General features: G+C 45.8%; 41 protein-coding genes. 21 read left to right on the forward strand and 20 right to left on the reverse strand.

Going from position 1 to position 50691, the window contains the following annotated elements; translation table 11 throughout:
• Positions 1 to 136 precede the first annotated feature (136 nt).
• Positions 137 to 1945: a translational GTPase TypA gene (gene typA / locus VIM72_RS03875; protein WP_332001553.1), complete on the forward strand. Its 1809-nt coding sequence runs from the start codon at positions 137 to 139 to the stop codon at positions 1943 to 1945.
• 328 nt (positions 1946 to 2273) lie between these two features.
• Here typA and recA read toward each other — a convergent pair whose 3' ends face one another.
• The 5 genes from recA to VIM72_RS03900 all read right to left on the reverse strand — a co-directional run bounded on the left by recA (position 2274) and on the right by VIM72_RS03900 (position 7280).
• Positions 2274 to 3284 (reverse strand): recombinase RecA, encoded by a 1011-nt coding sequence (gene recA, locus VIM72_RS03880; RefSeq protein ID WP_332001554.1) that lies wholly within the window; start codon positions 3282 to 3284, stop codon positions 2274 to 2276.
• 578 nt (positions 3285 to 3862) lie between these two features.
• A complete protein-coding gene (locus tag VIM72_RS03885; protein WP_332001555.1) occupies positions 3863 to 4558 on the reverse strand; it encodes a hypothetical protein in 696 nt (231 codons plus the stop codon).
• Between the two features lie 10 nt (positions 4559 to 4568).
• A complete protein-coding gene (gene rpoN / locus VIM72_RS03890) occupies positions 4569 to 5993 on the reverse strand; it encodes an RNA polymerase factor sigma-54 (RefSeq protein WP_414648934.1) in 1425 nt (474 codons plus the stop codon).
• A gap of 160 nt (positions 5994 to 6153) precedes the next feature.
• Complete coding sequence (locus tag VIM72_RS03895; RefSeq protein ID WP_332001557.1) at positions 6154 to 6753, reverse strand: ribonuclease HII; 600 nt, start codon at positions 6751 to 6753, stop codon at positions 6154 to 6156.
• Positions 6754 to 6842: 89 nt separating this feature from the next.
• Entirely contained in the window at positions 6843 to 7280 is a 438-nt protein-coding gene (locus tag VIM72_RS03900) for a hypothetical protein (protein ID WP_332001558.1), read from the reverse strand.
• Positions 7281 to 7487: 207 nt separating this feature from the next.
• Between VIM72_RS03900 and VIM72_RS03905 the strand changes: the two genes are divergently transcribed.
• The 5 genes from VIM72_RS03905 to VIM72_RS03925 all read left to right on the forward strand — a co-directional run bounded on the left by VIM72_RS03905 (position 7488) and on the right by VIM72_RS03925 (position 14074).
• Entirely contained in the window at positions 7488 to 9650 is a 2163-nt protein-coding gene (locus VIM72_RS03905) for a S46 family peptidase (RefSeq protein ID WP_332001559.1), read from the forward strand.
• 138 nt (positions 9651 to 9788) lie between these two features.
• Complete coding sequence (locus VIM72_RS03910) at positions 9789 to 10967, forward strand: porin (protein ID WP_332001560.1); 1179 nt, start codon at positions 9789 to 9791, stop codon at positions 10965 to 10967.
• Between the two features lie 15 nt (positions 10968 to 10982).
• Positions 10983 to 12413: an anion permease gene (locus VIM72_RS03915; protein WP_332001561.1), complete on the forward strand. Its 1431-nt coding sequence runs from the start codon at positions 10983 to 10985 to the stop codon at positions 12411 to 12413.
• Positions 12414 to 12844: 431 nt separating this feature from the next.
• Positions 12845 to 13189, forward strand: a complete 345-nt coding sequence (locus VIM72_RS03920) for an IPT/TIG domain-containing protein (RefSeq protein WP_332001562.1) — start codon at positions 12845 to 12847, stop codon at positions 13187 to 13189.
• A gap of 120 nt (positions 13190 to 13309) precedes the next feature.
• Entirely contained in the window at positions 13310 to 14074 is a 765-nt protein-coding gene (locus VIM72_RS03925) for a helix-turn-helix domain-containing protein (protein WP_332001563.1), read from the forward strand.
• 67 nt (positions 14075 to 14141) lie between these two features.
• Here VIM72_RS03925 and VIM72_RS03930 read toward each other — a convergent pair whose 3' ends face one another.
• The 11 genes from VIM72_RS03930 to rlmD all read right to left on the reverse strand — a co-directional run bounded on the left by VIM72_RS03930 (position 14142) and on the right by rlmD (position 26226).
• Positions 14142 to 15584 (reverse strand): META domain-containing protein, encoded by a 1443-nt coding sequence (locus tag VIM72_RS03930; RefSeq protein ID WP_332001564.1) that lies wholly within the window; start codon positions 15582 to 15584, stop codon positions 14142 to 14144.
• Between the two features lie 112 nt (positions 15585 to 15696).
• Positions 15697 to 16599 carry a hypothetical protein gene (locus VIM72_RS03935; protein WP_332001565.1) on the reverse strand — a complete coding sequence of 301 codons (903 nt, stop codon included), beginning with the start codon at positions 16597 to 16599 and terminating at the stop codon, positions 15697 to 15699.
• 14 nt (positions 16600 to 16613) lie between these two features.
• Positions 16614 to 17231, reverse strand: a complete 618-nt coding sequence (locus VIM72_RS03940) for an alpha-ketoglutarate-dependent dioxygenase AlkB family protein (protein WP_332001566.1) — start codon at positions 17229 to 17231, stop codon at positions 16614 to 16616.
• 41 nt (positions 17232 to 17272) lie between these two features.
• Complete coding sequence (locus VIM72_RS03945; RefSeq protein WP_332001567.1) at positions 17273 to 17914, reverse strand: DNA-3-methyladenine glycosylase 2 family protein; 642 nt, start codon at positions 17912 to 17914, stop codon at positions 17273 to 17275.
• A 63-nt stretch (positions 17915 to 17977) separates the two neighbouring features.
• Entirely contained in the window at positions 17978 to 18970 is a 993-nt protein-coding gene (locus VIM72_RS03950; RefSeq protein WP_332001568.1) for a M28 family peptidase, read from the reverse strand.
• Positions 18971 to 18990: 20 nt separating this feature from the next.
• Positions 18991 to 20490, reverse strand: coding sequence for a cysteine--tRNA ligase (gene cysS / locus VIM72_RS03955; RefSeq protein ID WP_332001569.1), 1500 nt, complete (start codon positions 20488 to 20490; stop codon positions 18991 to 18993).
• A 144-nt stretch (positions 20491 to 20634) separates the two neighbouring features.
• Positions 20635 to 21696 carry an endonuclease/exonuclease/phosphatase family protein gene (locus VIM72_RS03960; protein ID WP_332001570.1) on the reverse strand — a complete coding sequence of 354 codons (1062 nt, stop codon included), beginning with the start codon at positions 21694 to 21696 and terminating at the stop codon, positions 20635 to 20637.
• A gap of 109 nt (positions 21697 to 21805) precedes the next feature.
• Complete coding sequence (locus tag VIM72_RS03965) at positions 21806 to 22903, reverse strand: endonuclease/exonuclease/phosphatase family protein (RefSeq protein WP_332001571.1); 1098 nt, start codon at positions 22901 to 22903, stop codon at positions 21806 to 21808.
• A 49-nt stretch (positions 22904 to 22952) separates the two neighbouring features.
• Positions 22953 to 23885: a rhomboid family intramembrane serine protease gene (locus tag VIM72_RS03970; RefSeq protein WP_332001572.1), complete on the reverse strand. Its 933-nt coding sequence runs from the start codon at positions 23883 to 23885 to the stop codon at positions 22953 to 22955.
• A 47-nt stretch (positions 23886 to 23932) separates the two neighbouring features.
• A complete protein-coding gene (locus tag VIM72_RS03975; protein WP_332001573.1) occupies positions 23933 to 24760 on the reverse strand; it encodes a rhomboid family intramembrane serine protease in 828 nt (275 codons plus the stop codon).
• 5 nt (positions 24761 to 24765) lie between these two features.
• Positions 24766 to 26226 carry a 23S rRNA (uracil(1939)-C(5))-methyltransferase RlmD gene (gene rlmD / locus VIM72_RS03980; RefSeq protein WP_332001574.1) on the reverse strand — a complete coding sequence of 487 codons (1461 nt, stop codon included), beginning with the start codon at positions 26224 to 26226 and terminating at the stop codon, positions 24766 to 24768.
• Positions 26227 to 26301: 75 nt separating this feature from the next.
• Between rlmD and VIM72_RS03985 the strand changes: the two genes are divergently transcribed.
• From VIM72_RS03985 to VIM72_RS04010, 6 genes are all read left to right on the forward strand, one after another.
• Positions 26302 to 27708, forward strand: coding sequence for a redoxin domain-containing protein (locus VIM72_RS03985; RefSeq protein ID WP_332001575.1), 1407 nt, complete (start codon positions 26302 to 26304; stop codon positions 27706 to 27708).
• A 126-nt stretch (positions 27709 to 27834) separates the two neighbouring features.
• Entirely contained in the window at positions 27835 to 28536 is a 702-nt protein-coding gene (locus VIM72_RS03990; protein ID WP_332001576.1) for a porin family protein, read from the forward strand.
• Positions 28537 to 28685: 149 nt separating this feature from the next.
• Entirely contained in the window at positions 28686 to 29306 is a 621-nt protein-coding gene (locus VIM72_RS03995) for a porin family protein (protein ID WP_332001577.1), read from the forward strand.
• Between the two features lie 191 nt (positions 29307 to 29497).
• On the forward strand, positions 29498 to 30184 hold the full coding sequence (locus tag VIM72_RS04000; RefSeq protein WP_332001578.1) for an outer membrane beta-barrel protein: 687 nt from the start codon (positions 29498 to 29500) through the stop codon (positions 30182 to 30184).
• A gap of 45 nt (positions 30185 to 30229) precedes the next feature.
• Positions 30230 to 30907, forward strand: a complete 678-nt coding sequence (locus VIM72_RS04005) for a porin family protein (protein WP_332001579.1) — start codon at positions 30230 to 30232, stop codon at positions 30905 to 30907.
• A 194-nt stretch (positions 30908 to 31101) separates the two neighbouring features.
• Positions 31102 to 31350, forward strand: coding sequence for a hypothetical protein (locus VIM72_RS04010; protein ID WP_332001580.1), 249 nt, complete (start codon positions 31102 to 31104; stop codon positions 31348 to 31350).
• Between the two features lie 279 nt (positions 31351 to 31629).
• On the opposite strand, the gene metF is transcribed toward VIM72_RS04010, so the two are convergent.
• A complete protein-coding gene (metF, locus tag VIM72_RS04015) occupies positions 31630 to 32583 on the reverse strand; it encodes a methylenetetrahydrofolate reductase [NAD(P)H] (protein ID WP_332001581.1) in 954 nt (317 codons plus the stop codon).
• Between the two features lie 167 nt (positions 32584 to 32750).
• On the opposite strand from metF, the gene lptB reads away from it, so the two are divergent.
• The 8 genes from lptB (at position 32751) to VIM72_RS04055 (ending at position 45750) form a co-directional block, all read left to right on the forward strand.
• Complete coding sequence (gene lptB, locus VIM72_RS04020) at positions 32751 to 33512, forward strand: LPS export ABC transporter ATP-binding protein (protein WP_291925772.1); 762 nt, start codon at positions 32751 to 32753, stop codon at positions 33510 to 33512.
• Between the two features lie 22 nt (positions 33513 to 33534).
• Positions 33535 to 35067, forward strand: a complete 1533-nt coding sequence (locus VIM72_RS04025; RefSeq protein ID WP_332001582.1) for a GH3 auxin-responsive promoter family protein — start codon at positions 33535 to 33537, stop codon at positions 35065 to 35067.
• A 17-nt stretch (positions 35068 to 35084) separates the two neighbouring features.
• Positions 35085 to 35834, forward strand: coding sequence for a 3-oxoacyl-[acyl-carrier-protein] reductase (gene fabG, locus VIM72_RS04030; protein WP_209856307.1), 750 nt, complete (start codon positions 35085 to 35087; stop codon positions 35832 to 35834).
• Positions 35835 to 35945: 111 nt separating this feature from the next.
• A complete protein-coding gene (locus VIM72_RS04035) occupies positions 35946 to 36509 on the forward strand; it encodes an RNA polymerase sigma-70 factor (protein ID WP_332001583.1) in 564 nt (187 codons plus the stop codon).
• An 81-nt stretch (positions 36510 to 36590) separates the two neighbouring features.
• Positions 36591 to 37694, forward strand: a complete 1104-nt coding sequence (locus tag VIM72_RS04040) for a FecR family protein (protein WP_332001584.1) — start codon at positions 36591 to 36593, stop codon at positions 37692 to 37694.
• Between the two features lie 242 nt (positions 37695 to 37936).
• A complete protein-coding gene (locus VIM72_RS04045) occupies positions 37937 to 41107 on the forward strand; it encodes a TonB-dependent receptor (RefSeq protein WP_332001585.1) in 3171 nt (1056 codons plus the stop codon).
• A gap of 22 nt (positions 41108 to 41129) precedes the next feature.
• Positions 41130 to 42611 carry a RagB/SusD family nutrient uptake outer membrane protein gene (locus tag VIM72_RS04050; RefSeq protein ID WP_332001586.1) on the forward strand — a complete coding sequence of 494 codons (1482 nt, stop codon included), beginning with the start codon at positions 41130 to 41132 and terminating at the stop codon, positions 42609 to 42611.
• A 118-nt stretch (positions 42612 to 42729) separates the two neighbouring features.
• Positions 42730 to 45750: a glycoside hydrolase domain-containing protein gene (locus tag VIM72_RS04055; RefSeq protein ID WP_332001587.1), complete on the forward strand. Its 3021-nt coding sequence runs from the start codon at positions 42730 to 42732 to the stop codon at positions 45748 to 45750.
• 159 nt (positions 45751 to 45909) lie between these two features.
• Here VIM72_RS04055 and VIM72_RS04060 read toward each other — a convergent pair whose 3' ends face one another.
• Positions 45910 to 46812: an SMP-30/gluconolactonase/LRE family protein gene (locus tag VIM72_RS04060; protein ID WP_332001588.1), complete on the reverse strand. Its 903-nt coding sequence runs from the start codon at positions 46810 to 46812 to the stop codon at positions 45910 to 45912.
• Positions 46813 to 46965: 153 nt separating this feature from the next.
• Here VIM72_RS04060 and VIM72_RS04065 point away from each other — a divergent pair, with 153 nt between their 5' ends.
• On the forward strand, positions 46966 to 48018 hold the full coding sequence (locus VIM72_RS04065) for a nucleoid-associated protein (protein ID WP_209856326.1): 1053 nt from the start codon (positions 46966 to 46968) through the stop codon (positions 48016 to 48018).
• A 199-nt stretch (positions 48019 to 48217) separates the two neighbouring features.
• Here the strand turns inward: VIM72_RS04065 and VIM72_RS04070 are convergent, their stop codons facing one another.
• Positions 48218 to 49630 (reverse strand): regulatory iron-sulfur-containing complex subunit RicT, encoded by a 1413-nt coding sequence (locus VIM72_RS04070; protein ID WP_332001589.1) that lies wholly within the window; start codon positions 49628 to 49630, stop codon positions 48218 to 48220.
• Between the two features lie 243 nt (positions 49631 to 49873).
• The coding region (locus VIM72_RS04075) for a hypothetical protein (RefSeq protein WP_332001590.1) at positions 49874 to 50691 on the reverse strand (818 nt) is incomplete at its 5' end.

A 50691-nucleotide genomic window follows, 5' to 3' on the forward strand; every position in this document is an offset into this window, starting at 1 on the left:
CTTAACCTGACCAAATGATTACATTTATTTAAAACGTGATACCCTCATTCTCGCTATGTTTTCGTACCTTTGCGCCTTCTTTTTGTAGCTATTAGCGAAAATTTGGTTAATGGCTGATAGCTAAAGATATAAGTATATGAACATTCGTAATATCGCAATTATTGCACACGTAGACCATGGTAAAACTACCTTGGTTGACAAAATCCTTCATCAGGCTAATGTATTCCGGGCTAACCAGGAGTCAGGTGAACTGATCATGGATAGTAACGATCTTGAAAGAGAACGTGGTATCACCATATTCAGCAAGAACGCTTCTGTTGAATACAAGGGAACCAAAATCAATGTGATTGATACTCCGGGCCACGCCGACTTTGGTGGTGAGGTAGAAAGGGTATTGAAAATGGCTGATGGTGTGATCCTGCTGGTGGATGCTTTTGAAGGTCCGATGCCGCAAACCCGTTTTGTGTTACAGAAGGCTTTACAGCTGAATCTGAAACCTATTGTTGTTATCAACAAGGTAGATAAGGCTAACTGTCGTCCTGATGAAGTACATGATGCAGTTTTTGAATTGTTCTTTAACCTGGATGCAACAGAAGAACAACTGAACTTCCCGACATTTTATGGCTCTGGTAAAAATGGCTGGTTCAACAGTTCATTAGAGCCATGCGAAGATATTTCTCCGTTGATGGATGGTATCCTGGAACATGTTCCGCAGCCCCAGACTCCGGAAGGTAACCTGCAGATGCAGATCACTTCACTGGATTACTCTTCTTTCCTTGGCCGTATTGCGGTAGGTAAAGTGGCCCGTGCTTCTATTGAAGAAGGACAATGGGTTACTTTGATGCAGACAGACGGTACCAGCAAGAAACAGAAGGTGCGTGAGCTGTATATTTTTGAGGCGTTGGGTAAAAGAAAGGTAAATAAAGTATTTGCCGGCGATATCTGCGCGGTAGTGGGTATTGAAGGTTTTAACATTGGTGACACCATTGCTGATGCAGAAGCCCCTGAAGCGCTGCCTATTATCAGTGTGGATGAGCCTACCATGAACATGTTGTTTGGTATTAACAACTCTCCGTTCTTTGGTAAAGACGGTAAGTTTGTTACTTCCCGTCACCTGCGTGATCGTTTAATGAAAGAAACTGAGAAGAACCTGGCGCTTCGCGTGATGGATTCTGACAGTGCAGATAGTTTCATGGTGTATGGTCGTGGTATCCTGCATTTAGGTGTATTGATTGAAACCATGCGTCGTGAGGGTTATGAGTTAACAGTTGGTCAGCCACAGGTAATTGTGAAGTTGATAGACGGTAAAAAATGCGAGCCATACGAAACCCTGGTGGTAGACGTGCCGCAAGACTTTGCCAGCAAGGTAATTGATCTGGTAACCCGTCGTAAAGGTGAGATGCTGATCATGGAAACTAAAGGTGAAATGCAGCACCTGGAGTTTGAGATTCCTTCCCGTGGTTTGATCGGTTTGCGTACACAGATGCTCACAGCTACCGCTGGTGAAGCAGTAATGGCACACCGCTTTAATGATTACAAACCATGGAAAGGCGCTATCCCTGGCCGTAATAATGGTGTATTGATTGCCAAGGAAGCTGGTACTACTACCGGTTATTCTCTTGACAAGCTGCAGGATAGAGGCTCTTTCTTTGTTGATCCGGGAGAAGAAGTATACAAGGGTATGATCATTGGTGAAACCAATAAACCAGGCGACCTGGTGGTGAACCCTAATGAAGGCAAGAAACTGACCAACATGCGCGCAAGCGGAACTGACGGAGCTGCCAACATTGCACCTAAAATACTGATGACACTGGAAGAATGTATGGAGTACATCCAGCATGATGAGTGTATAGAGGTTACGCCTAACTTTATTCGTATGCGTAAAGTAATACTGGATGAGGAAGAACGTAAGAGAACAGCTAAAAGCATGAAAGCAGAAGCTTAATTGCCTTTGTTTGTAAGATAATTGGTGAAAAAAGCAAGACCGCTCCGTTTTACGGGGCGGTTTTTGTTTTGGAATGCTTTCTGGTTTTATGCTTACCAGTTCAGCGTTTAGGCGATAACATTCTACTGATAATCTTTTGAAGTACTGGCGCCATTTTACCCTTGCTGTGATAAATGTTTTTGTTGCATGAAGACAAAAAAAATCCCCGCCCAGGATAAGGCAGGGATGTGCATACTAACCCAATGCTTACTAAAACTAAAACTAACTTCTATATATATTCTGAGACTAAGTGCTGATTCAATACTTATTCAATTCAACCCCATCAATATTAAGCGGCATCCTGTTTTTCCTGGATCTTCACTTTAATCTTTGCTTCGATTTCTGCTGCCAGTTCAGGGTTATCGTTCAGCAGTTGTTTAACTGCATCACGGCCCTGGCCTAATTTATTGGAATCATAGCTGAACCAGCTACCGCTTTTCTGAACAACTCCATATTCAACACCCATATCAATGATCTCACCTGTTTTAGAGATACCCTGACCATAAACGATATCGAATTCTGCCTGGCGGAAGGGAGGGGCTACTTTATTTTTCACCACTTTGACTTTTACGCGGTTACCTACGGCTTCATCACCATCTTTAATCTGGCTCATGCGGCGGATATCCAGCCTTACGGATGCGTAGAATTTCAACGCATTACCACCGGTGGTGGTTTCAGGGTTACCAAACATAACACCTATCTTTTCACGCAACTGGTTAATGAAAATGCAACAGCAATTTGTTTTGGAGATAGTGGCTGTTAATTTACGCAGCGCCTGTGACATCAAACGGGCTTGTAATCCCATTTTGCTTTCACCCATTTCTCCTTCCAGTTCACTTTTGGGTACCAGTGCAGCAACAGAGTCAATTACGACTACATCCACTGCCCCGGAAAGGATCAGGCGGTCTGCTATTTCCAGTGCCTGCTCACCATGATCTGGTTGTGAAATCAACAGGGAATCCACGTCAACTCCCAATCTTCTTGCGTAACTGCTGTCAAAAGCATGTTCCGCATCTACAATGGCGCAAATGCCACCTTTTTTCTGTGCTTCCGCAATTGTATGTATGGCGATGGTTGTTTTACCGGAAGACTCAGGTCCGTATATTTCAATGATCCTTCCTTTCGGTAAACCACCAATTCCAAGTGCTATATCAAGACCCAGGGAACCCGTGGAAATAATCTCCATTGGCGCTTCTGCTTTTTCTCCCATCATCATCACAGATCCCTTACCGAAATCTTTCTCAATCTTGTCCATTGTGAGGCGCAGGGCCTTCAGTTTTTCTGCATTGGCTGTAGACATATAAGTAATGTTTTTACAAATTTAAAAGATAGCTGATCACAATTAGAAAGCAACTTAATTGGATTGCTAAGTTATGACCTAATTTTATATTTTCCTAAATTTTTTAGCATTTTATTTTATTTGCTAAATTAAATAGTAATCTTTTCCGTGCTGTTCAAGAACTGCCTGTCAAAGTTTTATTTAAGGATTAACCCCGCAATGACATAACAAAGATGCAACACCTTTACGCATTGAATATGCGTAACAACAAAGCCTCAAAAAAATAATTAACCGGGGGAAGTGAGAATTCTACTGCTTTTTTAAAAAGCGTAGTTCTACGCTTGAGTATCAGCCGGGAAAGTTTCACTTTTGTATTGTCAAGTTTAGTTGTTGAAGTTAATCCCCTACTGTTTGTTAAAGTTGTTTGTTAGCCTGCCTTACGGCCTTGCATCCATGTGAAGAAGGAACAGTGATGTGGTCAGAGGTTAAACCCCAAAAGTCTTTTATCGCCATTCTATATGTTGTTTTCCCTGATCCCTGGCTGGTAGCTGACTTGTTCAGTTTTACCGGCAGGGAGCAGGGATAGAATGGTGAAGCGCTTATTTTACAAGTATCCAGCACGCAGCCAGCTGTGAAATAATGCCAATCAGGAAACCGATATAAATTTCCCGTGGCTCATGTGCTTCCAGCACCAGGCGGGAGGTAGCCACAATTCCGGCCACAAAGAAAGTGATCACCAGCGGTACAGATACATTCATATGCATTCCCCACATCAGTGAAAGTAAGAGCCCGATTACGCCGCCCCAACCTACCGTATGCATACTGGTTTTTATGAAGTTATTGGTAATAAAGGAGATGGAAACACTGATGAATACCCCCAGGAAAAACGCGGTATAGAACTTCGGCGCCCGGCCTTCCTGTTGAAAAGTATAGAAGGCCCAGAAATAATAAGTGATCATTGCCACATATGGAATGATGCGGTCGCGCTGGGTTTTCATATGAACAGAAGACACAAATTTCAGCGCCTTCGCCAGTAAAAGGGTAAGTATGGGAAACCCGATACTGATAATAGCCACCCTGAAATAAAGCATGTCGAAATCGAATCTTTTGCTTAATGGCTTGAACGCCACCATATATTCCGGGATGGATTCAAGGATCAGGAAGGTTACCAGCAGGGGAATGAACAGCGGATGAGAGAGGTAGGAAATGACCAGTGCCAGGGATTTCATTGCCTTTGGAAACTCCGGCTCCAAACGTAGATTTCCGTTCCGGTCTAAAACTGCTTGTTCTTGCATGGTATGGTGCTTATAATTCTTTACGTAAACGGGCTACGGGGATATTGAGCTGTTCCCTGTACTTGGCCACTGTGCGGCGGGCAATGTTGTATCCTTTATCCTGTAGCATTTTTGTGAGATTCTCATCGCTGAGCGGCTTACGTTTGTTTTCCGCTTCAATGAGGTCCGACAGGATCTTCTTTACCTCCCTGGTAGATACTTCCTCGCCGCTGTCGGTAGACAGGGATTCGGAGAAGAAGAACTTCAGTTTGAAGGTACCGAACTCGGTTTGTACATATTTGCTGTTGGCTACCCGGCTTACGGTGGAAATATCCAGTTGTGTGCGATCCGCGATATCTTTCAGGATCATAGGCTTCATGGTAGTTTCATCTCCCGTAAGAAAAAATTCGCGTTGGTAGTCCATAATAGACTCCATAGTGGATAACAAAGTATGTTGCCGCTGCTTGATGGCATCTATAAACCATTTGGCAGCATCTATTTTCTGTTTGATAAACAATACGGCTTCTTTCTGGCGCTTGTCTTTTTTATCGCCCCGGTCATATTCTTTCAGCATTTCACGGTAACCCCCGGAGATCCGCAGGTCGGGCGCATTGCGCGAATTGAGCGTAAGTTCCAGTTTACCGGCATTATTTAAAATAAAGAAGTCTGGTAATACGTAGCTTTCTGCCTTATTCAGTGTGGCGAAATTGCCGCCTGGCTTAGGCGTAAGACGGATAATCTGGGTGATGGCTTCTTTCAGGCCTTCATCAGAAAGACTTAATGCTTTCTGGATCTTTTCGTAATGCTTCTTGGTAAATTCGTCGAAGTAGTTTTCCAGGATGAGATAGGCATTGTGTACACCGGGATCATCCTGTGATTTACGTTTCAGCTGCAGTAGCAGACATTCCTTCAGATCAGTGGCGCAAACGCCCGCCGGATCAAAATCCTGTATCTTTTTTATGAGGGCGCTGATCTCTTCTTCGGTGGTGTCTATATTCTGTGAAAAGGAGAGGTCATCTACCATGGAGCTGATTTCCCTGCGCAGGTAGCCGTCATCATCAATGCTGCCAATGATATGTTCGGCAATGGCATTCTGGTGGTCGTCCAGCTCCAGCATGCCCAGCTGGCTTAATAAATGTTCATGGAAAGAGGTTTCCACCCGGATCGGGATGGTTTTATTGCTTTCATCCGGATCGGGATAGTTATCATCCCGCAGTTTGTAATCTGCCACATCATCGTCGCCCTCACTTACATATTCAGAAATATCTATATTATCGTACTCGTTTTCACTGCCATCTGGCTCAAATTCATCTTCTTCTGCCGGTGTTTCGTATTCTTCCTGTTCTTTGAACTCATCTTCTCCTGCTTCTTCCCCATATTCCAGCGCTGGGTTTTCCTCCAGCTCTTCCTTGATCCTTTCTTCCAGGTTCACAGTAGGTACCTGCAGCAATTTCATGAGCTGAATTTGCTGAGGTGAGAGTTTCTGTAATAATTTCTGCTGTTGTGTCTGCTTTAACATAATTATTCCCTGTCAGGGCAAAATTAATAAGTATAAGGTTAACAGAGCGCCCCGCTGCACGTATTTAGCCTTTAGATAACCCATTAAGGGTTAATGGCTATAAATCCAGTTCCAGCTGCTCCGGCAACAAACGGAATGTTTTACGGTGAAATGGCGTGTCGCCAAATTCCCGGATGGCATCCCGGTGTTGCTTGGTAGGATACCCTTTATTCTCATTCCAGCCAAAGTGTGGATAGGTAGCATGTAACTGCTGCATATATTCATCACGATAGGTTTTGGCCAGAATAGAGGCTGCCGCTATAGAGGCGTATATGCCGTCGCCCTGAATAATACAGGCGTGCGGCGTATTGCCATAGGCATAAAAACGGTTACCATCTACCAGTATAAACTCCGGTTGCTGCGTCAGCTTCTCCAATGCCAGATGCATGGCTTTGAAAGAAGCCTTTAGTATATTTATCTTGTCTATTTCCACATTATCCACACTTGCCACGGCATAACATACTGCTTTTTTTTCAATCACCTTTCTTAGTTTCTCCCGTTCGGTGGCTTTCAACTGCTTGGAATCGTTCAGCATCGGGTGCCTGAATTTTTTGGGCAGGATTACTGCTGCCGCAAATACAGGACCCGCCAGGCATCCCCTTCCGGCTTCATCACAGCCGGCTTCTGTTAATAATTCCTGATAGTAAGAAAGTAGCAAATCCAAATCTATTAAGCCGGGTAAAATTACAAGATTAATGTTCAAGGAACAAGGATTGTGGAATTTTGAAGTAATACCGCAGCCTTCTTTTAATCTTTCTTAAAGAGATCCTTAAAATCCTGTTTGAAATCTGTCCACTCCTTATCGGATTTTTTCATCAGTTGATCGGCGGCTGCACGGGTGCTATCCCATTTGTCGGCGCTGCTGTTCTTTATATCTTCCAGCTTTCTATTCATCTGTATTTTCAGCGCTTCCAGTTTTTTGCGGGCGGCTGCACTTTTTTCATCCCCGTCCTTTTTTAATTCTTCCGTAGTCTTGTCAATTTCATTAATACGCTCCCGGATAGCATCTTCTGCCTGCTTCTTTTGTTCAGACAGATAGTCTCCCGTACTGCTGGCAGCAGATTTAATATCCTGTCCGGCTTCCTTCAATTCTTCCCTGATTTCTTCTTTCTTTTCCTGTTGGGTGCTACTCTCGTTACAGGCAAATAAAGCGGCAATGCCCGCCAGTAAGAATACTCTTTTCATGTTCCGACGATTTTTTTGATTTTTTTTAAATACTGGCACAGCCTTCCGGCTGTACCCCTTTATCAAAACATATTCCAGTTTTTTGTTCGCTCACGTATCATATTTTAATATTTATCAGATATTCAGCCACCATTGGTCCTTATACCTGCGCCCGGTAACAAAAAAATAGCTAGGTTTGAGGTCCTTAAAAACAAAACCTGACTTAATATGAGAAAAAAATTACTGGTTTTGCTCTTACTGCTTGGCGTAAGTATCAAATGGGCTAAAGCAGATGAGGGCATGTGGTTGCCTTATTTATTGGGGCAGCAAACGTACAACGACATGGTGAAGAAAGGATTGAAGCTGACTAAGGAACAGTTGTACAGCATTAATAAAGCATCCCTGAAAGACGCTATCGTTATTTTTGGCGGTGGCTGTACCGGTGAAATTGTAAGTAACGAAGGCCTTATTTTTACCAACCACCACTGTGGTTACGGCGCTATTGCCGCAGCCAGCTCTGTAGAGCATAACTACCTGAAGAACGGTTTCTACGCAAAAAACAAACAGGAAGAAATTGCGTCTTCCCAACTCTCTGTTCAGTTCCTGGTTAGGGTGGAAGATGTGAGCAAACAGGTGGAAGAAGCCCTGAAAGGACTTAACGGCGCTGAAAGGGCCCAGAAAGAACAACAGGCATACAGCGATATTATCTCTAAAGCCATTGCCAACACCGGCTACGAAGCGAAAGTAGTGCCCATGTTCAAAGGCAACCAGTATCTCCTGTTTGTATATGAACGCTATAAAGATATCCGCCTGGTAGGTACGCCTCCTGAAAGCGTAGGTAAATTTGGCGGCGATACTGACAACTGGGAGTGGCCCCGCCACACCGGCGACTTTTCCATCTTCCGCGTATATACCGGTAAGGATGGAAAGCCAGCTCCCTATGCCGCTGATAATGTGCCTTTAAAACCGAAGCATTTTCTGCCTGTATCCATCAAAGGCGTAAAGGAAAATGATTACGCCATGATATTCGGTTACCCCGGCGGAACCAACCGTTATGAAACCTCTTATGGCGTAAAGCTGAAAACATCCGTTGAAAATCCTTCTGTGGTAAATCTCCGCGACGTAAGACTGAAAGCCATGTTTGAACAGATGAAGAAAGATCCTGCCGTAAAACTGCAGCTGGCTTCTTCCTACGCCGGCATCGCCAACTACTGGAAATTTTTTGACGGCGAAACCAAACAGCTGGAAAAACACGGCGTACTGGCCGATAAACAAAAACAGGAAGCTGCCTTTGCCAAATGGGCACAGGACAAACCTGAATTTGCGAATGTACTTTCTGATTACGAAGCTGCATATAAAGCATGGGCACCTTACGCAAAACAACGCACTTACCTGAATGAAGGCATCCTGGGTTCACCGGTAGCGTCTTTTGCAGCTTCATTAACAGGAGTGGAAAGAGCGCTGGTAACTCCCGGCGCCGCTAAAGACGCCGTTAAACAGGCAGTTGAAGCAGCTGATAAAGCACGTAAAGCATTTATTGAAAGCGAAAACAAACCAAGCGATCAGAAAATTCTGGCAGCTACCTGCCACATGTATTATACAGACATCTCCAAAGATCAGCAACCCATTGGTTTTTATGATGCACTGAAAGCAAAATATGGTAGTCTGGATGAAGATAAAACCTACAATACCTGGGCAGCTTCCCTAATGGCCAATACCTTTATTTTTGATGATGCAAAATGGAACGCATTTGTGGCCAACCCTGATGCGGTAACGCTGCAGAACGATCCTGTATTTGCCTATGCCAGCGCATTTATCAAAAATTATGTAAGCAAATACCTGCCGTTATACAACCAGTTCAATACTAAAATCAATGACCTGGGCCGCGTTTATCTCAAAGGCGTTATGCAAATGAGCCCTAACGCCAACAGGTATCCTGATGCTAACTTTACCATGCGCTTGTCTTATGGCCAGGTAAAACCATATTCTCCCCGTGATGCCGTGCATTACGACTATGTAACCACTATGAAAGGCGTGATAGAGAAATATGTGCCCGGTGATTACGAATTTGACCTGCCCGAAAATTATATTGACCTGTATAATAAGAAAGATTTTGGTCAGTATAAAGATGCTAAACGGAATGATATTGTAGTAGGCTTTATCACTACCAACGATATTACCGGCGGAAACTCCGGATCCCCTGTTATCAATGCCAATGGTGAATTGATTGGTCTTGCTTTTGATGGCAACTACGAAGCCCTGAGCCATAAGATCCAGTTCGATTCCGAGTACAATCGTACTATCTGTGTGGATGTACGCTATGTACTGTGGTGTATCGATAAACTAGGCGGAGCAAAAAATATTATTAATGAGCTGAAGCTGGTGAAATAAGCCGGTTGTAATCATTTGAGCATAAAAAAACCGTACCGGCGCGCCGGTGCGGTTTTTTTATGCTTGTTATGCTGCAACTTTTTTTGTTACACGGTGTTATCCCGGTATGTTGTTTCCAACATCTAATAATAACTGTGCATGTATAAACGAATCCTATTCTCTGTCGCCCTGTTTTTTCTTTTCTCCTCATCTGCAAGGGCATACGTTTTTTTTCCTGCACGGCCACCGGCAGATTCCACTGCCCGTGATACAACCCTTGAAAAAATTACCGGTTTTATAAAGAAGATTTCTTTCGGGGGTGTTTTCCAGGCAAGGTACACCGCTTCGCTGGTGCGGGATGTGGATGTGAACGGGATGTATCAGCCGGATGCAGAAGAGGTAGTAAGGAACAGTTTCAGTATCAAACGGGCCCGTTTGCAGGCCAAGGCCCAGGTTAGCGACCGTTTTACGGCAGCGGTGTTGATCAACCTGGCGGAGTTTTCGGGAGATACCAAAGGCAAGGTCCTTGAAAACGCATACATCTCATACCGTTGGAACGATGCGGTGAATTTCACCGTTGGGCAGTTCAGGCCTTCTTTCGGCCTGGAAGATCTTTACCCGGTAGATATTATCCAGTCGATGGATTTTTCTAATCAATATTACGCGTTTGGCAGTAACGGATGGCAAAGCTTCCAGATTGGCGTGTCTATGTTCGGTTCATTTAACAAAGATAGTAAAGTGCCCATGAAGTATGCCGTTTCAGTGGTGAACGGGAACAACCGCAACCAGGTATCGGACAACGATAATGGCAAACTTGGAACTGCCAGGCTGGAATTCGGGAATATGAATAAACTTTCGCTGGGATTGAACGGAGGCCTGGGTGCTGTAAAACGACAAGGCGTATATGCGTTGGGAGTAGATGTAAGCGGGGTGATACCACTGGCGCCCAAGTGGGACCTGCAGCTGCAGTCGGAATACAAACAGGGAAATAACCACCAACTTTATTATTCCCTGCCAGACAGTACCCGCAGTAAGGGAAGCGTAAGCCGGTATATAATGGATGGAGTATATATCCTTCCTAATTTCCGGTACAAGATCAATTATCATAAACTCACGTCTATAGAGTTTTCCATGCGCTACGAATATTTTGATGAAGATAAAAAACACGATGGCGCTATCCGGCAATCCTATATTCCCATGGTCAGCCTGGCTTTCCTGAAAGATTACGGTGGCCGGATACAGCTGGGAATGCAGATAGACCAATACAATAAAGACATCCCGGGAACAAAAACGCATAACAGCAACCTGTTGATTGTGCAGGTGCAATGCAGGTTTTAATAAACACGAGTTTATATGAAGGAGATCAAGTATCCACAGTTGTTAATTACGCTCGCAGTAGGTTTGCTGATCTGGTTTATACCGGCGCCGGAGGGTGTGAAGCCGGAGGCCTGGCACCTCCTGGCCATTTTCCTTGCCACTATTGTGGGCATTATCATGAAAGCGGCAAGCATGGGCACCATGTCGGTATTAGCTATTACGCTGGTGGCGGTTACAGGAGTGCTGGCACCCGGAGATCCGGCGAAATCCATTACCCTGGCGCTTAGCAGCTTTGGAGATAAAGTGATCTGGCTGATCGGGATCTCTTTTTTTATAGCACGTGGATTTATTAAAACAGGATTGGGAAAACGTATTGCTTACCTGTTTGTCAGGGTTTTTGGCCGAAGTCCGTTGGGACTGGCTTACGGGTTGGGGTTGGCGGACCTGGTGTTGGCGCCGGCGGTACCAAGTAACACTGCCAGGGGCGGGGGTATTATTTATCCGATCATGAAATCTATGGCCATTAATTTTGGTTCCGTACCGGAAGATCCGGCCACACACCGTAAGCTGGGTGGTTATCTTACTTTGAACAGCTATAATATGAACCTTATTACGTCTTCCCTGTTCTTAACGGGTACGGCGAGTAATCCCATGTGCCAGAAGTTTGCAAAAAACCTTGGAATCGATATTACCTGGATGTCGTGGTTTACCGCAGCCGCGTTACCGGCTTTAATTTCCATTATTGTGGTGCCGTGGATACTGTATAAGATCTATCCTCCTGAGCTGAAATCCACTGGTGACGCACCGGCCATGGCATCTGAAAAACTGAAGGAGATGGGGCCGGTGCATATCAATGAATGGCTTATGCTGCTGGCGTTTGTGATCCTGCTGGGATTGTGGATAACAGGAGATCTTTTTGGTGTAGATGCTACCACTACTGCTTTGATAGGGCTGGTATTCCTGCTCATCTCACGGGTGCTTACCTGGGAGGATGTGAAGTCAGAGAAAGGCGCATGGGACACTATTGTGTGGTTTTCTGCACTGGTAATGATGGCCAGCTTCCTGAACAGTCTTGGGTTCATTCCATGGTTCAGTGAACTGATCAAACAGCAGGTAGGGGGTATGAAATGGACAGTAGCTTTTCCGATCATCGTGTTGGTATATTTTTACAGCCACTACATTTTCGCCAGTGCAACGGCGCATGTAGCGGCCATGTATTCCGCCTTCTTAGGAGTGGGTATTTCTGTAGGCATACCTGGCACGTTGCTCGCATTGGCGCTGGGTTACTGCGGCGGAATCTTCGGTACACTTACTCATTACGGTCACGGACCTGCGCCGGTATTTTTCGGAAGTACTTATGTAGATCTGAAGGACTGGTGGAAATGCGGGTTCATACTGAGTATCGTGCTTATCCTTATTTGGATAGGCATCGGCGGTGGATGGTGGAAAGTGTTGGGTATCTGGTAAACGGGCAATGTTTTTACCGGAAGAAAGGGCGCCGGTGTGGGACCGTATGTAAAGCTCGAGCGTTGGCTTATTTACCAGTGCAAAATATCACATGTGGCATTGCTCACGCAGAAAAATAAAAGCACAAACAGGTGTAGGAAATATGGTGCGCCAGATGGATGTTAGAAGGATTTGGCCACTGCAGCTATACGGAAGCTGAATGTTCACAATAGATATCTGTACTGCATATGCCCGCATGAATTATCGTATGCCCGTTTACGTAATTCTACGTATTTTTTATGCGTTTGTTTTTTTTATTGAAGGAATGATTGTAAATTTGCGTCCGTTTGTATACCGAATATATACTGTTGCCGATAAGAGTTGCAATTGCAATAGTGTTAACCCCGGTGAATTATTTGTAACAGGGTTGTGACCCCCCAAAAAAAATTAAGATGACACAGTTTAAATTGTTTGTGACAGCTTTTATGCTGTTAATTACAGCCATGACGGCTTGTTCCCCGAATCCCACAGAAAATACCGCTGAAGTAGTAACTGTAGAAGGATATGCAGGAAATTTTGTCCTGATTAAAGGACATGGATTTAGTGAAGATAAGCACCTGAACAAAGTAAGCTTTGGCAACGTACCTGCGCAGATCCTGCGCGCAGATGCCAATTCCTTACTGGTACAGGTTCCTGCGCAAAAGGCCGGCACCGTACCGGTAGTAGTTGCGGTAGGAGATAATGTATCCAACGCCATGTTGTTTGCTTATCATTCCAAGCTGGTAGCAGCGAAATAAGTGTGATGAATTAAACTTGCGGGTTGCGGTTTTATATACAGTAGTAATGCGAAGATTTTCTTCCATTAGCGGAGCTGTGTATAGAACCGTAATTCGTAAGAATATTTTAATTTACATGCTATGTATAAAGAGTTCCGGCCACATCCGCTATTGACTTCATATGTAGACGCCTACTGGACAGCAGGCGGTATACCGTTTATGCAACAGCGTATATTACCGGATACCTGTGCGGATATTATTTTTAATATCAGTGAAGATGTTATAACAACTGATGGAGAGATGGGCGTATTGCCTGGTAATGCTTTTGTTGTGGGAACTATGACCACTTACCAGGATACTGTTCTCAATGCCGGCACCTATTTGTTAGGAATCCGTTTCAAACCCGGAGGATTGAACGCATTCACCGGTATGCCTTTGCAATTAATTACGGATGAACAGGCGCCTTTGTGTGATGTTGCTTCCGGATGGCATGTAACGCTGGAACCTTTGTTGTTAAAAGCTGCGGGCGTAGCGGCAAAAGTGAAATGCCTGGAATCGTTTCTTTTGCAGCGGCTGCCGGTCCATAATATCATCTCCGAAAAAATGCAAAGCAGTATTGCGTTAATCAGGCAGGCAAAAGGAGATATTGCCATTAATGCATTAGCTGCGAATGCCTGTATGAGCCCCCGCAATTTTGAAAGACATTTCCTTCAGATATCCGGCGTATCTCCTAAAACATTTACCCGTATTGTACGGTTCATACATCTGAAGCAACAGCTGGAAAGCCTGCCGGCCCCTCATTTGTTATCACTGGCACTGGATAATGGATTTTATGATCATGCACATCTGACGCGTGAGTTCAAAGCCTTTGCAGGGGATAGCCCTACCAGTTATATGCGGCGATAGCATTACAATAAAAAAGCAGGAAAATTTCTTTCCTGCTTTTTTATTTATAAGAGTATCCGTGTGGAGATTATAGTGTTTTATCCTGCATGCCAAACATGACTACAATTTTCCCGTCTTTATAAAGATTGAGTGTTTGATCCGCCACATCATACCGGAAGGAATTATCACCGATAAGTTTCAGAAATTCTGTTTCGCGGCGCATCACATCTGCATCTATACAAGCCATGCGGGTACTGATACCCTTGGTGAATTTAATTTCATCGCCGTTGGTGCTGTACCCCCCGGAAATGCTGTTGCATCCGCCTTTACCATGGAAACGCTTTTGATGGGTATCAAATTCCAGCCAGATGCCGGAGTTATCCAACGTGACATCGTTTAGTTTAATTACGCTCCATTTTTTGCTGCCAATGAAAGCCCATTGTTTATCATTTGAAGCGGCGCCCTGCTCTTCGTTACTACTACTTTCAAGGATGAACTGCATCACCGGTTTGCCGTTTTCCTGCAGATCGATGGTTTCACCGTTCACAGCATAGGTGAAAGTATGTCCGCCGAGCTGTTTCAGAAAATCCGATTCACGGCGCATTACATCTGCATCTCCGCACATCATGCGGGTGCTCATGGCCTGGGAGAAAGTGATCTTATTGCCAGCGATGGTATAGCCACCGGAAATGTTATTGCATCCGCCTTTGCCGCTGAAGCGTTTTTTTGCGGCATCAAACTGCAACCAGATACCGGAGTTGCTGATCACTCCTTCGTTCATCATTTTCAGCGTCCATTTTTTATTGCTAACAGAGGCCCAGTTATTATTACCGGTGTTACCGGAAGCGTTGCCATTTTTTTCTTCCAGGCGGAATTGCAGTATGGCATTACCGTTTTGAAGCAGGCTCACAGTTTGTCCGGATATGGTGTACTGGAATGTCTGATCGCCCAGTTGTTTCATGAAGGTGGTTTCACGGCGCATCATGTCCCTGTCGGGGCAAGCCATCAGGGTACCTGCAGTTTTCGAAAAAGTAATACTGTTGCCGGACAAGGTATAGGCGCCCATCATGCTATTGCAGCCACTTTTGCCGTGAATACGCTTTTGGGCAGGGTCAAATTCCATCCAGATAGCGCCATCAGTAATTGCTTCGTTATCCATTTTCACCAATACCCATTTCTTTCCTGTAGCGGCAGACAGTCCCGCATTCCGGATCTTCTTTTTTTCCAGCACTTTGGTCAGCGTATATTTCAGGGAGGAGCCATCGGCTGGCGGATTTTTTATTTGTGTAATTCTTACGCGGAGTTTGTACCGGTAGCCGGGTGTATACTTAAAACCGCTGATATTGGTATATAGGTTTGACCAGTCTGTATCATTTACTCCTTTTATCTGCAAACACTCCATAGGAGCTACCCCGGTACAGGGCTCCTTTGATTCTTTTACATAGATGACCTGTGTTTTGGCCGGTTGTTGCTTATTTTGTACCGGACCCGTAAAGGTGGTGGCGAGGGTGATTGCTAACGCGAATAACATAAAATATAGATTTTAATGATTAACAACAAAAGGAGTCATGAGGTTGTCTCTTTTGAAGGAATGATTCACATTTTGCAAAAACGCTGCCAGTCCGCTCTTTAAGGGCCAGTCATTATTTGCCAACGGCACGGTGGCTGGTTGGGTGTATTTTTCCTATCCGCCTGATAATAGATTCATAATAAGCCAGTTTATCTTTACCCGGCAGGCTTACAATGGTTACATCATTAGCGGTGAGCAGGTCCAGTTTAAATTTGGAGGCTGCCACATATTCTTCCGGGATATAGTAGAAGATCTGGTTGGGCACCGGAACATTTTTGTGATGAAATTTTTGCCGTGCCCTGTAGGTCAGCAGCCACCAGAGGTCTGTTTCAACAAAATCGAGCGACAGCCCGAAGATGTGTATATCTTCCGTGAAGAAGAGATCTATCCAGGAGTGGAAGTATATCTCTTTGGCGTGAATACGCCGGAGCAGGGAGGGCTTGGGCACTTCTTTGGAGGAGTACACAGTGCCGCTTACTACGTAGTTGCGCATCAGCTGTAACTGGCCTCCATAGTGCTCAAAGCCCAGGTTGATGCTCATCGGGTTGAGACAATCGCCATGAATATGCCAGTAATGGATATCATCCACTTCATATCTCCGGAAAATACTATAAAATTTTTCCTTGATAATGCTGGTGTTTTCCAGCGGTATCTGCCCTTCCAGTGTAAATTCGTAGTTGGTGGTCAGAATATGTGCCGGCTTAAGATCACGGATAGCGGCATGCAACGGGTTGGCTTTTATTTCTGCTGCTTTAATGGCAATAAATGATTTGAGGTCTTTTTCTCTTATCCGATGATTTTTGCTGGCGGTGAGAAAAATTTCTTCATAGAGGAGAGGAAATGGTTTTTTGTCGTCCAATTCCACACAGTCGCCTGCATGGCAAAAGGTGATGATATCCTGCAGCAGGTCTTTCCAGCTCTGGCCGCGGGAAATGTTGTTAATGTCATTTCCGATTAATAATACGAGGTTTTTCATAGTATATGTCATCTTTACGGGTGGATAAACCGGAAGGTGAGGTTAATTCTTCCGTCTGATACTTTAGTGGTTTTCGGGACCTGGTGCTCCCAGTATTCCTGCAAGGGTCCTTTCATAACCAGGAGGGAGCCATGTTGCAGCGACAATTCATACTTTCGTTGGTGTTCACTTTTATAACGCAGCTGGAAGCGCCGGGTCGCGCCAAAATTTACCGAGGCAATAACCGGGTAGCGGCCCAGTTCCGGTTCATCGTCTGCGTGCCAGCCCATAGAATCATTGCCATTACGGTAGAGATTCAGTAATACGCTGTTGAACGACTGGCCGCAGGTGGGGGTAATGCGGTCGCGTATCTGCAGCAAGGCAGCTGTCCATGGTTCCGGGTGAAAAACATTTCCGGAGAAACTATAGGATGTGGCAGCATCTCCATACCAGGCCATCAAACGGGGGAACAGCACTTTTTTGCCGTACATTTTCATGGATTCCTGTTTCCAGTTGGTGGTTTCCAGGAGAACCTGCATAAAACGACTGCTTTCCTCCCCGTTAAAAAACTGTGGATAATAAGCCAGCTCTCCATTTAGTAATGAAATCTTCGTGGCATCCTCTTCATTAAAAAAACTTCCCTGCACATTCATAACACAAATTTACCAACGTGCTACGCACTGTATATGTAATGTTATTTGTCTGGTGTGTTATCTTTCCAGGCCCATAAATAGCGGCAGGCATGGGTCCGGTAGGGCGACCATTTTTCAGTGATACTGATCAGTTTATTGCGGAACGCTTTTTTGTCTTCCCGGTCCAGTTTATACAGCTTAACTATTGCCTGTTGCAGGCCCCAGTCGTCCATTGCAAATACATCTTCGCGGCCCAGGTAGAACATCAGCAGCATTTCCACTGTCCAGCGGCCAACGCCTTTTATTTGGGTAAGGTAGGCAATCACTTCGTCGTTGCCCATTTTTTTCAGTTTGCTATCGGTTACTTTTTCGGCGATCACAAATGCCGCCACGTTATGCACATAGGTAACCTTCGCATTGGATAAGCCAATGCCACGTAGTATAGGGGCCGGAGTATCCAGTACCTGTTGGGCAGTAGGCTCCTTACCGCCATAGAGGGCCAGGAACCGGGCGTAAATCACATCTGCCACTTTGGTGGATAGCTGTTGGCTCATAATGGAACCGATCAGCCTCAGGCAAATGTTTTTTCGTATAGTCAGCTCCGTTAACGGGCCGCTGATTATTTTCTGAAGTTTTTTATCCTTGCTGAGATGTGTCACATAATGCAGCGGAGTAATGTCCGGGGTGCTTTTTGACCTGGGCATAAACTGTTTTTTATGAAGTTAATACGTCACATCATCTTTCACCCACTGTTTCCACGGCGGATATTAATAACTGAAAGGCTGGGTATAAATCACCTGCAACAGTGTTTGTCCTACTGCCTGCAGTGTTTTCCGGTCAATCACATCCATATTATCGTTTTGGGTATGCCAGTGAGGAGCAAAGTCGTTGTTGGCCTGTAATGCGATGATATCGAATGTAGGAATATTGGCGATGGTATTTACTGCAATATGATCATCCGTGATGAAAGCGCCATTATTTTCATACCGGAACAGGTCTGAATAACCGAGCTGGTTGGCTACATCCCAGAACATTTTCATTTGCGCGCCTGCATATTGTTTGGAGGAGCCTTCCATATAGAACTGGGTGCCCCGTCCGCCTACCATATCCAGGAGGATGCCGTAGTTCGCTTTATAGCCGGGAATGTGCGGGTTTTTAGCCCAGTACTGGGTACCAAGGCAAAATGAATTTTCATCATTTTTAGCGCCGTAATCTTCCACATCTACCAGCAGGATATCCACTCCGGCCTCCGGTTTTTGTTTCTGAAACTGCCGGGCGGCTTCCATTAGTACAGCCACGCCGCTGGCGCCGTCGTCTGCACCATCCAGTTTTTTTGTTTTATCAAAGGCGTCTTCGTCTGCCCAGGGACGGGTATCCCAGTGAGCCAGCAGTAGGACGCGCTGTTTTGCCGCCGGGTTGAAACTGGCGATGATATTGATGCAGGGCAGTTTTTCATTTTTAGGTCCGGTAACGGTAGTCCGCTGTACATATACAGTATCCGCCCAGTGACGGAAATTGCTGATCAGCCAGCTGGCGCATTTTTCCTGCGCGGGAGTATTGGGTATCCTGGGTCCGAAGCTCACCTGCTTTGCTGTGTATGCATATGCAGAATCTGCCTGGAAAACGGGTACCGGTACAGCTACCTTAGCCACTTTGCTGGCGCCGGTACTGTCGCTGGTGTTATCGGTAGTCTGACTGTTCTGCTGGCAGGCGCCGGCCAGTAAGGCCAGCGCTGTCAGCGTAATTAGAGCTTTACGCATTATCTTCCGGAATGTTTATTTTATTGAAGACTATAGGAAACGGTACCGTCTTTTTCATCTTTCAGCTGAATGCCTACAGATAACAGTTCGTTACGGATTTTATCTGAAGTAGCATAGTCCTTGCGGCTTTTGGCTTCTTTCCTCATTTCAATCAGCATCCGCAATACGCCATCCAGTTTATTGTCTTCCCCTGAAATGGCTTCCTGTTGAATGCCGAGGATGTCTACGAGATAGGTTTTCCAGGTTTGTTGCAGCAGCAGGAAAGTATCTTCGCTTATTTCATGCATTTTTATCTGCCCGCCTTTCAGTGAGTTGATCACCGGTGTAAGCTCAAACAGGTTGGCCAATACCTTTGCAGTATTGAAATCATCGTTCATGAACTCAGGGCATTCAAGGCACCACTGGCGCACCTGCTTATCCAGTTCTTCATTAATACCCTGGCCATTGGCGCCGGTATAGCTGAGCTTCTGTAAGGTTTCATAGGCAGCCCATAAGCGCTGTAATCCTTTTTCTGCGGCCTGCAGTGCTTCATTGGAGAAATCCAGTGTACTGCGGTAGTGTGTCTGCAAAACAAAGAAGCGGATGGTCATGGGGCTGTATGGCTTATCCAGCTGCGGATTTTCCCCGGAAAACATTTCAGTGAGCTTGATGGTGTTGCCATAAGCTTTACCCATTTTACGGCCGTTGATGGTGATCATGTTATTGTGCATCCAGTAACGGGCCATCATATCGCCGTGCGCAATTTCACTTTGTGCAATTTCGCATTCATGATGTGGGAACTGGAGGTCCATACCACCGCCATGAATATCGAATTGTTTGCCCAGGTATTTAGCGCTCATTGCCGAGCATTCAATATGCCATCCGGGAAAGCCCTCGCCCCAGGGGCTTGGCCAGCGCATAATATGTTCCGGCGGCGCTTTTTTCCAGAGGGCAAAGTCTGCTTTATTGTGTTTGTCGTCCTGGCCTTCCAGTTCCCTGGTGGTTTCCAGCATATCTTCCAGTACGCGACCGCTCAGGATACCGTAATCGTAGCTGGCGGCGTATTTTTTTACATCGAAATATACACTGCCATCCACTTCATAGGCATAGCCTTTTTCCATGATGGTTTTGATCATTTCAATCTGCTCAATGATATGCCCGGTAGCGGTGGGCTCAATGCTGGGTTCAAGGCAGCCAAACTGCAGCATGGCCCAGTGGTACAGGTTGGTGTATTTCTGTACCAGTTCCATGGGCTCCAGTTTTTCCAGTATGGCAAACTTGGAAATTTTATCTTCCGCGGCGCGGCCTTCTTCTTCAAAGTGCCCGGCGTCGGTAATATTGCGAACGTAGCGTACTTTATATCCCAGGTGTTGTAAATAACGGAATACTACATCAAACGTAATATAAGGGCGGGCATGTCCGAGGTGTGATTCGCCGGAAACGGTAGGGCCGCACACATACATACCAACATGGCCCGGGTGTAAAGGTGTAAACACTTCTTTCTGACGGTGTAATGAATTATATATCCTTAGTTCTGACATATGCTGTAAATGACAGATGTCAATAGTGCTGACATCTTATTTTTTATTGATGGATGGCAAAGATAAAAATTGTTTTCCTGGTATAAGCAGGCAACAACATCGGTCAGCGCTAAAAATATTATACATTTTCATAATTGGTTACAGTTATTTATTTACTTCTACTGCTGTTTTTCCGCTACCGATCAGGCTAAGATTGGTAATTACAGGATAATGGTCAGACAGGTCTGAGCTTATTTTCCGGAAGCTGTTTACCTTAAAATGGTTACTGACAAAAACGTAGTCAATACGCAAGGTAGGAGCAAGCCCTGTAAAAGTACGGCCAATTCCGAAACCTTTTTGCAGAAAAGCGTCCTGGAGGTCGCCTTTAATGGTAAAGTAGGTATAGGAGGCCGGGGTATCGTTAAAATCGCCGCACACGATTACAGGATATGGGCTTTGCCGGATAAAATTGCCCACAATATCGGCTTGCTGACTGCGGCGGATATATGCGTCGCGCATTTTCTGGATAATGCTTTTAGTCGCTTTCAGGCCCGTGTCTTCCTGGTTTTTGATTTTCCGGATGGCAGAGTAATCTTTTTCGTTAAACCGATAAGATTCCAGGTGCATATTAACGATCCGGAGGGTGTCCTGGTTTTTCACAATATCAGCATAGATAAGGCTTTCACTTCTGGGCCCATCGCTCATTTTCACTTTATCTGATGCAATAATAGGGAAGCGGGAGTAAATAATGGAGCCCCAGTGCTGCATGCCATCCCTGTTAAAATCGCTGGAAAAGTAACGGTAAGGTAATTCCATTTCCCTGGAAATATCTTCCCGGTTATTAAAATCATTTTTCTTTTCAGAGGTATAAAAATCCTGGAAGCAGGCAATATCCAGTTCTTGTTTTTTAATCATCGCAAACATAGCCTGCCGGTTATATTTGCTGTCTTTTTCGCGGTATAGCCCAAACTGGCTCACATTGTAGCTCATTACGGTAAGGGTATTGGCGCCGGTGGCCGCTTTATTGCCGGAAGGCATTTTAAAGGCCACGAAAGCACTGATGGATTTCCAACCAAGCAGCAGGGCAATCAGCGACAACAAGGCATAACGATAATTAAAAAACAGCCATCCTACCAGGAATATCACCAGTATGCCCAGCAGGAAGGGAAACGCCAGCGTAATAAAACTGATGGGCCAGAACCACGCCGGTGAAATATATGGTGCCATACAGGCTGCCAGGAAAAGTAATACCACGGCGAAATTGATGATCAGAAAAAATCCTTTCGTAAATAGTCTTAAAAAGCGCACCGCGTCATACTTTGTTGAAGTACTAAAGTTAGTTTTTTTTCAATGAAAGAGAGGCCATCACCGGAAAATGCTCAGATGTCCCCGGGTGAAAAACCTTACTGCTGTGGATGTTCAGGGGGGATTGCGCCAGTATGTAGTCGATCCGCAGGGAGGGCGACAAATAGGAGAGCGTTCGTCCCCAACCGGCATTTGTTTTCAGGAATGCATCCTGCATCCCGCGGCTGATAGTTTTATAGGTAAACGAAACAGGCGTATCATTAAAATCGCCGCATACAATAACCGGGTAAGGGCTTTGGGCTACCAGCGCCGCCAGTTGGAGGGCCTGGGCGGACCTTGCCCGGAAAGTACTTCTCATTTTATACACCAGGCCGGTTCCTTTGGGCGTTTTCATCTGCTCATAATCTTCACTGTTAAACATATACGAAGTTAGCTGAACCGAAAATACCCGGATGGTATCTCCCTTTGCCGCAATATCGGCCTGGAGAAAGGTGCTGCCGCTTCCAAATGAGCTTTCCCCGCAGCGAATGGCGGAGGCAGTAAGCACAGGGTAGCGGGAAAACAGCGCAATGCCGTAATGCCAGCTTTCCCAGTGGGTTTTATCGTCCGTGAAATAATGATACGGGTAATTCCCTGCAGCGCTGATGCGTTGAATATGATTTTCCCTGCCGGGTTGATCATTCGTGTAAAATTCCTGCAAACAAAGTATGTCCGGCTTACCGGAGGCAATGGTATTGTAGATCGCAGCTTCCTTGTCTTTATCCGTTACATATCTTACCAAACCCATACTGCTGGTATTATAGGTCATGAGTGTAAACTGCCTGCTGTTGGTTTGCGGGAGTAAAGAATTTTCCCGGAAGATGTGAACGCCCCAGGTAGTTAAGGCTGCGGGCATTGCACAGAGCATTGCTATGAGATTTGTCCACACAAAATTCAGGTTCCGGCGCCACATCCACAAAATGGTGTAAATGAAGCAAAGCGGGAAAAGTATGGGGAAGAAGAACCCGGAAAACCCGGCCGGCCAGCATTTGCCGGGATTAAGGTAAGGAAGACAGACGCTAAGGAGAAGGGCCACTATCAGGCAAATGTTGCTCCAGCGCAAGGTGCTACGTACAATAATTTTCAGCATAGGGAGCAGGCAATTGGAACCTGAAAGTATTTTCTAATCCGTAATGCTTTTATTCTGTTTTGCTTGCTCTCAATAAAGTATCCCGTTCTTCTGCAGTAAGGGAGGCCAACCCGTTTTCGTTGATCTTATCAAGGATTTCATTCAGTTTTTGCTCAGGTACTTTGCCAATGCGCCTGTAGGGCTGCTGTTCTGTATCTTCCGGGGAATTTTTCTTTTTAAAATCGTCCGGGTTGATGCGCTGGGATACAGGGTGAAATACGTGGGTAAGCTTAAAGGCAAGCCTGTTGAAACCTGCTCCCAGGTCGGTACCTTTTTTCCACTGGTACATATAGAACCAGCCTGCCAGTGCGCCGCCCGCCAGCCCGGGAATATAAGTATATCCATAACTGGAGGAAGCCATCAGCGCTCCAACAGAAAGCATTACAAAAACGAGGGTAATGATCCATAGTGAAATTCCTCCTGCCAGTAAAGGGAATATGCGGTAACGTGGGGCAATGGTAGTTACTCCCATTGCAATGGCCATTATACTGCCGGCGGCGCCAAGAGCATACTCATTGGCTGCCAGGGTATGAAAAGATGGGACGAGCTGCATCGCCGCTACATAAAAGAGGTTACTGCAGATACCTCCAAAAAGATAGAGCGGTAAAATCCGCTGGTAGCCTGCCAGGTGCTGCATAAAAGTGCCGAAGCACCACAGCCATACCATATTGGAAAAGATCTGCCAGAAGCTAATATGTGTAAATAGGGAAGTGACCAGCGTCCAAGGACGGGTCAGTAATTTGGAGGGGTCTGCCGGAAGCCTCAGCCAGGTCATAATATCCTGGTGGAAGCGTGGCTCGCCCACCTGTTCCATCTGGTATATTACGAGGGTGAAAAAAAGGAAAACGAAAATCGTAAGATTAACGACCATCAGGTGTGTCACCATATTTCTTCCTTCTCCTAAAGAGAGGCGGGGCAATTTCTCTTTTTCCAACGCATGCATGGTACAAATATTTTTCAATACAAAAATACGTCAATAATACAGTTGTCTTAATAAAAATCTGTTCTGCTTTTGTTCCATCCTCTCAGCAGCAGGTAAGCAAAGAGCGCGCCACCAAGGTGGGCGAAATGGGCTACGTTATCGCCTGCTGAATTCTGGATACCGGACCATAGTTCGCCCAGGATCATAAATCCAACCACAAATTTGGCCCTGACAGGTATCATCGCGAAGAAATAGAGGTACCGGTTGGGGAACAGGTAGCCGAATGCGAAAAGGATACCGTATACTGCTCCGGAAGCGCCCACTGTAGCGCCGTTCCGGTAATAGGACACATAATTCCTGACATAAAGTCTTGCCATTTCTATTGCTTCAGGGTCATGGGCGGCCAATGCGCCTTTCAGGCTTTCCATGTTGAAGTTGGCCAGGTTGCCGATATCGAACTTATTATCCAGGGCTACAAAATTTGAAAAGCTTGGGTCGTTCAGGAATTGAGCGGCATACCTGTTAAGGTTTACATTTTCATAAGTGAGCACGCCCATGTGGCAGAGGGCGGCGCCCAGTCCGCAGATCATGTAAAAGATCAGGAAACGCTTCGGCCCCCATAAATTTTCCAGGGTAGCGCCAAACATCCACAGGGTAAACATATTGAAGAGCACATGCGTGATGTTCTTCGGATCGTGCAGGAACAGGTGTGTGATAAACTGATGTGGTTTGAATAGTTCGGAACCCCAGTAGTGGAGGGCAAACAAACGACTCAGATCATAATCAAATTTGCTCAGCAGCGTAACCTGCACTAACCAAACCAAACCATTAATGATCATCAGATTTTTGATCACCATTGGCAGGTACTGAAATTTTCCGGGCCTGTACTCGTTCATTGTTGCTAGTTATTATCTCTTTTTTTCAACAACACCACATTTTCGATGTGATGGGTGTGCGGGAACATGTCTACCGGTTGTACCTTTTCCACTGTATAGAGTGAGTCCAGCAAAGCCAGGTCCCTGGCTTGTGTAGCGGGGTTGCAGCTAACGTATACAATTTTAGGGGCACCGATTTCCAGCAGTTTATTTACCAGTTTTTCGTGCATGCCTGCCCGTGGGGGATCAGTGATGATCACATCCGGCTGGCCATGCTGTGCAAAAAACTCATCATTACAAATATCCACTACATCGCCAGCAAAAAAGGTGGCATTGTTCACATTATTGCGGGCAGCGTTTTCCTTTGCGTCGTCTATCGCTTCCTTAATCAGTTCAATACCTACCACTTTGCGGGCGCTGCGCGACACGAAGATCCCGATGCTGCCGGTACCGCAATATAGGTCATATACAATTTCGGACCCGGTTAACCCGGCAAAATCCCGTGTTACTTTATATAATACTTCTCCCTGGTAGGTATTGGTCTGGAAAAAGGATTTCGGACCTATCTTGAAAACAAATTCCTCCAGTTTCTCTTCTGCATATCCCTTACCAAAATATACTTTGGGTTCCAGGTCGAAGATGCTGTCGTTTCCTTTCGGGTTAATGGTATACAGTACTGTGGTGATAGCCGGAACCGTTTTCAGCAGATGATCCAGCAGCGCTATCCTGTTGGGCTTGTCTTCATGATGGATCACCAGGTTTACCATGATTTCACCGGTGGTACACAAACGGACCACCAGGTTACGCAGCCATCCCTGCTGGGCACGGATATCGTAAAAAGTGAGGTCATGGGCAACCGCGTATTCACGGATGGTATTACGGATCAGGTTTACCGGTTCCTGCATCAGGTAACAGGTATCTATGTTCAGCACTTTATCGAACAGTTTGGGCACATGGAAGCCCAGTGCGGGTCTTACAGGTATTTCACCATCGTTGGCCCTGATCTCTTCGTTGGTAAGGTATGCTTTGTTGCTGAAGGTAAATTCCAGTTTATTACGGTAATATTCGGTATGGGCGCTGCCAAGGATAGGATCCATCGGCGGTAATGCCAGTTTCCCGATCCGTTGCAGGTGGTCTGCCACCTGTTGTTGTTTGTATTCCAGCTGAAGGGAATAAGGCAGCATCTGCCATTTACATCCACCGCAGGTGCCAAAATGCTGGCAAAAAGGAGTTACTCTTTTATCTGAATAGCTGTGAAAGTGCACTACTTTCCCTTCTGCCCAGTCTTTTTTGTTTTTACCAAGACGAACATCGACCACATCGCCGGGCACCACCCCGCCTTCAATAAATACAACTTTCCCGTCGTGACGGGCCAGGGCCTTACCTTCTGCTGCATAAGCAGTTACCGGTACATTTTCTAAAACAACATTTTTTTTCCTCACGGCTGCAAAGGTAATTGAAATGCTGAATCCTGCCTCGTAATTCATGTGAATTACCATTCAGCACACCGCTTTCCTTTTTTATTTTTTTACGCTTACATTTACATATTGCTTTCAAACATTATGCGTAGATTATTTGCACTACTGATTATGGCCCTGCTGGGGGCATTTAGCCTGCAGGCGCAGGGGTACCAGATTTCCGTAAAGCTGAAAAACTTTACCGGCGGGAAATTTTTCCTGGCGCATTACATGGGGAGGTCCACTTACCTGGCCGACTCTGCAGAGGTGGGCCAGGTGGGAGAAGTAGTGCTGAAAGGCAAGGAGAAGCTGTTACCTGGTATTTACCTGTTGGTATTGCCCGGTAAACAACAGTATATAGAAACACTGATAGATAAACAACAGGTTTTTAGCGTAGCGATCGATACCAGCGATCTCGTTAATAAAACGGTATATAAAGGCAGCCCTGATAACGACGGTTTCCTGGCCTACAACAAATTCCTTTTCAAACAGGAAACATTGAGCCGGAGTATCCAGCAGCAACTGCAAACGGCCCATACGGCAGCGGATTCCGCAAAAGTGCAACCACTGCAGCAGGAACTGGGCAGGAAGATCCAGGAATTCAGAACCGGCTTTATCGCGGAGCATCCCGGCAATATTCTCAGTACTATTTTCCTGGCTATGAAGGAGCCGGTGGTACCACCGCAGCCGGCCGGAGCAGATTCGTTGTTTGCCTATCATTATTTTAAAAACCACTACTGGGATGAGGTTGACCTGGAAAGCGACCGCCTGGTGAGAACACCTATACTGGAAGGCAAGCTTAAGAAGTATTTCACACAACTGGTACCGGTACATCCTGATTCTATTATTGTTGACTGCGATGCCATGATTGCCCGCACCCGCAAAAGCAAAGAAGTATTTAAGTTTGTGCTTTGGTGGCTTACCTATAACTATGAAAGCTCACCCTACATGGGAATGGATGCGGTTTTTGTACATCTTGTAGAGAAATATTATGTGCCGGGAGAAGCTTTCTGGCTGAACGATGAGCAACTTAATAAGATTGTGGACAGGGCATACACGATGGCGCCTAACCTGATTGGACGGCAGGCCGCCCCGCTACAGTTTAAAGATACTGCGGCCCGGTCGCTTTCGCTTTACAAAACGCCCGCTAAGTTTACAGTACTTGTTTTCTGGGACCCCACCTGCGGACATTGCAAAACAGAGATCCCACGGCTCGATTCCGCCTGGAACGCCAGCTGGAAGAGCAGGGGCGTGGCTATAATTGGTGTTAAAACGGAAGGCACCAGGGAGGAGTGGCTGCAATTTATCAGAGAGCATCATCTAAAAGGATGGATACATGGCTCAGATCCGCAGGCGGAAACCAATTACCGGAGGCTTTATGATGTTTATAGTACGCCAATGGTTTATTTACTGGATGAGAAGAAAAAGATAGTGGCAAAAAGGCTGGGTGTGGAGCAATTGCAGGAGTTTTTGGACCGGGTTGCCCCAAAAGATTCCGCGGCCCGGATGTAGAAATACGAGTGTAGAACGTAGAATATACACCTCGGTTTATGTTGATAATCAGATAGTTAAATGGATTTAACATTCCTTTGGCATAGTCTTTGGCTTTGGGGTTAGCGGACCATAAAACCAAAGATTATGAAGAAGATCTTATTATCATTCGCAGCGTTAACCTTTTCCATTGCGGCGATGTCTCAGGCAAGAGTTGGGATTAAGGCCGGCTGGAACCTCTCCAACATCACCTATGATAACTCCGGAAATACAAAAGACAGTCGTTCATTATCCGGTTTTAATGTGGGAGCCATTGCGGATTTACCGTTAGTTCCAAAGATTTTGTCGTTCCAGCCCGGGGTGTTTTATACAACGAAAGGTACCAAACTGGAAACCGGGGACAAGAATAATTCTACTGCGGATCCTTATGCAAAATATACCATCAACCCTTCTTACATCGAGATTCCGCTGAACTTCGTGGCTAAGTTGCCAATAGGAGAAAGTTCCAGTCTTTTTGCAGGCGTGGGCCCTTACTTTGCATTTGGTGTAGCCGGTAAGCAGAAGTACGAAACCACTATTGCCGGTGTACACGCCAGTGGCTCGGAAAGTATTAAGTGGGATGATGATACCCCGTTTAACAACGACCCGAACACAGCTTACAATAAAATGAAGCGTTTCGACTGGGGTGGTAACGTACAGATTGGTGCAGAGCTCAGCAACTTCCTGGTGTCTGCACAATATGGGATAGGTTTTGCCAAAGTACGCTCCGGTGAAGACAACAGTACCGATGATAAGAGCAAAAACCGTGTGTTCAGTGTATCAGTAGGTTATTTATTCGGAGGAAAATAGCTGTTAAACAAACAATTACAGGATTAAATTGTAATAACTGCAAGCAAGCAAAAAACAGGTTCATTCATTAGTTGGCAATCAAAAAAAATGAGGAAGCGATACCTGGCCTGTGGGTATCGCTTCCCTCAATCATTCAAACTACATCACACATGAAAAAGGTATTATTATCTGCAGCCGCATTACTGGTAGCAAGTCTTTCTTTTGGCCAGGCTAAATGGGGTATTGTTGCAGGACCGCAGTTTTCAAGCATTACTGCCAAAAATGCTGGTTTAAACAATGGAAAGGAAACCAGTTCTCTCCTTACCGGTATCAGGGCAGGGGTTACGGTAGATATCCCGCTGGCGGATGAATTTTATATCGGAACAGGATTACTTTACTCGGGTAAAGGAGGCAAAGCCAAGGACACAGATGTGAAAACCACCTTATCCTACCTGGAACTGCCGGTTCATTTTATGTTTAAACCGGAAGTAGGTACCGGCAAACTGGTGTTATCCGCAGGTCCATACCTGGCCTATGGCTTAGGTGGAAAAATTAAGGATACCGGTTTGGGCGATTTGGATGTGTATGACGATGAAGCCACTATACTCAAACAAAAGAGGCTGGATGCCGGTTTAGGTATCAATGTTGGCTATGAAATGCCGATGGGACTGTATTTCGGCCTTAACACCGGTCTTGGCCTGGTAAACACTGCTGATAATACAAACAATGACCGTAGCTTTAAGAACACCTCCTTCGGTGTGTCTGTTGGCTATAAATTTGGCGGCAGGTAATACTGGTTCCAGATGAACTTTTTATTAACCACCCGGAATTCCGGGTGGTTTTTTATTTTTATGAAAACCTTTGTTTATTTTCGCGTTCAACAACCGACTGAGCATTAAGACAGCATTAAAGACTTTTCCCCCAAAATGAAATGAAATAATGTCGATGTGATATTAATAATCCTTTTAGTACCGAACCACTAATGAAAATTTTTACACTCCTTTTTGTAACAGTTTTATTTGTTACAGTAACCTCACATGCACAGGTAAGTTTGGGTATTCGTGGCGGCTATATTAACACCGGGCTGGAATTGGCCGGTAGTAATTTTGCGCCGGCTACCAAACGTATAAACAGCTGGAAGGCCGGTTTATATGCCAATGTACCGCTGTTTCAGAATGGCTATCTCCAGCCAGGTATCAGTTATATAGAAAAAGGCGCAGGGCTGAATTATGCAGCTTCCCATCCACTTAATCTGTTTACATCAGGGGCCACAAAATTGAAATTAAAATACCTGGAACTGCCGGTGCATCTGGTCTACAAAGTACCGGTAGGATTTGGAAAGCTGCTGGTGGGCGCCGGTCCATATGCTGCTTATTGTATACGTGGCGATTACAGCGTGTCTGCTTATACGGAAAATAAACTGGTTCAATCCGGCTCCAAGCGGGTGGACTTTAAATCATCCCCCAATATTTTTGGTACCAACATGGACCTGCAGCGTTGGGATGCAGGGCTGAATTTTGTAGCAGGAATAGAATTGAATTGCTGTCTTACTTTGAGCGCGCAGTATGGATATGGCATGGTGGATATTGACAGGGCGCCGGATAACGATTATAAAAACAGGTATTGGGGCATCAACCTTGGTTTTTTCTTTGACAGGGAAGACTGGTAAAGGGAACGGTTTTTGTCGGCAGGATTGGTTTTATTAAAAAAACGCATGAGAAAAAATATTCTGATTGTTGTAGCCCTGCTGTCTGTTCAAATAGCAACAGCACAAATAAGATTTGGATTGAAGGCTGGTTTTAGCGGCGCCAGTGTAAAACTAACAGATCCTGTTGATGTTCCGGACCGGAACGAATTTATGCTGCCTGCATTCCATGCAGGTGTGTTAGCAGATATTCCCCTGGCAAAATGGTTTTCAGTACAGCCTGCATTGTTTTACAGTGTTGCCGGGTACAGAACCCGGCCGCAGGCGGAAACGGGCAACTGGTACTACATCGCCAAGTTCAGGTACAACTACCTGGAGTTGCCTGTTAATTTCATGTTTAAGAAAAAACTGGGTGATGGTAAGGTAGTAGCCGGGTTTGGTCCGGCGCTGGCTTATGGCATTGGAGGAAAAGCAACCTATTTCGATAATGGTACCAAGGAAAAAACCGAAAGGATAAAATTCGACGGTGAGGAGGTTACAGAGAATACTAAGGAGCTTCATGCCAACCCAGTCGATGTTTCAGCCAACTTCCTGGTTGGCTACGAGTTTACGCCGGGATTCCTGCTTACTGCGGGTTATTCTCTGGGGTTCAAAAATGTAACTACGCGCAATAATTCGGAGGAGTTGAACCGCAGTTTCCGTATTTCTTTCGGGTATTTGTTTCCCCATGTCCGGCGGAGCAACTGATGAACATAAATATTTTTATTTAAATGACTCAGTGCATTTTTTGTTTCCTGTAGCTAAAATTTTAAAGCCTATATATGAAAAAGAACATCCTGATTGTTGTTACCCTGTTAAGTTCGTTAACCCTTGTGGCCAGGTAAGATGGGGAGCAAAAGCGGGGTTTTCAGGCGATATGGGACTGTAAAGACCAAACCCGGATGACATTATTTCATGACCGGATGCTGGCTGCCTACCACGCAGGAGTTTTAACAGATATTCCTCTTGCAAACAGCTTTGCCGTTCAGCCGGCACTGTTATACAGTGTTAAAGGCACCAAAACGATTGACGCTTTCACCACGGGGATGGGGAATACATCCGGGTTTCCGGATGTAAGTGCCAGTGACAGAACATTGGAAAAGCACCGCTATTTCGGTGTATCTGTCGGATACTTGTTTACCAGGAAATAATCCCATACCATCCTGATCTTTTCAGAAGACTGCCCTTTGCGGCAGTCTTTTTTATTTTTTTTAAAAGAACATAGGGGTCAACCTTGTTTGCCGCGTCTTATTAGCGAAAGATGCCATCAGAAGATGGCCTCGATCATTGGACAGTTATAATTAAAAGTGTGACAGTTATAGGGATATGCCACTACGTATCTACGTGATGGCATTTTTTTTATATGAAAGACAGCAAAAAAGGGAAAGACTTTTGTCCTTCCCTTCTGCTTTTATAAGGAGCCAGGATAACTACATAATTGCTTCTACAGCCTGGCGCACCACTTTCGGTTTACCCAGGGTATAATAGTGAAGTACTGGTACGCCGAAGGCTTTCAGTTCCTTTGACTGTGCAATGAGCCATTCAGTGCCTACCAGTTCCACATCCTTGTCTGTTTTGCATTTAATGATCTCTGTAGAGAGATCCGTAGGAATGTCTACATGGAAAATACGCGGCAGCATAGTCATTTGCTTCCTGGAGGTTAATGGCTTCAGTCCCGGGATAATTGGAACTGTGATCCCCATTTCCCGGCATTTGTTTACAAAGTCAAAGAACTTCTGGTTGTCGAAGAACATCTGTGTAACAATATAATCGGCCCCGTTCTCCACCTTGCGTTTCAGGTGGGCAAGGTCTGTTTGCATATTGGGTGCTTCAAAGTGTTTTTCCGGGTAGCCGGCTACGCCGATACAAAAATTGGTTTTTACACCGCTTTGCAGATCATCTTCCAGGTAAACACCGTTATTCATATGCGCCACCTGGTCAAGCAACTCAATGGCATAGCTGTGCCCGTGCGGATCAGGTTCAAAGAAAGTTTCGTTTTTAGGGGCGTCTCCACGTAAAACCAGCACATTATCTATCCCCAGGAAATTGAGATCTATCAGGGCATTTTCTGTTTCCTCCCGGCTAAAACCGCCGCAAATGAGGTGTGGAACCGCATCTACGTTATAATGGTTCATGATAGCGGCGCAAATGCCTACCGTGCCGGGGCGTTTGCGGATTTCCACCTTTTCAAAAGATCCGTCTGCCTTTTTCTTGAACATATGTTCACTGCGGTGGTAGGTCACATTAATGAACGCAGGCTTGAATTCCATCAGCGGATCCAGGTGGTCATAGATAGACTCAATACTCTTTCCTTTAAGCGGAGGGAGGATTTCAAAAGAAATCAGGGTGTCTTTGGCCTTGGCAATATGTTCAGTTACTTTCATAAAGTTATAAGCTTTACGGACGGCGGCTGTATATAGCCCACCTTCCTGCTAAAATTACGCGGGCAAAAATAAGATATCCCCTTATCATTATCAGATCATTTTTAATCTTAGGATAACTATAACTAGGCTAACTGAATGAATTGTTTATTTTTGCTAAGTTTGATCATATGGCATTAAGAATACATACAGACCAGCTGGTAAAGCGTTACGGCAACAGAACGGTGGTAAACCATGTATCTGTGGAAGTGTCCCAGGGGGAGATTGTAGGGCTGCTGGGCCCTAACGGAGCGGGCAAAACCACCTCCTTCTACATGGTAGTAGGGCTTATTAAGCCCGATGAGGGGAATGTGTACCTGGATGGCCAGAACATTACCAAGCTGCCCATGTACAAACGGGCGCAGATGGGTATTGGCTATTTGCCCCAGGAGGCGTCCGTATTCCGGAAGCTGAGCGTGGAGGATAATATTGCCGCGGTACTGGAAATGACGAAATTGAAAAAGGCAGAGCAGAAAGATAAGCTGGAAAGCCTTCTGGCCGAGTTCCGGCTTACCCATGTACGTAAAAGCCCCGGAGATGTATTGAGCGGGGGGGAACGCCGCCGTACAGAGATCGCCCGTGCACTGGCCGTAGATCCCAAGTTTATCCTGCTGGATGAGCCTTTTGCCGGTATAGACCCTATTGCCGTAGAGGATATCCAGGGGATCGTAGCTAAACTGAAATACAAAAATATAGGCATCCTGATCACAGATCATAACGTACAGGAAACATTGTCCATTACTGACCGGGCTTATTTATTGTTTGAAGGTAAAATCCTGAAATCAGGATCAGCTGAAGAGCTTGCAGCCGATGAACAGGTAAGAAAAGTGTATCTTGGCCAGAATTTTATTCTTCGCCGTAAAGATTACCTGGACGAAGCAGCTAAACAATAAAAATAATTCTACAGCATCCTATATGAGAATTTTAAGTCCTGCAATATCACAACTGGCAAGATTGCGAATGGGGCGTATTGCGTATTTTATGCAGTATCCCGTGCAGGTGCAGCAGCAGGTATTCCAAAACCTTATCAGTGCGGCCCAGTATACCGAATTCGGTAAACAGTATGGCTTTTCAAAGATTTATAAGATAGACGAGTATAAGCAGCAGGTTCCTATTCACACCTACGATACCATCAAGCCATATATACAACGCACGATGGAAGGACAGCAGAATGTACTCTGGAATACGCCTATCAAATGGTTTGCAAAATCCAGCGGTACCACTGCAGATAAAAGCAAATTTATTCCCGTTACAGTGGAAAGCCTGGATGAATGTCACTATCGCTCCGGCAGGGACGTTATCTCCCTCTATTATAATAATTTCCCGGACTCCGACGTATTTACAGGAAAATCGCTGGTAATAGGCGGTAGCCACCAGGTGAATAAACTCTCAGAGAACAGTGATTCCTATTTCGGCGATCTGAGCGCTGTAATGCTCCAGAATATGCCGTTTTACGGCAATATGATCCGGACGCCGGACCTGGAAATAGCGCTGATGGACGAATGGGAAGAGAAAATAGAGCGGATGGCGAATGCCGTGATCCATGAAAACGTTACCTCCATTGCAGGGGTGCCCACATGGACCATCGTACTGATCAAAAGGATTTTTGAGCTCACCGGCACAGACAACCTGGCCGATGTATGGCCTAACCTGGAACTTTATATGCATGGCGGCGTGAGCTTCACGCCTTACCGAGAACAGTTTAAAAAGCTGATACGCAATCCTTTAATGCATTACCAGGAAACCTATAATGCGTCCGAAGGCTTCTTTGCCGCCCAGGATGTAATAGGCGAAGAAGGGCTGCTCCTGTTTCTCAACCACGGTATCTTCTATGAGTTCATGCCAATGGAAGAGCTGAATAAAGAAAATCCCCAAACCTTGCAATTGCAGGAAGTGGAACTGGGAAAGAATTATGCGCTGGTGATCAGTACCAATGGCGGCTTATGGCGCTATATGGTGGGAGATACCATACAGTTTACCTCCCTGATCCCTTATCGCATTAAGATCAGCGGCAGAACAAAGTCGTTTATTAATGCTTTCGGGGAAGAAGTGATCGTGGAAAATTCAGATACCGCTATCGCCAAAGCCTGCGAAGCTACAGGCGCTGTGGTAAACGATTATACCGCAGCTCCCGTTTATTTCAGCGATCATGGCAACGGCGGACATGAATGGCTGATTGAATTTGAAGTAGCGCCGGATGATCTGAACCGCTTTATTTCGGTGCTTGACAGCACGCTGAAAGCAATCAATTCTGACTACGAAGCCAAAAGATACAAGGACATTGCCTTGCATATGCCTGTTGTGCATGTGATGCCACAGGGCACCTTTTGTGAGTTCCTGAAAAGCAAAGGCAAATTGGGCGGGCAACATAAAGTACCCCGGCTGAACAACGACCGTAAATACCTGGAAGAAATCCAGCAATTTGCGGCAAATCATATGAATGCTTAAAACCTATCAACTATAACATGAAATTATTGGAGAACAAAGTAGCCATAGTAACGGGCGCCAGCCGTGGTATCGGAGAAGCCATTGCTTTGAAATTTGCAGCACAGGGAGCAGATGTAGCATTTACATATGTTAGTTCCGATGAAAAAGCCCAGGCACTGGAAGCAAAGCTCATTGCCCTGGGAGTAAAGGCAAAAGCCTACAAATCCAATGCGGGGGTGTATGAAGAAACGGAATCGCTGGTGGCGGATGTATTAAAAGAATTTGGTAAAATCGATATTTGTGTGAATAACGCCGGTATCTCAAAAGATAACCTGCTGCTGCGTATGAGCCCTGATCAATGGGATGATGTAATGAACATCAACCTGAAAAGCGTGTATAACATGACCAAACAGGTTATACGCCCTATGATGAAGGCGAGGAGCGGCAGTATCATTAATATGAGCTCCGTGATCGGTATCATGGGCAACGCCGGACAAAGCAGCTATGCTGCTTCCAAAGCAGGGATCATCGGATTCACCAAATCCATTGCACAGGAGCTGGGCAGCCGCAACATCCGTTGTAATGCAGTGGCGCCGGGTTTTGTAGAAACAGATATGACCAGCTACCTCAAGGAAGGAGAGGGCGCTGCCAATTATATTGCCCAGATTCCGCTGGCCCGCTTCGGCTCGCCGGAAGATATTGCCAATGTTTGCCTGTTCCTGGCTTCCGATATGAGCAGCTATGTAACCGGGCAAACTATCAGCACCTGTGGCGGTTTGTGTATGTAATTCAACAAGTTAAAGATGATAAAGCGCGGGTTCATGACCCGCGTTTTTTTATTGAACCTACTTTCCGTATCTTTTCGCCACAGTGAACAATTTTGTGGATGAAGGAATACTTTGGAGGAAGTAAGTAAAAATATTAACAGGAAACAACGTCAGCTACCCGCTTTTGAATCATTATTCAAGGAGTACTATGCAGCACTCTGTACATTTGCCTTTGATTTCGTAAACAGACATGAACTGGCAGAAGAAATTGTGCAGGACACTTTTATGAAGATATGGGAAAAGTATAAGGAGCTCGACATACAGGTATCTGAAAAAGCATACCTGTACCGCGCTGTTCAGAATAATTGCCTCAATTATATTAAGCAGAATAAAGTTCGCATGCAATATGGCAGCGAACAGCTTCAGCAACTGGAATCCCGCATCGCCCTCTTCAGCATCACCTCGGCCCATTCGCCGGCAGCAAAACTGGAACAATCCGAATTGGAGCTGATAGCAGAGAAAGCTATCCGCAAATTACCGCCCCAATGCCAGGACGTGTTCCGGCTTAGCCGCTTTGAAGAACTGAGCTACCCCGAAATTTCCCATCGCCTGGGGATCTCCATCAACACCGTAAAAACCCAGATGACCCGCGCCCTGCAAAGGTTGCGCGATGAATTACTTCCCCTTTTAAAGTAGGGTGTTAAAATAAATTGAATTTTTTTTCGGGGCTTGTCACCCTGCGGGGGATTAAATGTTGTCTTACTACTTGTTTTCAATATGATGGGGCCTAACTATACACAGGAGCAGGCGGACGACCTGATCGCACGTTTTTTGTCCGGCAATATTTCCACGGAAGAGCAGGCAGCACTGATACACTGGATCAATGCTACTGCGGAGAACCAGGCTTATTTCCTGGAGCTCAGGGACGCCTGGCAGGCTACAGCACAGGAAGGAAATTATGATGCCAATGCTGCCTGGGATAGTTTGCAGCCGGGAGGAGCGCCATTGGCTATCAGCAAATGGAAATATTATTTCCGTATGGCCGCTTCCTATACACTGCCCTTTCTGATTGGCGGAGGCCTGGTATATGCCTGGGCTTCCGGCAAAAAAGAAAACAACAGCAATGCGCTGGTAACGGTGACCAGCCCGAAAGGGGCTACCACCAAAATAGAATTGTCTGATGGCACGGAAGTATGGCTCAACGCAGGCAGTAAACTGCAGTATGCACAGTCGTACAACGTTCGTGGCCGCGAGGTAAAACTGGAAGGAGAGGCTTTCTTTAAAGTGCATACCAATGCACAGAAACCGTTTACGGTAAAAGCTTCCGATCTGAGGATACTTGCGCTGGGCACATCTTTCAACGTAAAAGCATACCCGGAGGATAAAACAGTGGTAACTACGCTGGTAGACGGAGAAGTGAAGATAGACGGCAGCAAAACCACCACGCCTTTCGGATTAATGATGAAACCGCATCAACATGTTGTGTATAAAAAACCATCGTCAGTAAGCAACAGGGAACAACTGAAAATGCCTGTATCTGGCGGAGACAGCTCCACAGCTGCCCCGATAGAAAGCAGGGAAGTGAACAATACAGAAATATATACCGCCTGGAAAGATGGCAACTGGATAGTGGCCGCCCAAACGATGGATGAACTGGCGGTAACAATGGAACGCCGGTTTAATGTCAGGGTGGTCTTTAAAGAACAGGAATTAAAGGAATATCGCTTCAGCGGCACTTTCCGCCAGGAAACACTGGAGCAGGTACTGAACATCTTAAAACTCACAGCGCCACTGAAATACCATATAGACAAAGGTGTTGTGACCCTGGCGCTGGATGAAGAACTGAAAGAAAAATATAATAAAGCATTTAAGAGCCGGTAATAACCCTGGCATAGAAAAACCATCATTCAATCACCTGTAAAACCAATTTACATGCCCGGTATGAAGGACTAAAAAAATTGGGGTAATGCGACTTACCCCAATCAACGAAAATCACTGATTGGTGGGTTGCCTTTGCGACGGGCAGCCACCGTAATTATTCGTTTAACTAAAATCTATACAAGTTTATGAAATCCACTGCAAACCCGGCGGCATTTTTTTGCCCCGGGCGAAAATTATTGCTCATGATGAAATTGACGGGCCTGCTGATTTTCGGAGGTTTTTTACAAGTATCCGCTAATGCTTATGCGCAGGATAAAATAAAAGAACTGCATGCTGAAAACAAGAGCGTGAAAGATGTATTTAAACTCATTGAAAACAGCAGCAATTATCGCTTCTTCTATAACGAGAATTTTACTGATCTGAACAAGGCAGTGACCATTGATGTGAAAGATAAGAAGATCAATGAAGTGCTCAGGGAGCTTTTCAACAATTCCAATGTTACCTACCGCGTGCTGGAAAACAACCTGGTGGTAATAACCCCTGCCGGCACCGCACAGGTAAAAGTAACGGGGTATGTAACGGATGCCGCTACCAAAGACCCGTTGCCCGGTGTAACGGTAACGGTAGAAGGGACCAACACTGGTGCAGTAACCGATGCTACCGGTAGGTTTACTATCCAGGCGCCTTCTGAAAACAGTGTACTGGTATTCTCCTATATAGGTTACCTGCAACAGAAAATCACACTGGGAGGCCGTTCCGAGCTCAATGTTAAACTGGAAGCGGATACCAAGAAGCTGGAAGAAGTAGTGGTGATGGGATATACCACCACTACCACCAAAAATCTTACAGGAGCAGCGCAGGCGGTAAGCGGCGCCAAACTGAAAGACGTAACTGCCAGCAGCATGGATAAAATGTTACAGGGTAAAGTAAGCGGTGTATTTGTGGGCAATACTTCCGGCGATCCGGCTTCCGCTCCCGTGATCCGTATCCGTGGTAACGGAACCCTTACTGCAGGCAACTCCCCGTTGGTAGTAGTAGACGGCATCATTGGCGGGCTACCCAATCCCAGCGATATTGAAAGCGTTACCATCCTGAAAGATGCCGCCGCTACTACCTTGTATGGCGCCCGTGCAGCCAACGGCGTAATGGTGATCACCACCAAAAGAGGTAAGGCCGGCAAAACACAGGTGAACTTCCGCACCAACGTAGGAACTGCCCAGCTTAATACCGGCCATTTTCACCTGATGAACGGCACTGAGCTATACGATTTGCAGAAAGCCGCAGGAGCCACGCTGGATCCATCTCTCCGTAATATCAATACCAACTGGCAGAAACTGGCCTTCCAGAATGCTACCAACCAGAACTACGAATTATCTACCAGCGGAGGTAACGAAAAAACAAAATTCTACCTCGGGGGAAACTACTATAAAGAAGACGGTATCCTGAAAGGCACCGGGGTAGAGCGCTTCAGCGCCCGCCTCAACCTGGATCATAACATCTCCGATAAATTCCGTATCAGCGCCAACTTCGCCGGAACCCAAACTTCCGACCACGATAATTCAAACGGCTCACTGTATCAATACTACACGAATTTGCCATGGGATAAGGCTTACGACGACCAGGGCAAACCGGTAAACCCGCTTACAGCCGCTACCTGGTACGGCAGGGATATGACCAATTTTCTGTACGACCAGCAGTATAACTACATTAAAAACAAAAGGCAGTCGCTGGAAGCATTGGTAAAACTGGAGTATGATATCACCAAATGGTTATCATTCAGCTCTACCAACCGTGCACAATACTACCACTACAACCAGGAAAGCAATGGCGATGTGCGTACTTCTTCCGGTACCGACGACCGCGGTAACCTGTATAACTATTACCAGGATTCAGCCAGTTATATCAGCTCCAACCTGTTGAAGGCAAGGTATACCATTAATAAAGTGCATAACATCGACGGACTGGTGGGCGCAGAATTTCAACAGGCTAACCTGAATGATATCAATGCAAAAGGAAAAGGCGTATTGCAGGGGGTAGAAGTATTGGATGGCACTTCTTCTCCAATGTCTATCGGCGGAACAAAAATATCCCGCGCTTTTAATTCCTATTTTGTACAGGCGAACTATAACTACAATTATAAATACTATTTCACGTCTTCCTTCAGAAGGGATGGTTCTTCCAAGTTCGGCGCCAACCAGCAGTATGGTAACTTCTATGCTTTTGGCGCATCATGGGCAGCATCTGAAGAAAATTTTATCAAACAGATAAAAGCAATCACCAACCTGAAAATAAGAGCCAGCTACGGTACCACCGGTAATGCTGAAATAGGCGACTATGCAGCTATCGGGGCCTACGCGATCAATACCCAGTATAATGGGTTTCCCGGCGCTTACCAGAGTGTATATAATGTACCAAACCTTTCCTGGGAAAAAGCCTACAATACCAACTTTGGTATCGACCTGGGATTGTTTAACCGGATTAACCTGACAATAGAATTATATCAGAAAGATAATAAAGACCTCCTGTTCAATGTGCCGTTGCCTGCTACTGCCGGCTACAGCTACATTTCACAGAACGTGGGATCTGTGCGTAACAAAGGGCTTGAAATCAATCTGAGCACAGATAACCTGGTAGGTGCATTCAAATGGAGCACTGATTTTAATATCGGGTTCAATAAAAACAGGGTTACTGAATTATATACCGGTAAAAGCCAGATCGTAGATCCGATCAGCGGTTACTTTATCCTCCAACGGGGCCAGGATATGCGTAGTTTCTATATGCGCAAATGGGCCGGCGTAGACCCTGCAAACGGAGATCCGCTGTGGGAAAAGCTCATTACCGATGCCAATGGCAACGTAACCGGCAAAACCACTACCAACAACTATAATGATGCATCCCTGCAGATAGTGGGTTCTGCCACACCGAAGTTCTTCGGAGGTATGCGCAATACTTTCTCCTATAAAAATTTCCAGCTGAGCGCCTTCCTGTCTTTTGTTTCAGGTAATGATGTGTACAACAGTACCCGTGAGCTGATGGATAATGATGGGGCATATTATACCTATAATATGATGCAGCTGGATAAGGACTGGAGCCGCTGGGAAAAGCCGGGGGATGTAGCCACCCATCCAAAGTACACGATCAAAGGGAATAAAAACTCGCACAAACCGTCTTCCCGTTTCCTGGAAGACGGTAGCTACCTGCGTTTGAGAAACGTGAACCTGAGCTATGCGCTGCCAAAAGCCTGGCTGGATCGCGCGCATATCGGAAGCGCCAGGATTTCTGTGGGCGGCGATAACCTGTGGACTTTAACCAAATTCTCCGGTCTGGATCCGGAAGTAGATGACCGTGGTATCAACTACATCAAGTATCCGTCCAGCACCAAATGGTTTGCAGGCCTTGAAATTAATTTTTAACAGGAGCTAAAAAGAGATGATCATGAAACACATGTCAAAATATTTTGCAGGGCTGCTGCTGTTATCAGTAGCAACTTCCTGCTCGCTGAAGAAAGATCCGTACAGCGCCGTTCCGGATGATAATATCCTGAAAGATGAAACCAAATGGCCGGCAGCCACTATAGGTAATTATGCGTTGCTGAAAGCAGAAAATTTTACACGCAATTATTTCCAGATGGGAGAGTTCCCAAGCGACGATGTAGCACTGAGCGGTGCTACCACCGATGCGCTTTTCTATTCTTATACTTACGGTCACCTTACCAATCAGGCCAATGCGTTGCAGATCTGGCGTGCAGGATATAAAGCAATCAACGGTTGCAACAAACTGCTGGAAGTAATGCCGGAAGGAAAATCAGATGCGGTGAATAAAATGATCGGGGAAAACCTGTTCATCCGTGCCTTTGTACATTTCAGCCTGGTAAGGTCTTTCGGCCGGCCTTATACACAAAGCCCTGAAACAAACCTGGGCATACCGGTAGTTACAAAGTTTGATATAACTGCCATGCCTAAACGTAGTACGGTAAAAGATGTATATGCACAGATAATTGCAGACCTGAAGAAAGGAAAAGACCTGATGGATAATTCCAATACCAACAGCTATGCTACCAAATATGGCGCTATGGCTTTGCTGGCAAGGGTATATCTTTATATGGGAAGAAATGATTCTGCCCGTATCTATGCCGACTCCGTGATCACTTCAGGACAATACACCCTGGTGAACACTTCTGATCTTCCCGGTTACTATACCAAAACCAACGAAAATAATAAGGAAACAATTTTTGCCATTCATCATACACTGCAGGACGACCGTACCTGGGCTTCTATTGGCTCTATGTATTATATGTCGCCGGGCGGCATGGGTTACGGTGAAATGTATGCGTCACAGTCGTACCTCGACCTGTTGCACAAATACCCGGGGGATGCCCGTAATTCCTTTGTACAGGCGGTTTACCTGAAGGGCACTGATGGAAAGGATTCCGTAAACGCAGGCGGACAGAAAGTAATGGCTTCCCGCAACGGGGTTCCCAAATGGTATGTGCTGAAATATTCCAACCAGGATAACGTGCCTACGCTCAGCTCACCAGTGGTGCTGCGCCTGGCCGAAATGTACCTGATCCGCGCAGAAGCCAATGCAAAGCTGAATAATAACGCCGCTGCTATTGATGATGTGAACACCATCCGTAAAAGGGCAGGCCTGAGCGGCGCTGCGCTGTTCTCCGTATCCGACCTGCATGGCTATGCTTCTGTACTGGATGTGGTGCTGGATGAGCGCCGCCTGGAACTGGCCTTTGAAACGCATCGTGTGTTTGATCTGTTCCGCAACAACCGGAACGTATACCGCAATTACCCGGGTGTTCAAACCAACCCGCAAACGGTATCTTATACAGACGCAAGGGTTGTACACTTTATTCCTGAACAGGAAATATTGCTTGATCCTAACCTGGTGCAAAACCCGATTCAATAAAATTATCCTGAAAGGCCCCGTTCAACGGGGCTTTTGCATTTATAAAATATTCCGGAAAAGATACTGCAACAGTAGTAAATTTATAACCAGTGAACATTTAAAAATTTTCTTATCCTTCATGTATCAGACAAACCACGCTTCCCGCAACTTCAGGAGAGGATTGCTGCTGGCAGGATTTACTTTCAGCTTTCTGACCATAGCACTTGCCCAGGAAGTGAAGTATACCAATGGCAATAATAACTGGAATGCCGACTCGCTCGGTAACCACCGCGCTGTAGTTACGTTTAACGGCAACAGTTCCGTAGCCCGTGTAGTAATACCCTGGCGCCGCCGCGATGAGCACCCCGAAATGAAACGTATTATTATAGAGGACGCGAAAACAAAGCAAAAGGTGACCAATGTAAAAGCATTGGCGCTTAACCGTGAACGTGGAGATATCTGCTTTGAGCCCACCTCGGGGAAAGGCGACTACTATATTTATTACCTGCCGTCTAAAAATGAGGGCCGCGACAACTACCCGAAGGGCGTATACCTGGCGCCGGAACAAACAGCTGATAATAACTGGCTGCAATCTATCCCCGCTGGCATAAAACCCAATACCACCGTGAAACAGCTGGAAGCCATCGACAGCTTCAATACCTTCTATCCCATGGAAGTAATTGCCACGGAAGCGGAGCGGAAACAATTGCTGCTGAAGCATCCTGGCGGAGGGTATATGTTGTTCCCGGAAGACAGGCAGTTCCCCATTAAAATGACAGACGACCTGCCACTGCGCTGGATAAAGAAAGGGCCGTCCCAGTCGTTTTCCGGCGCCGCCGATAAAGGCGAGTACTACGCATTTCAGCTGGGCATTTATGCCCGTAGGGAAATGAAAGACGTGAAGATTTCCTTTGCCGACCTGAAAACAGCCTCCGGGCAAACGATTCCTGCTGCGCAGCTCAACTGTATTAATACCACCGGTACCACCTACGATGCAAACCCCTTTTCTACCACAGTGAATGTTCCCGCCGGGAAAGTACAGGCCATGTGGTGCGGGATAGATGTGCCGGAAAACGCTGCAGCTGGCATTTATAAAGGAATCGCCACCGTCAGGGCCGAAGGTATGCCCGCCATGCCGGTAAGAATTACCCTCACGGTAACGAATAAACAGGCAGTGAACAGTGGCTTTAACGAGCCGTGGAAACAGACCCGCCTGAAATGGCTGAACTCCACGCTGGCGCAGGATGATGCCGTGATTGCGCCGTATACCCCGCTGGAGCTGAAAGACAGTGTAATCAATTTACTTGGGCGGAAAGTAGGCATCAACAAAGACGGCTTCCCTGCGCAGATCCAGACGTTTTTCACACCTGAAATGACCTCGCTGTCTACACAGCCTAAAAATATTTTCACGGAACCGGTACATTTTCATTTCACAGGAGCCGCCACAGGAAAGGATCTTCACTGGCAAAGCAATGGCTGGCAAATCACTCAAAAGACGCCGGGAAAAATCAGCTGGAAAGCCCTGAACACCACCACCGGCCTGGAAATGGAAGTAACCGGCACACTCGAATTTGATGGCTTTCTCGACTATACCGTGAAAGTAACCGCACAGGAAGAAGTAGCCCTGAAGGATATTACCATGCACCTTCCATTTGATAAGGGAGCGGCAAAGTATATGATGGGCCTCAACCAGAAAGGCGGTGTGCGCCCGGAAAAGATCGATTGGAAGTGGGATGTGAAAAACAAGAACCAGGACGGTGCATGGATAGGCGATGTGAATGCAGGTATCCAGTTTAACCTGCGTGATGAAAACTATGTGCGCCCGTTGAATACCAATTTTTATCTCCAAAAACCTTTGCTGCTGCCGGTATCCTGGGGTAATGGGGATAAAGGCGGCATCACCATAGGAGAAAAAGGAAAATCAATACTGGTGAATAGTTACAGTGGTGAAAGAACCTTGCATAAAGGAGAGGTACTGTATTATAATTTCCACCTGATCATCACGCCTTTCCATCCTGTTAACACCGATTTCCAGTGGTCTACCCGCTTCTATCACAAGTACAATAACCTTGATAGTATCAGGGCTACCGGGGCCACCGTAGTGAACATACATCACGGCAACGATATCAATCCCTGGATCAACTATCCGTTCATTGAATGGAAAGCGATGAAGGATTACATTGACGAAGCGCATCAGCGTGGGCTGAAAGTAAAGATCTATAACACGGTAAGAGAGCTTTCCAATCATGCCTGGGAAACCTTCCCGCTGCGTAGTCTGGGGCATGAGGTGTATAGCCCGGGTAAAGGTGGAGGCTTCTCCTGGTTGCAGGAACATGTGGGTAAGGATTATATCGCTGCCTGGTTTGTGCCGGAATTTAAAGATGCCGCTATCATCAACAGTGGTATGAACCGCTGGCATAACTACTACGTGGAAGGCATGAACTGGCTGGTGCAAAATGTGGGCATCGACGGTATTTACCTGGATGATGTGGCGTTTGACCGGGTTACCATGAAGCGGGTAAAACGTGTGCTTACAAAGGATAATCACCCGGGGATCATTGACCTGCATTCTGCCAACCAGTATAATAAGTCTGATGGATTTATTAATAGCGCAGTACTGTATATGGAGCATTTCCCTTACCTGAACAGGCTTTGGTTTGGGGAGTATTTCGATTACGAGAAAAATGACCCGGCTTTCTTCCTTACGGAAGTAAGCGGCATCCCGTTTGGCCTGATGGGCGAAATGCTCCAGGACGGCGGCAACCAGTGGAGGGGTATGGTGTATGGCATGACTAACCGCATGCCATGGACGGCTACTTCAGATCCACGTCCTATCTGGAAAGTATGGGATGATTTTGGAATGCAGGGAACAAAGATGATTGGCTATTGGGTGGAAAATAACCCGGTTAAAACCAGCAATCCTTTGGTACCGGCTACTATATACCGGAAAAACGGAGCAGTGCTGGTATCTCTTGCCAGCTGGGCGCCGGAAAATACTACCGTTAAACTTACCATCGACTGGAAGGCCCTGGGCATCGACCCTGCGACGGCAGTGATAACGGCACCGGATATACGGAATTTCCAACAAGGGCAGGTATTTGGCAAAGACGCTGATATCCCTGTAGAAAAGAATAAAGGCTGGCTGCTGATAATTAAGTAAGAGCGGATTTTGTCTGACTCTGGATTAAATTGATTACGCTGATTTTATTTTTTGGGATTTTAAAATCATTTATAAAATCCCAAAAAATAAAATCCAGGTAATCAATCAGTAAAATCAGCGTAATCCTGTTCCAAGACAATTTACAAGGCCGAAGGCCTTCTAAAAGCGTTTGCCCGGAATTGTTACCCGGAAGGTTTCCACGCATTTCCGGTCCTGCAGGGTAACATATACAGTTCTGCCGTCTTTGTCTCCAAACACCAGGTTGCTGCATTGCTTCCCCTTCAGGGGTACTTCCCGGATCAGTTTTCCTGTGGGTGATAGCACGGCGATTACGCCTTTTCCCCATCTGGCTACATAGAGATTCCCTACTTTGTCGCATTTCATGCCGTCGAATCCGAAATCGGGAAAGGTAGCGAATAAGGTTTTCCGGGAGATGTTACCGGCCCTATCCACCTTATATTTCCAGATATTCCGTTGCACGCTTTCGTTTACGTACAGGGTTTTTTCGTCGGGACTTAGTTCTATGCCGTTAGTGGTGCCCATATTGCCTTCCAGCAATACAGGAGTATGGTTATCAGGGTCTATGCGCCAGATCTGGCCGGTGTTGGCAGCCCATTTGGGATCGCTCACAAAGATCTGGTCTTTACTGTTGATGCAGAGATCATTAGGCTGGTTGAACTGGTCGGAATGGACATATGTGCTGACCTTCCTGGTTTTCATATCAACAGCTAATACATTATGCCGGATAAAGTCCGGGAGGAGCATAGTTCCCTTGCTGTTGAAGTGAACGCCATTGGCTATACTGCTATCGGGAAGGGTAACAAAGATCTCGCCGGCGCCGGTTTTGGTATTTATTTTACCGATAGTGCCGTCTTGTTTAAAATTTACAACGTAAAAATTGCCGGCTTTGTCAAAATTGGGTCCTTCAATGTTTACGGAAAACATATTCTCTGCTGTCAGATCGCGGGTTTCATGTACAGGCCGGTCTGCATTTTTTTGCTGGGCTATCAGCGGGAGGCCGTATCCGGCGGCCATTATCAGCAGGCAAATATATTTTCTCATGTTCATTTTGTTTTGAAACTTTAAATTAAGGAACTATTCCAGAATTTTCAGCGTATATGGATGGGGGATAGGGTATGTAATGAAATTATCAAGAAATAATTACCGGGGAAAACGGTTCTGTTGCCTGTCAACTAATTTATTAATTTTGCGCCCATGATCCATGTTTCGGAGTTTAAAGATTTGGCGCAACTAACGATACACAAGGTAGGGAATCCCACTAACGACGAGGCCCTGCTCTGTTCCAAGGCGCCTTTGCAGCTGGAGGATGAAACGATCAGCCAGTTATTGGTAACATATTTTATTCAGCCGTTTGCCAGTGCAGCAGAGTATTTCAGGTTCCGTCATGACGCAGATCTGCAATTGAATGAAATATTTCAATATTGTCGACGTATATTTACTGACCAAAATGAATTCCAGGAGCAGTCGGTCAATATTGCCAAACATCTATATAAACATTCCACCCATCCTAAAATCAAAGGGGGAGAGCTTTATATAGCCTACTTTAGCAAGTGCCAGGTAGATGGTGAAGAGGTAGAAGCGATAGGCATTTTTAAGTCGGAGAACCGCGACACGTATTTGAAAGTATTCCTGGCGGATGAAAATTACCAGGTAAATTATGAGGACGGTATAAATATTAATAAGCTCGACAAAGGTTGTCTTGTTTTTAATACGGAAGAATCCGAAGGTTTTAAGGTAAGTATAGTAGATAGTAACAGCAAACAAGCCGAGGCGGTATACTGGAGGGATGCATTTTTACAGGTACAGCGCCGGGAAGATAGTTACCATCAGACAGAAACAGCGGTGGACATGTGTAAACAGTTTATACACAACAAATTGCCAACCGAATATGAGATGGACAGAGTAGACCAGGTAGATCTGTTAAATAAATCAGCCGCTTATTTTAAAGAAAAAGAGCAATTCCAACTGGATGATTTTGCAAAAGAAGTACTGGGTCATCCCGACGCCATCGCTTCTTTTAAAGAGTACCGAAATGAATATGCGAGTCATTTTCAACAAGATATCCCTGACGAATTTGAAATATCTGCACCTGCTGTAAAAAAACAGCAGAAAGTATTTAAGAGCATTCTGAAATTGGATCGTAACTTTCATGTGTATATTCATGGTAACCGTGAGATGATTGAGCGCGGTTTTGATGAGGCCACTAACATGAACTATTATAAATTACTGTTTGAAAATGAAGCGTAAGGCGGTGTAATAGCCGGTAGAGGCGCCTGTGTGATTGATTTTGTGAAGAGATATAAGATAGCATTTTTTAAGTTTTCTCATAAGCAAAAACCAATTGTTAACAAAGGCTGCCTCGTCTGGGCGGCCTTTTATTTTATAAGAAAAGCTTGCAGTATGCAAACAAAAAAGACAACCAGGCCGGTTGTCTTTTTTGTTTTATTTATTGTCCTTTTTCAGGATTGTTGTTCTTGTTAGGATTATGTGGCCGGTGTTTATGCCGTGGTGGGCGCCGGTCCTGTTTAGGATTGGTAGCTCCCTGTCCGCCGGGCAGGCCTGGTTGCGCCGGCTGCTGACCTGGTTGCTTTGGCGCCTGTTGCCTTTGTTCCTGGCGTTGCTCATTACGGGGTTGTTGTTCGCGTCCCTGTTTAGGCTGGCCTCCACCTTGTTGCCGCTGATGGCGGTTGTCTGGCTTCGGTTTACGTTCGGAAGACTGCCGGTTATCCGGTTTTTGGCCTCCTTTCGGAGCGTCGGTTCTTGGCTGAGCCTGGGCTTGTTTTGGCTCGCCGCGTTCTGCGCGTTCTCCGTTCCTTTGCTGCCTTTGTTTGTCTTTATCTTTCTGTTTACGTTTCTGTGCTGTTTTTTCGAGAGATTTCAGACTGATTAATCCCACTACATCTGCGTATCCCAGATCCGCTTCTTTGGGTTTGGCTGTTACCACTTCCACCGGTTTCAGGTCGTCCGGTTTAATACCCTGCCTGTTCAGCTGCCGTATTTCCTTTGCCCTGGCAATGGTAAGCGGATACTGTTTGTTGCTGCCTTCATAAGAATACCACATGAGGCTTTTGAAAATATCCCGTTTTTGCAGGTGGGCAACGCCACCGGCAGTTTCAATGTTATCTGCATCTTCGGGGAAATCTTTCAGTGCATCGAGGTAGGTATCAAGCTCATAGTTGAGGCAGCATTTCAAACGGCCGCATTGTCCGGATAGCTTCGCCTGGTTGATAGAAAGGTTCTGGTACCGGGCCGCAGTGGTATTCACGCTTTTGAAATCAGACAGCCATGTGGAGCAGCATAACTCCCGGCCGCAACTGCCTATACCGCCTACTTTTCCGGCTTCCTGGCGGGCGCCTATCTGGCGCATTTCCACCTTGGCCCTGAATTCAGAGGCATATACTTTGATCAGTTCTCTAAAATCAACGCGATCATCCGCAGTGTAGAAGAAAGTGGCTTTACGGCCATCGGCCTGTATTTCCACTTCTGCCAGTTTCATTTCAAGCCCGAGGTTGCGCGCGAGGGCCCGGGATTTTATGAGCGCCTCTTTCTCGCGGGACTTGTTGTCGTTCATTCGCTGCAGGTCGTCGTTCGTGGAACGCCGCAGCACTTTTTTTACTTCGGGTGTGTCTTCAGCGCGTCGCTTCTTCATTTGTAGTTTTACCAGTTCGCCTGTCAGGCTTACTGTTCCAACATCAAATCCGCTAACTCCTTCTACTGTAACCATCTCTCCTTTATCAAAGAATTGTTTGGTTACGTTACGGAAAAAGTCCTTGCGGCTGCCATTGTTAAAACTTACCTCTATAATGTCAAATGGTGCTAAGCTATCACCAAGGGGAATATTGGACAGCCAGTCAAACACGTTCAGTCTGTTACAACCTCCTGTGCTGCATCCTCCATTACTCTTGCATCCTGACGGCTTCCCTTCCACACCCGTACCACATCCGGCACAAGCCATATTATTAATTAGTTTAAATTTTATAAATAAGCATTTCAGGTTATTCCAGTTCTTCAAAATACGTTTTTCCTTTCAGAAAAACAAAAGGCCGGAAGCAACAAAGATAGGGAAAAGCAGCCGATAAGACCCACAGGAAGCAGGTGGTTATTACATAACCGGTAAAGGTTTCTTTTTAAATATATATTGTAGCTTGAGAGACAGGGCATGAAATAGCATTTTCCCGTTGGCGTTACGTTCTATATAGTAGCTGGCATTGTTAAGGGCATCGGCAATTTCCTGCATCTGGTCAAGATTAGCCAGCTTGGCCAGTTTGGCGGCAAAGTCCATTTCTTCCGGGGAGAAGGCCAGCTGGTTTTTATCAAGATATTGCAGGCGCAGGGTATGTTCCAGCAGGTTAATAAAATAGCGGAGGAACTGTTTTTGGTTTTCCCTGCCCGTTTTGGCGCTGGAAATATTTTCTATCCATTCCTGCAGGGCTGCCCGGTTACCGGTGAAAAGGTGGTTCAGCCAGCTCCTGAGCAATTCATGATAGTCGTCTTCCGAATGCTGCAACAAGTAAAGGGCTTCACGGTAATTGCCGGCAGTAATAGTAGCCATCTGCCGGGCTTTTGCTGCGGGAACATTATTTTTCTGTTCCAGTGCAGCTACCAGGTCGGCTTTAGCCAGCGGGTTTATTTTGATAAGATGTGTTCTTGATAAGATGGTGGCCAGTATCTGTTCCTGGTTTTCTGCCACCAGAATGAAAAGGGTGTTCTGTGGCGGTTCTTCAATTAACTTCAGCAGGCGGTTCCCTTCATTGCCCAGGTATTCGGGCATCCACATCACCAGTATTTTATACCCGCTTTCAAAACTTTTCAGGTTCAGCTTATGGATAATTTCCTGGCATTCCGTGGCGGTAATGTTGCCTTGCTTATTTTCAGCGCCTATAAACTGCAGCCAGTCGTATGCATTACCATATGGATGTG

Source organism: Chitinophaga sp. (assembly GCF_036569185.1).
GTDB lineage: Bacteria > Bacteroidota > Bacteroidia > Chitinophagales > Chitinophagaceae > Chitinophaga.

Excerpts from the sequence above, each read along its gene's own strand:
- VIM72_RS03905 (WP_332001559.1), top strand. The coding sequence starts at position 7,488 with ATGAGAAAAAAATTACTGGTTTTGCTCTTACTGCTTGGCGTAAGTATC.
- VIM72_RS04050 (WP_332001586.1), top strand. The coding sequence starts at position 41,130 with ATGAAACACATGTCAAAATATTTTGCAGGGCTGCTGCTGTTATCAGTA.
- VIM72_RS03935 (WP_332001565.1), bottom strand. The coding sequence starts at position 16,599 with ATGAAAAACCTCGTATTATTAATCGGAAATGACATTAACAACATTTCC.
- metF (WP_332001581.1), bottom strand. The coding sequence starts at position 32,583 with ATGAAAGTAACTGAACATATTGCCAAGGCCAAAGACACCCTGATTTCT.
- VIM72_RS03975 (WP_332001573.1), bottom strand. The coding sequence starts at position 24,760 with ATGAACGAGTACAGGCCCGGAAAATTTCAGTACCTGCCAATGGTGATC.
- cysS (WP_332001569.1), bottom strand. The coding sequence starts at position 20,490 with ATGTCAGAACTAAGGATATATAATTCATTACACCGTCAGAAAGAAGTG.
- VIM72_RS04045 (WP_332001585.1), top strand. The coding sequence starts at position 37,937 with ATGATGAAATTGACGGGCCTGCTGATTTTCGGAGGTTTTTTACAAGTA.
- VIM72_RS04000 (WP_332001578.1), top strand. The coding sequence starts at position 29,498 with ATGAAAATTTTTACACTCCTTTTTGTAACAGTTTTATTTGTTACAGTA.
- VIM72_RS03885 (WP_332001555.1), bottom strand. The coding sequence starts at position 4,558 with ATGCAAGAACAAGCAGTTTTAGACCGGAACGGAAATCTACGTTTGGAG.
- VIM72_RS03910 (WP_332001560.1), top strand. The coding sequence starts at position 9,789 with ATGTATAAACGAATCCTATTCTCTGTCGCCCTGTTTTTTCTTTTCTCC.
- VIM72_RS04060 (WP_332001588.1), bottom strand. The coding sequence starts at position 46,812 with ATGAGAAAATATATTTGCCTGCTGATAATGGCCGCCGGATACGGCCTC.
- VIM72_RS03915 (WP_332001561.1), top strand. The coding sequence starts at position 10,983 with ATGAAGGAGATCAAGTATCCACAGTTGTTAATTACGCTCGCAGTAGGT.
- VIM72_RS04065 (WP_209856326.1), top strand. The coding sequence starts at position 46,966 with ATGATCCATGTTTCGGAGTTTAAAGATTTGGCGCAACTAACGATACAC.
- typA (WP_332001553.1), top strand. The coding sequence starts at position 137 with ATGAACATTCGTAATATCGCAATTATTGCACACGTAGACCATGGTAAA.
- VIM72_RS03920 (WP_332001562.1), top strand. The coding sequence starts at position 12,845 with ATGACACAGTTTAAATTGTTTGTGACAGCTTTTATGCTGTTAATTACA.
- VIM72_RS03900 (WP_332001558.1), bottom strand. The coding sequence starts at position 7,280 with ATGAAAAGAGTATTCTTACTGGCGGGCATTGCCGCTTTATTTGCCTGT.
- VIM72_RS03940 (WP_332001566.1), bottom strand. The coding sequence starts at position 17,231 with ATGAATGTGCAGGGAAGTTTTTTTAATGAAGAGGATGCCACGAAGATT.
- VIM72_RS03960 (WP_332001570.1), bottom strand. The coding sequence starts at position 21,696 with ATGGCACCATATATTTCACCGGCGTGGTTCTGGCCCATCAGTTTTATT.
- VIM72_RS03990 (WP_332001576.1), top strand. The coding sequence starts at position 27,835 with ATGAAGAAGATCTTATTATCATTCGCAGCGTTAACCTTTTCCATTGCG.
- VIM72_RS03930 (WP_332001564.1), bottom strand. The coding sequence starts at position 15,584 with ATGTTATTCGCGTTAGCAATCACCCTCGCCACCACCTTTACGGGTCCG.
- fabG (WP_209856307.1), top strand. The coding sequence starts at position 35,085 with ATGAAATTATTGGAGAACAAAGTAGCCATAGTAACGGGCGCCAGCCGT.
- VIM72_RS04040 (WP_332001584.1), top strand. The coding sequence starts at position 36,591 with ATGATGGGGCCTAACTATACACAGGAGCAGGCGGACGACCTGATCGCA.
- VIM72_RS03965 (WP_332001571.1), bottom strand. The coding sequence starts at position 22,903 with ATGCTGAAAATTATTGTACGTAGCACCTTGCGCTGGAGCAACATTTGC.
- VIM72_RS03945 (WP_332001567.1), bottom strand. The coding sequence starts at position 17,914 with ATGCCCAGGTCAAAAAGCACCCCGGACATTACTCCGCTGCATTATGTG.
- VIM72_RS03970 (WP_332001572.1), bottom strand. The coding sequence starts at position 23,885 with ATGCATGCGTTGGAAAAAGAGAAATTGCCCCGCCTCTCTTTAGGAGAA.
- VIM72_RS04010 (WP_332001580.1), top strand. The coding sequence starts at position 31,102 with ATGACATTATTTCATGACCGGATGCTGGCTGCCTACCACGCAGGAGTT.
- lptB (WP_291925772.1), top strand. The coding sequence starts at position 32,751 with ATGGCATTAAGAATACATACAGACCAGCTGGTAAAGCGTTACGGCAAC.
- VIM72_RS03995 (WP_332001577.1), top strand. The coding sequence starts at position 28,686 with ATGAAAAAGGTATTATTATCTGCAGCCGCATTACTGGTAGCAAGTCTT.
- rlmD (WP_332001574.1), bottom strand. The coding sequence starts at position 26,226 with ATGAATTACGAGGCAGGATTCAGCATTTCAATTACCTTTGCAGCCGTG.
- VIM72_RS04025 (WP_332001582.1), top strand. The coding sequence starts at position 33,535 with ATGAGAATTTTAAGTCCTGCAATATCACAACTGGCAAGATTGCGAATG.
- VIM72_RS04005 (WP_332001579.1), top strand. The coding sequence starts at position 30,230 with ATGAGAAAAAATATTCTGATTGTTGTAGCCCTGCTGTCTGTTCAAATA.
- rpoN (WP_414648934.1), bottom strand. The coding sequence starts at position 5,993 with ATGAAATTGCTGCAGGTACCTACTGTGAACCTGGAAGAAAGGATCAAG.
- VIM72_RS03950 (WP_332001568.1), bottom strand. The coding sequence starts at position 18,970 with ATGCGTAAAGCTCTAATTACGCTGACAGCGCTGGCCTTACTGGCCGGC.
- VIM72_RS04055 (WP_332001587.1), top strand. The coding sequence starts at position 42,730 with ATGTATCAGACAAACCACGCTTCCCGCAACTTCAGGAGAGGATTGCTG.
- VIM72_RS03985 (WP_332001575.1), top strand. The coding sequence starts at position 26,302 with ATGCGTAGATTATTTGCACTACTGATTATGGCCCTGCTGGGGGCATTT.
- VIM72_RS03925 (WP_332001563.1), top strand. The coding sequence starts at position 13,310 with ATGTATAAAGAGTTCCGGCCACATCCGCTATTGACTTCATATGTAGAC.
- recA (WP_332001554.1), bottom strand. The coding sequence starts at position 3,284 with ATGTCTACAGCCAATGCAGAAAAACTGAAGGCCCTGCGCCTCACAATG.